A 57,551-nucleotide genomic window follows, 5' to 3' on the forward strand; every position below is an offset into this window, starting at 1 on the left:
CGGCCGGTAGCCGTGCCGCAGCGACCAGCCGTGCCCCCGGGCCAGCATGGCCAGCGCCAGGGCGATCCCGCCGATGCTGAGCACGTGCAGGTGCCCGGCCTGGGCCAGCTTCCACGGCGCGTACGCGAAGGACGCCCCCGCCACCGCCGCGCCCGCCCAGCCCGCCCCGAACTGCCGCGACAGCGCGTACGCGCCGACGAAGGCGAGCGCGTGCACCAGCACGTACAGCAGGTTGTAGCGGACCACGGCGGCGACCGACCCGTCCCCGACGAACCCGAACGGGGCGTAGCCGAGCAGCGTGTCGGAGTACGCGTACGTGTACGGCTCCGGCCAGAACGTGTTCGAGTGCCACAGCTGCGTCGGGTTGGTCAGCAGCGCGTGCCCGCCCCAGGCGACCTGCCACGCCTGCAACGTCGGGTCGCCGGTGTCCTGCGGGATGGCGCCGGTCAGGTCGCGCACCGTGGGCCAGGTCAACGCCACGGCCAGCACCAGCGAGCCGAGCACCGCGAGGGTCCACTCGTGCCGGGCGAACCGGGCGAACCGGTCGGCCGCCGCCCGCCCCCGGCCGGCGGCTGCCGGCGGCCCGGCGACGTCAACCGGTGCCGCCTCGCCAACCTCACCCATCGCCTGCTCCCCGCTCCCGACAGTCACGCCGCCCCAGATCGTGCCGGACCGCGCGCCATCTTGTCGACCGTCATCACTGCAAGGAGGGGCACCCTGTTGACGCTTTCTGTAGAGGAGGGGCCCCTTCCTAACCACCCGGCCCCGGGGCCCGGCACCGTTCGGCCGGGCGACGGAAGTCAGATCAGGTGCAGCTCACGGGCGCGGCGGACGGCCTCCCGGCGGCGGGTGGCGTCGAGCTTGCGGTAGATGTTGCGCACGTGCGTCTTGACGGTGTTCACCGACAGGGACAGCTCGGCGGCGATCTCCACGTTGGACAGGATGCTCTGCAGGTAGCGCAGGATGGTCAGCTCCCGTTCGGTGAGCGGCTCGTCCAGCGCCGGGGCCGGTGCGGGGCCCGGCGGCGCGGGCGGCTCCTGCGCCACCCGGACCAGGTCGCTCACCGTCGGCCAGTGCGCCGTGCCGGAGTCCAGGTGCGCCGCGAGCAGGTCCCGCGCCCCGGGCTCGGCGCGGGTGAACGGGCGGCGGTACCCCTCGGCGGCGGCCAGCTCCAGGACCCGTTCCAGGGTCCGCCCGGCCCGCCGGGCGTCCCCCGCCCGCCCGGCGAGCACCGCGTCCAGCAGGCCGGCGTCGAGGCGTACCGGCAGCGGCCAGGCAGCGGCGTCCGGGCCGTCCCAGGACGGCAGGACGCGGGCGGCGGCGCGCGGGTCGCCGGCGCGCAGCTCGACCCGGGCCAGGGCCACGGCCAGCGCCTCGGTCGGGGCGTCGGGCCGGGCCAGCGCGTCGGTCAGCAGCTCCCGGGCGGCACCGGGGTCGCCGTGGGCGGCCCGCAGGTCCACCTCGGCAGCGAACAGCCAGCCACGAAGCTCCCCCGCGCCGCTGCCGTCCCCGGGGGCCGGCGGCGGCGCGAGCGCGTCCCGGGCGGCCGACAGCAGGCGCAGGCCGGCGGCCGGGTCGCCGCGATCGCGCAGCAGCGTCGCCCGGCACAGCGCGGCGAGCGCCGCCGCCGGTTCGTCGGCGGCCGGGCCGGCCAGCGCCAGGTGCGCCTCCGCGTCGTCGGGCAGGTCCCGGTGCAGCGCGACGACGGCCAGCGCCAGGTGGGCGTAGGCGCAGTCGGTGCGGCAGGACCAGCCCTGGCAGGGCGGCATGGCCAGGGCCTCCCCGGCGGCCCGCTCGGCCGCCCGCAGCTCGCCGAGGGCCGCGTGCAGCAGGGCGGAGCGGCTCGCGCAGAGCAGCTCGGTGCGGGCCCGGCCGCCCGCCCTGGCCGCCGCGAGCGCGGTGGAGAATTCGCCCGCCGCGCCGCGCAGGTCGCCGCTGGCGAGCGCGGCCAGGCCGAGGGCCGCGCCAGCCGTCGCCCCCACGTCGGCGTCGTCGGCGGCACCGGTCCGCGGGTCGTCCGCAGACCCCCCGGGGGTACGCGTGGCGAGCAGGTCCGACGCCGCCCGGCGTACCTCGTCGTGGTCGCCGGCCAACCGGGCGAGGGTGACCTCCAGGGCGACGGCCAGCCGACGGAACCGGTCCCGGCGCGGCACGGGCAGCGACCGGGCGTGCCCGGCGGCCCGGCGCAGCTGCGCGGCGGCGGCGTCCGGGTCGCCCGCGTGGGCCCGCTCGGCGGCGGCGGCCAACGCCAGCTCCGGGTCCCGCCGGACCTCCTCCTCCGGCGGCGCGGCGGGGACGGGCCCGCCCGCGCCCTCCCGGTCGTACGGCACGAGTTCCGGCCAGCGGGTGACCAGCAGCTCGGTGGCCGCGTCCCAGCGCCCGGCGGCGAGGGCGTGCCGCAGCGCCTCGGCGGGGCGGGCGTGCCCGGCGTACCAGCCGGCCGCCCGCCGGTGCAGGTCCCGGCGCTCCTCCTCGGCCAGCTCGCCCAGCTCGGCGCGGAGCAGGTCGGCCAGCAGCGGATGGCAGCGGTACCAGGGCGGCCGGCTGTCGTCGCGGTCCACGAAACCGCCGGCGCAGGCCAGCGCGGTCAGCACCCGCTCGCCGTCGGACCGGCCGGTCAGCGCGTCGACCAGGTCGGCGCTGACGGCGTCGGCCACCGCGCCCCGGCGCAGCGCGTCCCGGGCCGCGTCGTCGAGCGGGGCGAGCACCTCCGAGCGCAGATAGCCGGCCACGTCCGGCTGGTCGCCGCCGAACTGCTCCAGCCAGCGCACCGGGTCCGGCCGGTCCTTGGCGGCCAGCGCGGCCAGCCGCACCCCGGCCGGCCAGCCGCCGGTACGCGCCCGCAGCCGGGGCACCGCCTCGGCCGGCAGGAGCACGCCGTGCGCGACGAGCAGGTCGGCCGCCTCGTCGTCGGTGAAGGCCAGCTCGGCGGGGCCCACGGCGGTCAGCTCACCGGCGAGCCGCAGCCGGTGCAGCCCCGCCGGCAGGCCGGTGCGGGCCGCGGCCACCACCCGCAGCCGCCCCTCGGAGTGGCGGAGCAGGAACTCCAGGCCGGTCAGCATCGCCGGGTCGGCGACCCGGTGCACGTCGTCGAGGACCAGCAGCACCGGGCGCTCCCGGGCGGCGAGCGCGGCGGCCAGCAGCTCCAACTGGTCGGGCCGGGGCGGGTCCGCCGGATGCTCCGGCCCGCCGGAGCCGGGCGCGCGCAGGGCCGCCGGGGCCGCTTGGTGCAGGGCCGCCGTCAGGTACGACCAGAGCCGCGCCCCCGTGTCGCCCGCCTCGACCGACACCCACGCCGGGGCCGGCTCGACGGTCCGGGCCCAGGACCCGAGAAGCGTGGTCTTGCCCCAGCCGGCCGGGGCGGAGACCAGGGTGAGCGCTCCGGCGGTGCCCTCGTCCAGCAGGCGCAGCAGGCGGGGCCGGACCAGCACCGGCTCGGGCAACGGGGCCGGCGCGAGTCGGGACGCCAGCAGCGGTGCCGCGCCACCTGCGGCGGGAGCGGGGTCGCCGCAGGTGGCCGCCACGGTCGTCTCGTCCCCGTCGTGCTGCGTCATGCGGCACCCCCACGCCACGCGTCCCTCCCCCGGCTCGTGCGGCGGGCGGTTACCCGGCCCCGGCCGGTTCACCCCTTCGGGGGGAACCCGGTTCACCCGGCCGCCGCCGACGCTGGGGGAACCGGCCGTCGGCCGGGCGGAAGCCCACGGCGGTCAGTCGACCGGGGGCGGGACCGGTCCCGGCGACGGCTGCACCGGCGACGAGAGGCGGAACGAGAGGCGGGTGGGACGGATGGGACGGGGCAGGCGGGGCGGTCGGGGCGGTCGGGCGCTGGCCCGTACCGCCGGGGTGGTGGCCGGCGCGGTCGCCGGGGCGACGGCGGCGCGGGCGCTGCGCGGACCCCTCGGGGGTGGCCGCCGTCGGGCGGCCGGCCCACGCGACGACTGGCAGGTGGTCACGATCGACCGGCCGCCGGAGCGGGTGCTGCCCGGCGGCCGGTGGCCGGAGCCGCTGCGCCGGTTCGACGGCGCGGTGGAGGTGGCGCAGGGGCCCGCGCCCGGCGGGCGCGGCACGGAGCTGGCGGCCCGGCCGGTGCGCGGCGCGCCGGTGCCCGGGATGGCCGCCCACCTCGTCGGCGACGACCCCGCGCTACTGGTCCGCGAGGCGCTGCGCCAGGCCAAGCAGCTCGCCGAGACCGGTGAGCTGCTGCGCGCGGACCGCTCCCCGCTGGACGGCCCCCGACCGGCGCGGACCGCCACGACGGGCCCCGGGACCGCGGGCCCCGGCGGCGACCCGGCGGGGCCCGGATGAGGGCGCTGTGCTGGCTCGGCGCGGACGGCCTCGCGGTGCGCCAGGTACCCGACCCCGAGCTGCGCAACTCCGCCGACGCGATCGTCCGGGTCCGGCGCAGCGCCACGTGCGGGGCGGACCTGCCGCTGCTCGCCGGCCGGACGCCGGCGCTGTCCGTCGGCGACGTGCTCGGGCACGAGTTCCTCGGCGACGTGGTCGAGGTCGGGCCCCAGGTCCGGCGGCACCACGTCGGCGACCGCGTGGTGGTCTGCGCGACCGTGGCCTGCGGCAACTGCTGGTACTGCCGGCAGGGCCTCTACGCCTGCTGCGACAACGGCAGCACCGGGCCGGCGGCGACCGAGGCGGCGTGGGGGCAGCCCACCGGCGGCTGCTACGGCCATCCCCGGTCGGCCGGGGGCTTCGCCGGCAGCCACGCCGAGTACGTCCGGGTGCCCTACGCCGACGTCGGGGCGTTCGCGGTGCCGGAGCCGGTCGACGACGACCGGGCGGTCTTCGCCTCGGACGCGGTGCCGGCCGGCTGGCTCGCCGCCGAGCTGGGCGAGGTGGCCCCGGGTGACGTGGTGGCGGTCTGGGGCGCGGGCGCGGTGGGCCAAATGGCCGCGCAGGCGGCCCTGCTGCGCGGCGCGGACCGGGTGGTGGTGATCGACCGGTACCCGCAGCGGCTGCGGCTGGTCGAGCGGCACGTCGGCGCGGAAACCCTCGACTACCTGGCCGTCGACGTCCCGGCCGAGCTGCGGGAACGCAGCGGCGGGCGGGGCCCCGACGTGTGCGTGGAGGCCGTCGGCATGGCCTGGGACGGCGCGGAGCCCCGGTCACTGGCCGAGCGGTTCGCCGCCGCCGCGCGGCCCGACGCCGCCCCCGACCGGCCGATCGCGGTACGCGAGGCGGTGCACGCCTGCCGCAAGGGCGGCACGGTCGTGGTGCTCGGCACGTTCACCGGCTTCGTCGACACGTTCCCGCTCGGCGCGGTGATGCAGAAGGGGCTGACCGTGCGCGGCGCCCGGCAGCACGGGCAGCGCTGGATCCCGATGCTGCTGGACCGGATGGCGCGCGGCGAGATCAACACGGCCCACCTGGCCACCCACCACCTGCCTCTGGAACAGGGCGAGCTCGGCTACGACCTGTTCCGCACCCGCGCCGACGGCTGCCTGCGTACGGTCTTCACGCCCTGACCGCCCGCCGTCCTGCCGGGCACTCCTGCTGGTGGCAGACTCGCGGGATGCGTGAGGATCGGGCGTACGACGTGGTGCTGTTCGGGGCGACCGGGTTCACCGGCGGGCTCACCGCCGAGTACCTCGCCCGGCACGCGCCGCCGGGGCTGCGCTGGGCGCTGGCCGGGCGGAACCCGGCCAAGCTGTCGGCCGTACGGGACCGGCTGGCCGGCGTCGACCCGACCCTGGCCGGGCTGCCGCTGCTCACCGCCGACGTCACCGACCCGGAGTCGCTGCGTCGGATCGCCGCGAGCGCCAGGGTGGTGGCCAGCACCGTCGGGCCGTACATGCACCACGGGGAGCCGCTGGTCGCCGCGTGCGCCCGCGCCGGCACCGACTACGTCGACATCACCGGCGAACCGGAGTTCGTCGACACCATGTACGTGCGGCACCATGCCGAGGCGGTACGCACCGGTGCCCGCCTCGTGCACGCCTGCGGCTTCGACTCGATCCCGCACGACCTGGGCGTCTGGTACACGGTCCGGCAACTGCCGGCCGACGGGCCGATCACCGTCGACGGGTTCGTCCGGGCGGGCGGCAGGTTCTCCGCCGGCACGTACCATTCGGCGCTCACCGCGTTCTCCCGGGTCGCCGAGGCGGGCCGGGCGGCGAAGGCGCGGCGGGCCGTCGAGCCGCACCCGCCGGGGCGCCGGGCCCGGGCGGTGCCCGGCAAGGTCGGCCGGTCGGCGGAGCTGGGCATGTGGGCGGTGCCGCTGCCGACCATCGACCCGCAGGTGGTCCGCCGGTCGGCCGCGGCCCGGCCGGAGTACGGGCCGGACTTCCGCTACCGGCACTTCGCCGCCGTGCGGCGGCTGCCCACGGTCGTGCTCGGCGCGGTCGGGCTCGCCGGCCTGGCCGGGCTGGTGCGGGTGCCGCCGGCCCGGCGCTGGCTGCTCGGCCGGCTCGCCTCCGGCCAGGGGCCGAACGCCGAACAGCGGGCGGCGTCGTGGTTCCGGGTGCGCTTCCTCGGCTCCGGCGGCGGCCGGCGGGTGGTGACCGAGGTGGCCGGCGGCGACCCCGGATACGACGAGACGGCGAAGATGCTCGCCGAGTCCGCCCTCTGCCTGGCCCTCGACGACGACCTGCCGCCGACGTCCGGTCAGGTGACGCCGGTGACCGCGATGGGCGACGCGCTGCTGCGCCGCCTCACCGCCGCCGGCCTCACCTTCCGCACGCTGGCGGAGGCGGCGGCTTGACCCTCGACCTGGTGGAGGGCACAGGATCCTCGGCGTGGAGAGCGAACTGCGCAGCATCGGCGAGCTGGCCCGGGCCAGCGGCCTGACGGTCAGCGCCCTGCGGTTCTACGACCGCTCCGGGGTGCTGGTGCCCGCGCTGGTCGACCCGTTGACCGGCTACCGCTGGTACGCCGACGACCAGGTCCTGCCGGCCCGCCTGGTGGCCGGACTGCGCCGGGTCGGGATGCCGCTGGCGGAGATCGCCGCCGCCGTACGGCACCGGGCCGAGCCGGCCGTGGTGGGCCGGCTGCTCGACGGGCACCTGCGCCGGTTGGAGGACGGCCTCGCCGACGCCCGCCGTGAGCTCTCCCGGGTCCGTGCCCTGATCGACCCCGAGGAGAACCCGATGGCCACCTGTCTCGTCCTGTCCCGCGCCGACCTCGCCGCCGCGATCGACGCGGTCCGCTTCGCGGTCGGCACCGACCCCGACCTGCCGGTGCTCTCCGGCGTCCTGTTCGACGTGGCCGCCGACGGCGTACGCCTCGTCGCCACCGACCGGCACCGGATGGCGGTGGCCCGGGTCCCCGGCCGGGTCGACGGCCCAGCCCGGCGGGCGCTCGTCCCGGTGGACCTCGTCGACCGGGCCCGCGCGCTGCTGGACGCCGACGGCGGGGCGGAGGCACGGCTGCGGCTGGACGGGGACAGCGTCACCGTGTCCGCCGCTGGCCGGGAGGCCAGTGGGACCACCCTGCCCGACGAGTTCCCGGACTACCAGCGGCTGCTGGGCGGGCCCGGCGACGGCGGGCCGGCGTACCGGATCCCGGTGGACGTGCCGGCGCTGCGCGCGGAGGTCGCCGGCCGGCCGCCCGCGCGGGTCCTGCGGCACGAGGGCGTCGACGTGCCGGTGACCGTGCTGGGCCTGGACGACGCGGGCGGGCTGCGGGTCCTCGACGGCGCCGCGCTGGCCGACGCCGCGCCGGGCGCGGTGCGGTTCGGCGTCAACGGGCGGTACCTGCTCGACGCCCTCGACGCCGGCGACCGGGGCCAGCTCCTGCTGGAGCTGGACGGGCCGATCGCCCCGCTGGCGGTGCGCCGGCCGGACGACGCGGACGCGTACTCGATCCTGATGCCCATCCGGCTCTGACCCCACGCACGCCGCCGGACGCGCGCCGCCGCCCCGGGACGCCGCCCCGGGGCACGATGTCGGCGACATGGCGGCTTCCCGCCTCAGGGACACCGCCATGTCGCCGACATCGCGGCGACGGCCGCCCCGCTGCCCGGCCGGGACCAGTCACGGGAGGCCGCGACGGTAGCATCGGTGGGTTCCCACCTGACTTCCCGGACGGAGGCGTACGGAGCGCATGCTCGACATGGAGTTGATCCGGAAGGATCGCGAGGCGGTGGCGACCGCGTTGGCGAAGCGACTGGATCCCGCCGAGGTCAACCGGGCGCTGGACGAGATCCAGCGGCTCGACCAGGAGCGCCGCGCCCTCATCACGGAGATCGACGCCGAGCGGCAGCGCCGCAAGGCGGAGGCGCGGGCGTACGCGGCGGCGAAGCGGGCCGGCAGCGCGCCGGAGAGCGTCGCCCCGGAGGCCGGGCGCAAGCAACTCGTCGAGTTGGAGTCCCAGCTCGACGAGGTGCAGTCCCGGCTGCGTGAGCGGATGAGCGAGCTGCCCAACCTGCCCGCCGACGACGTCGTCCCCGGCGGCAAGGAGGCCAACCGGGTCGTCCGGGCCTTCGGTGAGCGGCCGGCGATCGAGAAGGTCCGGGATCACGTGGAGCTGAGCCGCCTGCTGGGCCTGGTCGACCACGAGCGGGGCGTCAAGCTCGGCGGCTCCGGCTTCTGGATGTACACGGGCCTGGGCGCCCGGCTGGAGTGGGCGCTGCTCAACTGGTTGATCGACCAGAACATCGCGGCGGGCTACGACTTCCTCCTCCCGCCGCACCTGCTGCTGGACACCGCCGGCTTCGCCGCCGGCCAGTTCCCCAAGTTCTACGACGACGTCTACCACCTCGACCGGGAGTCCGCCCCGCGCGGGCAGTTCCTGCTGCCCACGGCGGAGACGGCGATCCTGGGTGCCTACCAGGACGAGATCCTGGACACCGCGACCCTGCCGCTGAAGCGGTTCGCGTACACCCCGTGCTACCGGCGGGAGGCGGCCGGTTCGCACTCCGACGAGCGGGGCACCGTGCGGGGTCACCAGTTCAACAAGGTGGAAATCTTCCAGTTCACCCTGCCCGAGCAGGCCGACGCCGCGCTGGAGCAGATGGTCGCCCACGTGGAGGGCCTGGTCGCGCGGCTGGGCCTGCACCACCAGACCAGCCTGCTGTCGGCCGGCGACGCCAGCGCCTCGATGAAGAAGACCCTCGACATCGAGGTGTGGATGCCGAGCACCGGCAAGTACAAGGAGGTGTCGTCGGTGTCCTGGGCCGGCGACTACCAGGCGCGCCGCGCGGCGATCCGGTACCGGGAGGCGGGCGGCAAGCAGACCCGCTTCGTGCACACCCTGAACGGCTCGGCGCTGGCCACCAGCCGGCTCTTCCCGGCGATCCTGGAGCAGTTCCAGCAGCCCGACGGCTCGGTGCTGGTGCCGGAGGTGCTCCGCGACCGGGTCGGCACGGACCACCTCACGCCGGGTCGCTGACCGTCGTACCGCCGGCGGGGGTCGGGTCACCCGGCCCTCGCCGATTCGGGTACGCCCCTGCGGCCTCCTCGCTACCGCCGCTACCGCCTGCCGCCTTCGCATCCGCGCGCGCCCTGCGGGGAGTGCCAAGAAGGGGCCCCTGCTCTACCGAATGCGTTGACAGGGGACCCTTCCTTACCCCGAGCGCAGCGAGGGCAAGGAGGGCGGCGGCCAGCAGGGCGGGGCCGGCCGTGTCCAGGGCGCCGACGAGGGTCTGCTGGATCCGGGCCGCGGCGACCACCACCGGGTCGCCGAACGCGTCGTGCCGGCCTTCGGCGAGCCGCACCTCGTACCAGCCGTACCAGGCGACGTAGCCGCCGGCGACCAGCAGCACCAGGCCGCTGAGCCGGGGCACCCACCGGCCGGCCCCGCGCAGCCGGGCCACCACCCGGTCGCGCAGCAGCGCCACGCCGAGGGCGGCGACCGCGACCACGAGGCCCATCCCGAGCGCGTACGCCACGAACAGCGCCAGCCCGCGCGACGTCGAGCCGGCCTGGAGGCTGGTCGCCACGATCGCCAGGAACGGGGCGATGGAGCAGGTCAGCGACGCCAGCGCGTACGCCGCGCCGAACAGCACCATCGACGGCAGGGTGCGGGCGAGCCGGGGCGCGCGGGTCAGCGGGCGCGGGGTGGGCAGCCGCCGGCCGGCGAGCAGCCAGCAGCCGAGCAGGACCAGGCCCACCCCGAGGGTGACGGTGAGCCAGGGCAGCCGGGGCCGCAGCCAGCCGGCCAGCGGCGCGAATGCCAGCCCGAACGCGCCGAAGACCAGCACGTACCCGCAGGTGAGGCCGGCGGCGGCGGTGAGCGCCCGGCCGAGGGCGCGGCGTCCGTCGCCCGGCCCCGCCACCAGGATCGACAGGTACGCGGGCAGCATCGCGAACCCGCACGGGTTGACCGCTCCGATCATGCCTGCGGTCAGCGCGAGCAGCAGCGGGGCGTCCATCAGCGGGCCGGTAGCAGCGGTGCGGCCATCAGCCGGCGAGGGCGGCGAGCGCGGCGACCCGGCGGGTGAGGTCCTCCCCGTCGAGGAAGCCCTGGTGGATCACCTTCCCCTCCCGGTCGATGATCAGGAAGGTGCTCTGCTCGACGATCTCGAAGCGACGCCACAGCGTGCCGGCCCGGTCGTCGAGCTGGAGGGTGCCGCCCAGCTCGAACTCGGTGACGAAGTCCTTCATCGCCTTCTGCTGGCCGAGGCCGGCGACGCCGACGATCGGCACCCGGTCGCGGTACTGCGGGGCGATCTCGGCGACGGTCCACGCCTGGCTGGCGCAGGTGGCGCACCAGGGGGCCCAGAACCAGAGCACCACCGGCCGGCCGGCCAGGTCGGCGGCGGCGAACGGCTTGCCGTCGAGGGTGGTGCCGGTGAAGCGGAGGCTCTCCGGCACCCGGGCCGGGGCGGCCGGCGGCGGGGACGGCGCGCCGGTGGGCGTACCGGTCGGGGTCGCCGTGGGGTCGTCGGCGCCGGCGGGCGCGGCGGCGGCCGCGTCGACCGGCGGTCCCGGGGTGCCCACGGCGCAGGACGCCGCGCCCAGCAGGGCGGCGGCCAGGGCGGCGACCAGCACGGCGGCTGTGCCGGCACGCCGTCGGCGGGGCGACCGTCCACCCGGCCCGGTCCGGCGGCGCGACGGCCGGCGGAACAATCGCATCCGCGTCTCCCTTCGGTAGCGGGCCGCGCGGGGCGGGGCGCCATGGCGACGCTCCGGTGTCCGACGGTCCCGGCGGGTGCGCTACTCGGCCTTGACCAGCCGCAGCGCGAGCTCAGGGCACACCTTGACGGCCTTCATGGCGCCCTCCCGCAGCCAGGTCGGCACGGGGGTGGTGGGGAAGGCGGGGTAGCCGTTGCCGTCCAGCCGGATGAAGTCGGGCACGACGTGGGCGCAGAGCCCGTGGCCGTCGCAGCGGGACCAGTCCAGGGTCAGCTTTCTCGGGTCGGCGTCGGGGGCGCCGGGCAGGCCCATGACCCCCTTGGTCCGTTTGCCGCACCCCTCGCCCGTGGTGTGCAGCTTGAGGTCGTCGGCGAAGACCTCCATGGCGGAGAGGGCGAACCGGGCGGTGCCGTCGGGGTGGCTGCACGCGCCGCGCCCCTTCACGTCCCCGGCGGCGGCGCGGACGATCTCGATCGGGGCGCTGCCGGAGACCGCCAGGTCGACGGCGCGGGCCAGGTCGGGCAGGCCCATCTTGCAGGGGCCGCACTGCCCGGCGGACTCGCCGGCCAGGTAGCGGACCACCTGGGCGGCCTCGCCGAGGGGGCAGGTGTCGCGGGCCAGCGGCACGATGATGCCCGCGCCGAGGGTGCCGCCGACGGCGGTGAGGCCCTTGCGGGACACCTCGGCCCGCTGCGCGGCCTCGGCGGTGATCCACTTGCCGTGGTAGCCGCCCATCAGGATGCCCGGCCCGTCGGGCACCTCGCAGAGTTCGAGGATGTCGCGCAGCGGGGTGCCGGCGGCGCACTCCACGACGGCCGGCCGCTTGGCCGCGCCGGTCACCGTGAGCAGCACGGTGCCGGGCTCGTCGTCGGTGCCGAGCGCCGCGTACTCGTACGGGCCGAGCCGGGCGGCGATGGCGAGCTGCGAGTACGTCTCGGCGTTGGAGAGCAGGGTGGGCAGGCCGCCGACGCCGGATTCGCTGGAACGCTTCTTGGTGCCGGGCGGGATGTGGGGAAGCCCGTTGATGCCGTTGACGAGCGCGCCGCCCTCGCCGGAGATGAACCGGTGCGGGACGGTGACGATGCTGGTGGGCACCGGCATCCGGCGTTCCTGGAGCGCCTCGGTCAGCGACGGCCGGCCCACGTCGTCGTCGGCGACGCCGATGACGATCTCGTCGGCGTCCAGCGCGTACGCGACCAGGGCCGCGCCGTCGAGGATCAGGTGCGGGGCCCGGGTGAGCAGCACCTTGTCCTTCCAGCTCGCCGGCTCGCCCTCGGTGGCGTTGACCACGACGATGGCGGAGGCGTCCTGCCGCTCGCAGGACTCCAGCACGGCGCGCAGCTTGCGGGCGAACGGGAAGCCCGCCCCGCCCTTGCCCTTGAGCTGGATGGCCTCGGCGAGCCGGAGCAGGTTGGCCGGTTCCATCGGCCCGATCGGGCCGTGCACCTCCTCGTGGGCCATCAGGTCGAGGCGGCCGAACTCGGCGAAGCCGGCGGTGAGCCGGGGCTCGCCGACGCACGCCACGGGGGGCACCGTCGTGCGCATCACTTCGCCTCACCCCGCAGCCCGGCCCAGTACGCGCCGTCGACCGCGTCGGCGTTGGCCCGGTCCCGATCGCGGTCCCGGTCCTTCTTGCGCCGGCCGGGTCGGCCGTCCCCGGCGGCCCGTAGCGCCCGCCGGGAGGCCAGGTCGACCAGGGTCGGGGTGTCGTCCATGGGTGGCAGGTCCTCGGCGACGAACCGGGCCGGGGGCCGCCAGTAGTCGGGCTCCTCCGGGACCTCGTCGTCGACGCTGTGCCGCCCGGACCCGCTGCGCGGGGTCGCGGAGATCGGTTCGGCGGAGATCGGTTCCGCGGAGACGGGCGTCGAGGACTCCCAGCGGCGCGGGCTGTCCCACGGCTCCTCGGGCTCCTCGACGCGGCGGGGCGGCGAGGAGTAGCGGGCGGCGAGATCGTCGTCGCGCCGGGAGCGGCGGCCCGGGGACACGGGGGCCACGTCCTCGTCGCGCCGGGAGCGCCGGGGGCTGGAGACCGGGGCGACGTCCTCGTCGTAGCGGGAGCGACGGCTGCCCGACACGGGGGCCACGTCCTCGTCGTAGCGGGAGCGACGACCGCCCGACACGGGCGCGACGTCCTCGTCGCGGCGGGACCGGCGCGGGCTGGAGACGGGGGCGACGTCCTCCTCGGAGCGCGAGCGGCGGGGGGCGGAGACCGGGGCGTCCGCGTCGCGCCGCCGCCGGCTCGACCGGTCGGACTCGGCAGCACGCCGGGCGGCGGGCTCGACGGTGCGTCGGGGCGCGGGGTCCAGCTCGCGTTCGCGCCGCCGCGGGGCGTCCAGTTCCTCGTCGCCGCGCCGGCGGGTGGCCCGTACCGGCTCACGCAGCGTGCCCGGCTCGGGCACCACCGGCACGGTGAACCGCTCGGGGTCGCGTCGCCCGCGGGCGGTGCCGGTCGGCATCGCCCAGGAGCCGGTGGTGGCGGTGGTCTCCGCCCAGCCGCCGGTGCCACGGGCCCGCCCGGACCGGCCGTCCCGCTTCTCCTCGGCGGCGTCGTCGCGCTTGCGGCCGATCTTGCTGAGCAGCATCGTGGTCGTCTTGCCGTCCTCGGCGGGCTTGCCGGCCATCGCCTTGTTCAGGGCGGCGGCCTGGTGCTGCTCGCGGCTGCGCTTGCCGAGGTGCACGGAGAGCCGGACCATCAGCGCCACGACCACCAGCAGCACGCAGGCGAGGTAGCTCAGGGTCACCCAGGACTTCGCCGGCCGGCCCGCGTTCAGGCCGTGGACCAGGGCGAACGGCCAGGACAGGTACGCCATCGAGTGCAGCGCCCGCCAGAACCACTTGGGACCGACGCCGACGAACCGGGCCCGGATGATGCCGGTCCACAGCACGCTGACCATGAGGAACGACGCCACCGTGCCGAGCCCGACGTAGAGCCCTCGTCCCCCGATGAACGGCACGAGGGCGTCGGTCGGCCCGGCCCGGCCGATGGCGATCTTGGTGATGATGTGGAACACCAGGCCGGCGACGCCGAGGATGCCGGTGGCCCGGTGCGCCGACTGGAGCAGCACCCGGTGCCGGATCAGCAGCACGAGCCGGTCGGTGGCGAGTAGGCCCATCATCACGGTGAGGCTGAGCGACACCAGGGCGATCACCCCGGCGAAGAACTCGGTGAAGAAGAAGCCGTACGCGTACATCATCGTGCCGGCGCCGGCCAACTCGACGCCGGCCCAGACGACCGCCAGCGCCGACCCGGCCATCAGCGCGACGGACGCCTTGGACCTGGTCCGCACCCCGCGGCTGCTGCTCGTGGTACGGACGGTCGCGGACTTCTGGTTCTGCTGTGCCCGAGCCATCTGCTCCTCGATCGTGTAGCGGCGGCGCCCCCACCGGCCGACCCTGCTCCCCCATCGAGTACGGAGCACCGGGTTCAACGGATCAGCCCGGGTCGCAGAATTCCTCGGTTTTTTTGCCGACACTGTCGAACCGTCCCGCCGTGGGCTGCGTGTAGGCGCCCCGCGCAACGACACCCGTCCATCCGTTGACACCCACTGCAACACGCTTGTAATCTTTCCGAAAATTTCAACTCGGGCTGCAAGATGACGGCAAGCCGCAGCTCACCCGCCGCACCTCCGCCCCCTCCCCCGACCCCCGTCAGGAGTCCCGATGCATCGACGCCGATGCCGCTCGGCGATCCTCGCCCTGGGCGTGATCGCCGGCCTGCTCGCACCGACCGCCGTGGCGGCACCCCCGGCCGCCGCAGCCCCGTCCGGCACGAAGAAGGTCATCGCCAACCTGTTCGAGTGGAACTGGCCCTCGGTGGCCAGCGAGTGCACCACCACGCTCGGCCCGAAGGGCTACGGCTACGTGCAGGTCTCCCCGCCCCAGGAGCACGTCCGGGGCAACCAGTGGTGGCTGGCCTACCAGCCGGTCAGCTACCGCATCGAGTCCCGCAAGGGCACCCGGGCGCAGTTCCAGTCCATGGTGAACACCTGCCACGCCGCCGGCGTGAAGGTGATCGTCGACGCCGTCATCAACCACATGTCCGGCCAGGACAACGGCGGCACCGGCTGGGCCGGCTCCTCCTACGGCCACTACGACTACCCGGGGATCTACCAGACGCAGGACTTCCACCACTGCGGTCGCAACGGCGGCGACGACATCGCCAACTACAACGACCGGTACGAGGTGCAGAACTGCGAGCTGGTCAACCTGTCGGACCTCGCCACCGGGTCCGACTACGTCCGGTCGAAGATCGCCGGATACCTCAACGACCTGCTCTCCCTCGGCGTCGACGGGTTCCGGCTCGACGCCAGCAAGCACATGCCGGCCGCCGACATCGCCGCCATCAAGGGCAGGCTGTCCCGCTCGGCGTACGTCGTGCAGGAGGTCATCTACGGCGCGGGCGAGCCGATCCAGCCGACCGAGTACACCGGCAACGGCGACGTGCACGAGTTCCGCTACGGCAAGGACCTGGCCCGGGTGTTCCGCAGCGAGAAGCTCGCGTACCTGAAGAACTTCGGCGAGGGCTGGGGCCACCTGCCCGGCGGCTCGGCGGCGGTCTTCGTGGACAACCACGACACCCAGCGCGACGTCGGCGGGGTCCTGACCTACCGCGACCGGGGCATCTACGCGCTGGCCAACGCCTTCATGCTGGCCTGGCCGTACGGCTCGGCCACGGTCATGTCCAGCTACACCTTCAGCGACCGGGACGCCGGCCCGCCCTCCGACGCCAACAACAAGACCCTGAACACCACCTGCTACTCCGGCTGGGAGTGCGAGCACCGCTGGCGGGTCATCGCCAACATGGTCGCGTTCAACAACGCCACCCAGGGCGCGGGCGTCGCCAACTGGTACGACAACGGCAACAACCACATCGCGTTCAGCCGCGCCGGCAAGGGCTACCTCACGATGAACGACGAGGACGGGGCGATCACCGGCCGCTCGTACTACACGGGGCTCCCCGCCGGCCGATACTGCGACGTGATCCACGGCGACTTCACCGGCGGCACGTGCAGCGGCCCGGTGATCACGGTGGACGCGAACGGCTGGTTCGCCGCGAACGTGCCGGCGCACGACGCGATCGCCATCCACACCGCCGCCAAGCTGAGCTGAGCTGAGCTGAGGTACGCGCGCCGCGCGCGGCGCGCCGAGGTGCAAGGAGGGGCCCCTTCTTAACGCATTCTGTATAGGAGGGGCCCCCTGCAATCACCCCCACCGCAGGCCACCCACCACCTACAGTGCATTTGTGCTGTTTGACCGAATTGTGTCGCGGTGGGGGCTCGGCTGGCTGGTCGCCGCGGTCGGCGTACCCCTGCTGTTGGCGACCGGGCTGGTCACGGCCCGGGCGCTCACCCCGGCGCCGGCCCGGGTGGCCCCGCCGCCCGCCGCCGCCCCCACCGCGCCCGCCACGGAGGCCGCACCCACCGGCGGCCCGGTGCCCGCCGCCGCGCCCGCGCCGGCCACCCTGCCGGTCGTCACCTACGATCCGGTGCCCGCCGGTTTCCCCGCCGACCCGCGCCCGCTGGACGCGACCCCGCTCACCGAGGGGCTGACGCCGACCCGCAACGTCGCCGCCTACGACGCGCCCGGCGGCCGGCCGCTGGCCTTCCTCGCCCCCACCATCAACGGCGTCGAGCTGACCGTGCCGATCGTCGAGCGCCGCACCGGCTGGACGGCGGTGCTGCTGCCCTCGGCCACCCGGCGGATCGCCTGGCTGCCGCCCGACGGCGGCTGGGCCACCGTGCCGCTGCGGGACCAGATCGTGGTGGAGCGCCGGCCGCACCGCCTCACCTGGTACCGCGACGGGCACGCCAGGCAATCGTGGCCGGTCAGCCTCGGCATGCGCGGCCAGGAGACCCCGCTGGGCCGCACCTTCGTGCTCGGCCGCACGCCCCCGCCCGAGCCCGTGTACGGCGGCGTCGACGTCTTCGCCCTCGGCGCGATCCCCGACGACCCGGACGCCGTGCCCGCGAGCCTCGCCGGCGCGCACATCGGCCTGCACACCTGGCAGGACGACGACACCCTGGGCGAGGATGTCACCAACGGCTGCATCCGGCTGACCCGCAGCGGCCAGCGCCAACTGCTCGCCGAGGTCCGGCCGGGCAGCGGCGTGCTGATCGTGGACGCCCTGCCCACCCCGCCCGCCTGACCCGACGCGCAGCTTCAAGGGGTACGACGACCAGCGGCCACTGTGCCCGGTACGGTGTTCGTCCAACGACGGGACGGGTCCGAGGGGCAGCACGGCGGGTGAGCGAATACCAGTACTACGAGTTCCTGGCGGTCGACCGACCGCTGACCGCCCGTCAGCTCGACGACGTGCGGCGGCTGTCGACGCGGGCCCGGATCACCTCGACGAGTTTCGTCAACACCTACCACTGGGGCAACTTCCGGGGCGACCCGCGCCAGATGGTGGCGACGTGCTACGACGCCTTCCTCTACCTGGCCAACTGGGGCACCCGCCAGCTCATGATCCGGCTCCCCCGCACATCGCTGGACCTGCCCACCGCGCGGCGGTACTGCGACTCCGAGGCGGCGTCCGCGTGGGCGGCCGGCGACCGGGTCGTCATCGACCTCACCGACGACGACGAGGACGGGGACGAGTGGATCGGAGACGAGGTCGGGGAGGGGCGGCTCGCCTCGATCGTCCCGGCCCGCGCCGACCTGGCCGCCGGTGACCTGCGGCTGCTCTACCTGGCCTGGCTGCTCGCGGTGGGGCGCCACGAGGTCGACGACGACGAGCCGGAGCCGCCGGTGCCGCCGGGCCTGGGCACGCTGTCCGCGTCGCTGGCGAGCCTGGTGGAGTTCCTGCGCATCGACACCGACCTGATCGCCGCCGCCGCCGAGGCGAGCGCGCCGCTGGCCCGTGCGGAGCCGGCCACGGCCGAGCTGCGCCGCTGGTTGCGGGGCCTACCGACAGACGAGAAGGACGAGCTGCTGCTGCGCGTCGCACGGGACGGGGACGTACCCGTGCGGGCGGAGTTACGGCGACGGTTCCGGGCCGCGAAGTCCGACGGCGACCCGGCGGACGCGGCGACCGGTGCCCGGACGGCCGGGCAGCTCCGCAAGGCCGCCGGGGCGCGGTGGACGGAGCGCCAGCGGGCGGATCAGCGGCGGCGCGCCGCGGAACTCGCCCGCCAGGAACGCGCGGCACAGGCCGCCCGCGAGCGGCGGCTGGTCGAGCTGGCCGCCCGACCGGAGCAGGCGAGGCAACGGGTGGACGCGCTGATCGAGACGAAGAAACCCCGCGAGTACGACGCGGCGGTCACGCTGCTGACCGAGCTGGCCGCCCTCGGCCAGCGGGACGGCCACCAGGCGGCGTTCGCGGAGCGGGTCCGGCTGCTGCGCGTGGCGCACCAGCGCAAGCCCAGCCTGATGGACCGCTTCGACCGGGCCGGCCTGCCCGGCGAGTAGGCATACATACGTGCCGTCGACCGTCACCGTGTACGTCTCGGTGGCGTAATGGTACTCGCCGCGTTCACCCTGGTAGTCCGGCGTGCAGGAAGTCAGGTGTTCACGAATCGTGTCGGTTCGGCGAGCACCGCCGCTGCTCCGCCGGAATCGGCAAGGCGAGCGGCAAGCGTTGCCACCGCAAGCCGCTCCGGCAGTGCGGCGGCGAACTTCAGGCCGGCGAGTGCCTTCTCGTCGACATCCGGCAGGCAGAGCCGATCTGCGGCATCAGCCGTGAGCATCCGCCAGGCAGCCGGGGTCAGGTCGTCGCGGAGCCGGATGCTGCGGTCGTCGAATCGTCCGACCGGATCGACGATCTCGCTGAGGGTGGCGGTCAGGGTGGCGTTCACCCGGAAGCCGGCCCAGGTCCACCAACGCAGGTCGCCCTCCCTTTCCCGCACGACCAGGGTGCCGCCCGGGTGTACGAGGTGCGTCATCTCGGACCGTTCCCGCGCGAGCCGATCGACCGCGCGGCGGGTCAGCCTCACCGGTGGGTCCGCCCCGAGCAGCACCTCCCGCACCGCCCGGACCATCTCGAATCCGAGGTACGCCCAGCCGCTGCCCGACCACCGTGCCCGCCCACCGCCGTCGGCGGGCTCGACGAAACACCGCCGCCGACGCCAGTCGATGTACGTCACCCGCCAACTGCGACCGGCCAGCAGGAGTCGGCGTTCGCCAAGGACCTTCTCGGTGAGGAGACTCGGGTCGATCCGGCCCAGTTCGTCACGGCCGAGCAGGACGACGAACTCCGGTGGCCCGGTGAACACCGCCGTCATCTCCATGAAGTGGCGATGCCCGAAGCGCTGCTCCGCCGCCGGCCCGATGAACAGCATTCCCGCGTCCTGGTCGAGGTAGCCGTGCTCGACCAGGTGGCGGACGATCGGCCGAGCGCTCTCGTCGAGCGGCGCCAGTCCGTTCCATGCGCGGACCCACTCGTGGCCGCCGACGCGGTGTTCCTGGAGGCAGAGCGCGAGCATCTGCTGGGCGACGATGTGCCGGGGCTCGGGCGGTGGGGTGACCCGCTCGACCCAGCCGCGTGACCAGAGCAGGAGCAGTGCCGCCGCGCCGGCGAGCGCCTCCCCGTCGAGGGTCAGGAAGAGGCAGTTCCGGATGCCTCCCGGGCGCCGGCCGGTCCGGCCGAGTCGTTGCAGGAACGAGGCCACCGTGGCCGGGGCGTCGATCTGGATCACCCGGTCCAGGTCGCCGACGTCGATGCCCAGTTCCAGGGTGCTGGTCGACACGATCACGCAGTCCCGGGCCTCGCTGAACGCCTGCTCCGCGCGCCGTCGTTCGTCGGTGGAGAGCGACGCGTGGGAGAGGAAGGTCTGCACCCCCTTCGCCCGCAGCAGTTGCCCGAGTTCCTCGACCGTCTGCCGGGACTCGCAGAAGACCAGCCGCTTCTCCCCGGCGTGCAGGCCGGCGATCACCGTCGCCGCGTTGGTCAGCGAACCGACGTAGTCCAACTCGATGTCCCCAGGCGGGGGGAGATCGGCCACGGCGGTCGTCTCGGGAGCCACCACCCGGGCCGGCCGGTCGCCCGCGCCCGCCCCCTGCAGCCAGGTGAGCAGTTCGTCGGGGTTGCCGACGGTGGCGGAGAGCCCGATCCGTTGCAGGGGCCGGCCCGCAACCCGGGTCAGCCTTTCCAACACGGCCAGCAGATGCCAGCCCCGGTCGTCGCCGGCGAAGGCGTGCACCTCGTCGACGACGACGGCGTGCAGCCCCGCGAGGAAGAGGCGATGGTCGACCTTCGTGCTGACCAGCATGGATTCCAACGACTCGGGGGTGGTGAGCAGGATGTCGGGCCGCTCGTGGAGCACGGCCCGCCGCCGGGAGGCGTTGACGTCGCCGTGCCACACCGCCGCTCGGCGGCCGAGCCAACCGGCGTACTGCTCGATCCGGGGTTGGAGGTTGTTGAGCAGCGCCTTGAGCGGGGCGAGGTACAGCACGGACGTGCCGGTCCACCGCTGGTGCGCCATCCGGGTCAGCAGCGGAAAGAGCGCCGCCTCCGTCTTGCCGCCGGCGGTGGGCGCGAGGAGCAGGGCGTCCTCGCCGGCGCGTACCGGTGCGATCGCGGCCCGCTGCATCGGTCGCAGGTCCCGCCAGCCCAACGTGTTGACGAGGTGGTGCACCACGACGGGGTCGAGGTCCGCCGGCATGTTAGATCGGCAGTTCGACGTCGTCCGCCGAGGCAGCGGCGTTGCGTTCGACCTCGGTCAGCTCGTCGGCCCGCAGGGTCATCTCGTAGTGGCGTCGCGGGTCCCAGTCGGCGAACTGGTCGACCCGGTCGAAGATGTCCGCCACGAGTTTCTTCAGGTAGACGCGGGGCGCCACCCCGACCTTGCCGCCGAGTGCCCCGGTCACGACCCGGGCCAACGCGGCGAGGTATTCGTCGTCGACCCGGGAGTCCACCGCCGGGCTCGCGTAGATGGCGCGCACCCGCTGGCCGAGTTCCACCAGGGCATCCACGGTGAAGCCGGGCAGTCGCAGTTGAGCGGCGCGCGGATTGTCCCAGCGCGGTTCGGGGCCGAAGTCGGTGGCGAGGCGCTGGGCGAGCGGCGCGAGCCGTTGGACGCCCTGCGGGCCGTCGAAGAAGGCCGGCGTGCCGGTGATCACCAGCAGAAGGCCGGGGAAGCGGTCGGCGTGCACCTCGTCGATGAGCTGCCGCAGGGCGTTGAGCGCCTTGTCCCGCGCGTCGGAGCGTACCCGTTGCAGGGTCTCGACCTCGTCGAGCACCAGCAGCAGCCCTCGGTGGCCGCTGTCCCGCAGGACGGTGAGCAGCCCGCGCAGGAAGCTCAGGGCGCCGAAGTGGTCGAGGTCGCCCTTGACCCCGGCCACCCGCCGCGCCGAGGCCGCGACGTGCGGCTGGCCGCCCAGCCAGGCGGCGAGCCCGTCGGCGGTGAGATGGTCGCCGGTGGCATTGGCGGCCCGGTAGCCGCGCAGTGCCGCAGCGAAGCCGGGCGTGCTGCGGGAGATGTCGCCCAGCCGGCGTTCGAGCAGGTCGGCCACCGCCCGGTCGAGCGCCTCGGCGTCGTCCTCGCTGATCGTCCCCCGCGCGAGGACGTCCTCCTCGAGCGCGAAGATCCAGCCGTCGAGCACGGGCCGGAACGCGCACGGCGCGAACTGTTCGGTGCTGAGGTGTTCGACCAGCCGGCGGTAGACCGTCTCCATCCGGTGCAGGGGCGTCTCCAACTCGGACACCTGCACCTCGGCGGCGGCGAACCCCCGCCGCTTGGCGCGCTCGGCCAGCCACCGGGTGAAGAACGTCTTGCCGGCGCCGTACTCGCCCCGGACCGCCTTGAAGACACTGCCACCGCTGCCGACCCGGTCGAGGTCGTCGTCGAGGGCCGTGGTGAACCGGTCCAGCCCGACCGCGAGCGCGTCGAGTCCGTTGCTCGGCACCACACCGCGACGCAGGGCGTCGATGACGTCCCGACGACGCCGGGCGGAGATCTCCGGCGTCATTGGGGCTCCAGCCCGAACTGTTCGACGAGCAACGCCCGGTTGAGGTGGACGGTGCGGCCGTCCGGGTCGAGGGTGATCACGGGATAGCCCTCGACCTGGAGCAGCCGGCGCAGTGCGGTGACGGTGCCGCTGATCCGGTGCGCCGGCACGTTGGCTCGGGCGGCGAGCGTGTCGAGGGTCGCCCGGTCGCCGCCGGCCACCAACGTGTTCAGCAGCGCCGCGACCCGCTCGTCGGCCAGCGGCACCCGGGGGTCCCGGCGCTGGGCGTAACGTTCGCTGGCGAGCAGGGCCGCCACCAGGCCGGGCGTGGTCGCGGCGGGTCCCGACGCCGCCGCCGGCCGGGCCGTGCCGGGCGCGGCGATGGCGGTGATGTCGAACAGGCTGTCCGCCTGCTCCACCGCTCGACGGGGTTGCCGCCGCCCGGAAACGCCCGAGCGGGGGGGTGGCGCGGCGTTCTCCGTCAGCGGCTCCCGCCACCAGTCCGGGCTGGCCACCGGGGCACCCGTCCACCCGGGCACGGCGTGCTCGTCGCCGGCCGTCAACACGAGCAGCGGGATCACGGCCTCCGCCGGGGCCGCCCCGCCGTGGTAGCCGGCCTTGCGGGGCCCGTACCGGACCTCCTCCCGCCAGGGCAGCACGGCCGAACCGCCGCCGAGCAGGACCCGGCTGCCCGTGACGGTGACCTCGGCCTCGTCGGCGGGGCCGGTCGCCGGGCGCCACCGGTTCTCGCTGCTGGTGCTGGGCAGGGTGACCGACTCGGGCCCCCGGTCGACGACGTGACCATGGTCGGAGACGAGCACGACCACCCGGCCGGCGGCCGAGGCGAGCAGGTCGCCGACGACGGTGACGGTGGTGTCCTTGCCCCAGACGGTGGTGCCCGGGTCGCTGCGGTCGAGGGCGTCGTCGATCGTGTTGACGACGGCGGCGACCAGCGGGACGGCGGGGTCCTCGAGCGCGGCCAGCACGGTCGGTTCGAGGGCCGCACCGGCTCCGGCCCGCAGGGCGGCCTTGTGCAGCAACCGTCCCGCCGGGAACCGGGCGTCGAAGGCCTTCCGCTCGGCCTGCTGGCCGCCGGCGGCCAGCCGCCCGCTCAGCAGGGCGCACCGGCTCGCCTCGGTCACGGTCGGCAGGGCGGCGAGCACCCCGGTCCGTGGCCCGCCCTCGGGGGTGAGTTCCACCCAGGCGCCGCTGCCGGTGACCGACTCGGCCACCTCGGTGGCGGCGGCGACGCTCATGCCGTCGAGGACGAGCAGCAGCACCCGGTGACCGTGGTCGAGGATCGGTTGGATCACGCGGTCGAGCACGTCCTCCACGCGCAGCAGCGCCCCCGGCTCGGCCTCGGCGGCGGTCGCCTCGGCGAGCAGCGTGGCGAACTGCCGGTCGTGCCGGGAACGCCGGGCGTCGACCGCGCGGTGCAGCAGCCGGTACGCCTCGGCGACCTGCGGATCGGGGTCGCCCGCGAAGAGGTCGAGGCGGGCCCGGTCGACCCAGCCGTCCTGCCGCACCTGTCGGTGCAGCGCGTCGAGCAGCGTGGCCGGCGGTGGGCCGTCGGTGGTGGTGAGCCAGCGCAGCAGGCGTACCGCCATCCGGGCGGCTTCCACTCGGCGGGGCTCCGCCGCCCGGTGCGCCTCCACGGTGGCGAGCGCGGACTGCGCCCGGGTCACTGCCGCCGGGAGCGCCGATCCGCCGGCCGGCACGGCGAGCCGGACGGCGTCGGCGAAGGCCCGCAGCCGCTGGACGAACCCGCTGGGCAGGATCGCCGACGCGCCGAGCAACTCGGTGACGCCGATCTCGGCGGCGATGGCCTCCGCGCGCCGGAGCATCCGCACTGCCTCGTCCCGGGCGTCCCCGCCCGAGTCGAACGTCCGATAGGCCCACGCCTCGGCTGCCTGGTGCAGCGCCCCGGCCTGCTGGACGGTCAGCCGGAGCCCGCCGAACCTGGGTTCCAGCCGGGTCCGGCCGACGGCGGCCTCCATCTGCGCGGCCGGCCCGCCGCCTTCGGCCCAGAGCAGGCCGGCCAGCAGCCCGAGTGGGATCACGTCCACCCCGTGACCGGCGCGAACGGCCGCCATGACCGGGACCGCGACGTGGCCGGCGACGGCCGAGAGGTATGCCGTGACGCCGTCGGCGACGTTCTTCGGGAGGAGGGCGAAGCGCCGTTGCCGGCGGGCGTCGGTGCTCCACTGCACCAGCCCGCTGTCGTCGAGTTCACCCGGCGGCAGGTCGAGCAGTTCGGCGCTGAGGCTGCGCAGGGCGTGGTCGCGGGTGAGGATCGCGCCCGGCGGGGCGGGCCAGCCGCCCGGCGGGAAGTGGTCGCTGAGCGCGTCGGCGACCCAGCCCCCCACCCGCACGAGGGTGGGGTCGAGGTCGGCCACCCCGCCGAACATCTGCCGGACCAGGTCCCACGGGTCGATCTTGCGGACCCGCTGCCCGCTCAGGTGGGCGAGGAGCCCGTCGCCCAGCTCGGCGTCCGTCAGCTCGGTCAGCAGCACCAGCCGTTCCCCGTCGGCCCGGTCGTGCAGGGCGGCGCGGGCCGCCAGCGGGGTGGGGCACGGGACCACCCGGACGGACCTGCCGTCGATCTTGAGTAGAGGCTCGACCGGCCACTCGGGTCGGGCGGCGAGCGCGATGGCCTCCGCCTGGTCGTCCTTGGCGAGCCAGGCCTCGACCTTGCGCCGGACCGCATCCGGCTGTGCCACGCCGATCGGCGCGCTCACCTGCCCGCCCCCTCGATCCCGTCGTGGCCTGGGACGTCGGCGCGGGTCACCACGCCTCCCAGGTGACCGTGACCCGCCGCCCGGCGGCGATCTCGGCCGCGATCTCGGCCGCGACCGTGCTCCAGGTCGCCGCGTCGGCGACCTCACGGCGCTGCGGGGCGACCGGCGGCTTCCCCGCCCCGGCCGTGCCGCCCTCGCCCGGCACCGCAGCCGCGCCGCCTTCGACCGACCCGGCAGGCCGACCGTCGCCGGCCGGCACCCGGGGCGGGTCGGGGTCGACGGGCTGGCGGGCCGGCGGCACCCCGGTGGGACCGGTCCCGGGCGTCCCGGAGGGTCCACCCCCGGGCGGCGGGCCGGCCGGCCAAGGCGTCGGTGGGTCGGCGGCGAGCAGCGCCGTCGCCGCCCCGGCGGCCTCCTGGAGGGCGTCGACCAGGTCCTGCCCGTGCTGTTCGTGGCGGGCCACGGCCCGGAGCCGGTCGAGGATCGTCCGGGCCCGCTCGTCCTGGCCGGCGCGGGCCTCGATCGCCTGCAGCAGGGGCCACTGGTGGGTCTGGGCCAGCGCCGCGCCGATGTCGCCGGCCTGGGCGAGCACCTCGCCGACGGCCTTGTCGTCGATGTCGCCGAGGTCGGCGCGGGCGGCCATCTGGACCAGCACCACGTCGTCGCGTTCGCCGGCCAGCTCTGCCACGAGACGGGCCGCCCGGCGGGCGGTGGCGAGCCGGCCGGTGCTGGCCGACGGGTCCAGGCCCAGCGCCCCGGCGTGCGCCTCCAACGCCTGGACGAGGTTGCCGGCCGCCTTCCTGCGCGCGTTCGCCGCCGTGCGCAGGGTGCCGGCGAGTTCGCCGAGGTTGGCCGGGGTGCGCCAGGCGGGCAGCACCACGCCGAAGAGTTCCGCGCCACGTCGCACCGCGTCGGCCCAGGCCTGTTCGTCGGGCATCGGCGGGTGCCGCAGCTCCATGCCCTCGTCCCGGATGGCAGCCAGGTTGGTCACGTCGACCTTCACCTCGTGCTGGTACCAGGCGAGCTGCTGCTCCAGCCCGAAGACCGCGATGATCAGGTTTTCCAGCTCCCGGTCGAACCCGAACGCGGCGGGCTCGTCGATGAGCTCCCGCAGCGCGCCCACCGGAAAGCGGTCGGTGTAGCCCTTGTTCGCGGCGGCCTGGAGCAGGTGTTGGCTCCACCGACAGGTGGTGGTGTTCAGCACGTACCGGCCGTCGCTGTACTCGCCGAGGCGCAGGTTGTTGCAGACCCGGCGCAGGATGCGCTGGTCGACGGGGTTGGGCACGCTGACCCCCCGGGCCGGGTCGGCGGCGGCGTTGCGGGCGTACTCCAGGATCTTGGTCAGCTCGCCGCGGGTGACCGGCCTCTCGTCGTCCGGCATCGCCGGGCGGCCGGGGTAGGACCAGGCGAGGAGTTCCCCGGTGAGGTTCCGGAACGCCTCGGCCAGGGTGCCGCCGCGCGGGTCTCCCACGTGCAGCCCGTTGGCGAGGGTGTGGAAGATGCCGACGCTGTCGTCCTGCACGTCGGCGCCGCGCGAGGTGGCGGTCCCGTACGCCTGCATGAGCGCCCCGAGCAGCGTGGAGCGGAGCTGGCTCTGGCGCTGCTGGAGATAGACCCGGCCCTGCTGGCGGTCGGCCAGCGGCCAGTCCGCGGCCAGCGAGTTGAGCCGGTCGCCGCTGCCGTTGCCGAGCAGATAATTGATCTTGGCGAGCTGGGCGACCTTGCCCATCATCTCGTCGGTGAGATAGAAGGGCAGCCAGAAGACGGTCCGCGAGCCGCGCTCCAGCCGTTCGATGCGGGAGCGGTCGGCGCTGCGCTCGTAGCCCAGCGGGTCGAACGGGTAGTCGATGACGATCCGCCACGCCTCGCCGGTGGCGATCAGCGCCGCGACGGGCATCGTGTCCTGGTCGCGGACGTTGCCGAACTTCACCTGGACGGTGTGCCGCCGGCCCCGCCAGTCCCGGGTGTGCAGCAGTTCGCCGAGCTGCCCCTCCGCTCCGACGATCCCCATCTCGGCGGTGACCAGGTCCCGGATGAGCTGCTGCCGCACCCCCGTGGTGTTGGCCTCCTCGTCGGGGACCAGGTCGAGCAGCTTGTCGTAGTCGACGGTGTGCAGCGTGAGCGTGACGACCGGATCGAGGGTCTTGGTCAGGTGCAGCTCACCGGCGCTGTCGGCGACCCGGTTGAGCCGGTTGAGCACGATCTGCCGCTCGTAGCCGGGGATCGGTGAGGTGATCGAGCCGAAGTTCAGCGCGTGCAGCTTGGCGGCGGTGAGGTTGTGCAGCGCCGGCACCTCCGGCACCAACGCGCCGAGCAGCACCGTCTTGATCAGCTTGTCGTCGAGCTGGAACTGCTGGTGCCCGGCCGCCTGCTCCTCGCCGATGCCGTTGAGGTTGAGCAGGATCGGCCGCAGCTTCTGGGTGTAGAGGGTGCGGGCGGACTGGAAGAGCTGCTTGAGCTTCGGCCGGTCGGGCAGCTCGCCGTGCAGCACCAGCGGGTCGAAGAGCGCGGCCACCCCGATCAGGTCGTTGACCTGGAGGGTGTCCCGGCGGGCGACCAGCAGCTCGGTCATCACCTTCAGGGCGGTGCGTTCGCGCTGCAACGCCTGGGAGAGCGCGACGAGGGTCGCCACCAGCGCCGGCGAGAAGGGGTAGAGCTTGCGGAAGGCGGCGGCGTCCGAGCCGATTCCGGCGTCGCCGTACTGCGCGCCGAGCAGCAGGGCGTCCCACACCTCCCGGTTGCCGCGCACGGCGGCGAACGCGTTGTCGATGACCGCCCGGCCCCCGTCGGTGAGCGGCTTGAGCAGCCGCCTCTCGGTGATCTCGGGCAGGTTGGTGTCGGCGAGGGCGATCTCGCCGAACCGGCCCTGGACGCTGCGCATGACGTGCGCCAGGGCCTCCCGTTCGGTGCCGCCGACCTGCGGGCCGAGGAAGTCCTCCAGGTTGCGCTGCCGGGCGACGAACGAGATCAGCGGCAGGGGCCGGGCGGCGTCGGCCGACTCGATCAGCTTGTTGAGCTTCGCACCCTCGGTGTTGACGAAGGTGTGGTCGCTGATCTTCGTGGAGAGCCAGAGGATCAGCTCGTCGAGGAAGAGCACCAACGCGTCGTACCCGAGGGCCTTGGCGTGCCGGGTGATCACCGCGAGGCCGGTGTCCAGGTCGAGGTATTCCCCGCTGCGGACCGCGCCGGTGAAGAACGTGCTGGTCAAGGCGCTGACCAGCTCGTCGCGCCGTTCGGTGCCCGGGGGCTCCGACGCGGCGGCGGCGTAGGTCTCCGGCGTCCAGCCGGCGGCCCGCGCCAGGTGGGCGGCGAGCCCGCCGCCGCCGGCCGCCGGGCCGCCGCCGTCGCGCAGCTCGGCGAAGAACGCCTCGTCGCCCATCCGGTCGCGGATCCGCGCGGCGTCGTCGAGCAGCGCGTCCGACCGGTGTACGGCGGGAACGGGCGCCTCCGGGTGCAGCGCGGTGATCTGGTTGAGGTAGCCCTCCAGGATCGCCTGCTCGACCGAGCGCGCGTCGAGCATGTGGAAGGTGAGGGTGAGCAGCTTCCGGTCGCGCAGCCAGGAGTCGGCGGCGAGGACCGGCTCGGCCAGGCCGCGCACCTCGCGGGCCGCCGGGTTGTGCTGGAGGATCTCCCGCAGCACCGCCATGAAGTGCGACTTGCCGGAGCCGAACGAGCCGTGCAGGAAGACCGCCTGGGAGCGGCCGGTGGTGACGGCGTGACCGATCCGGCGCAGCGCCTCGGCGAAGTTCTCCCGAAGCTGGTCGGTGACGACGTACCGGCGCAGGTCCGCGCCCTCGGCGGCGCGGACGACGAAGTCACCGTCGCCGACCGAGGCCGGAATGTCGATCACGTCCCGTAGCAGGGTCATCACCGCTCCTCGCACCGCCGTTCCCCCGTGCCGCCGGCGTCACCGACGACCCGACGATCCTATGTCCGGACGGTCCGGACAACCTCGGCCGGCACCCGGCGGGCACCATCCCGCCGGGGCCGCGCTCACCGCCACGGCCGCCGCCGGGAACACTCGCCGTCGTGGTCGGGCCGGAGCAGGCACCGCCGGCCGCCGTCCATGATCCGGTCGCAGAAGACCCAGTGGCGTACGTTCTGGTCGTCCTCGACCGAGACGGTGGTGCCGCCGGGGTCGGTCTGCGGCAGCACGTGCGTCCAATGCGCCACCACCCGGGCCAGCCGCTGCGCGGAGAGCAGGTCGTTGGCGACCACCGGCAGGTGGATGACGAAGCGCTCGCTCACCTGCCCCACTCCCGCTCGTTGCGGGCGTGGCTCCGCTCGGACTGCAACCGGCAGAGCGCGAGCTTGACCCGGCCGACCTCCCGGCGGCTCCGGTCGAGCGCCTCGTAGGCGGCGGCCAGCTCACCGGCGACCCGGTCGAGGAACTCCTGCACCTCCCGAGGGTCGAGCCCGCGCCGACCGAGCGGGGTGGAGCGGAACCGCTGCTCGCGCACCTGCCAGGGCAGCAGCCGGCGGTGGGCCGACGGCCGGTGACCGGCCGGCCCATGGGCCGTTCGGCCACGCCGGACCCGGCGGAGAAAGACGCGCATGACAGGACCTGCCTCTCGTCGAGATTGACCTGTGGAAGGAGCGGGCCCACCGGCCCGCCGCGCACCGGCGGACCCACCCCGGCACCTGCCAACGCAGCCTTCAACCAGCGGTACGACGGCAGGGCACACCCATGGCCGCTGAGCAGCTAAAACTCCACAGTGGCCGCAGAGGAAGTGAAGCACCGAGTCCAGCCAAAATGCAACGTCTAACAGAGATCACATTAGAGAGATCGAACAAAGATCCCTTAACACAGGGTTACGTGTCTATTGTTTCTGATACACAAGCGGTGTTTAATTGGGCGGTCGCACGTCAACCATCGCCAGCGCAGCGGAGGCAGGAGTGTCACAGACAGCAACGGGCTCGACCATGCTCCGACGGCAACTCGGCAGGAAGCTCGAAGGGCTTCGCAAGGCGGCCGGCTTGACGATGGAGCAGGCGGCCGAGCAACTGGACCGGGCACGGGCGACCCTCTACCGCATCGAGAACGGTGCTGAGAACGTCCGCTTCCGCGCTGCGGACGTCAAGGAGATGCTCGCTCTCTACGGGGCCAGCCATGACGACACCGAGTTGGTACTGGCGATGGCAGCAGCCACTCGCGAGAACAAGAACTGGTGGCACGACTACATCGGCTCGGGCCTGCCACGCTGGTTCCAGCTCTACATCGGACTCGAAGCTGCCGCATCCATGATTCGGAAGTATCAACCCGAGTTGGTCCCCGGCCTGTTCCAGACTCGCGCCTACGCGCAACAGGTCTTCCAGATGCCCGGAGGCTCGATCGACACCAACGATCACGACGAACAGGCTCGCGCCATCCAGCTCAGAATCGAACGCCAAGGGCTACTCACCCGATTCGCCGCCCCGCAACTCAGGGTAATAATGAACGAAGCAGTGTTGCGTCGGCCGGTGGGCGGCCCCACGATCATGGCCGAACAACTCCACCAGATCTTGAAGGCTGCGGAGCTACCGAACGTGACCGTGCGGGTGCTGGAATTTTCTGCGGGGTTGCATGCGGGCGCGATGGCCGGAGCGTTCTCGATCATGGACTTCCCTAAGGACAGCGGCGGCAAGGAGGTCGAGCCACCGGTGACCTACCTCGAAGCCGCCACCGGCGCGATCTACCTCGACAAGCCGCACGAGATCACCGCCTACAACAGCATCTGGGCCGACATGACGGGCCGAGCGTTGGACGAAGCCCAGTCCAAGAGCCTGATTCAGCAGATCGCAGAGGAGTACTCCCGTGCCTGACCTGACCGGTGCCACCTGGCGCAAGTCCACCCGCAGCAACAACGGCGGCGACTGCGTTGAGGTTGCCGACAATCTCTCGGGCATGGTCGGGCTACGCGACAGCAAAGACCCGTCCGGTCCTGTGCTGACCTTCACCCCGAGGGCCTGGGCAGCCTTTGTCCAGGGCACCAAGGCACAGACGCCGAGCCGCTGACCAACGGTCGAGCCGCCTTCGGTGAAGTCTCGGAGGCAGCTCGACCGATTTCACACCAGTCGTATCTCTTCTTCGACCCCTCCTACTGGTGATGCGGGTCGATCGGCCGATGCGCGACCTTTCGCTCATCCATGATGATCACATCATGAAGCAACACCTGACTGCTTCGGCGATTGCACTGATGATGCTGACTGGCTGCAGCGCGATGGAGGACACCCAAGCATCCGGGAGCCCGACACCGTCCATCATTAGCACGTCAGCTAGCCCTTCGCTCACGCCCTCCCCCTCGCCGGCATCAAGCACAAGCCCACCGGCGCCACCGAGCCCCACACCAGCATGGACTCCCTGTGACCTCTCCCTGAACTACTGGGAAGGCGGGTGCGACGACGACTTCATCTCCGGCGACGCCTGCGATGCCTCGTACGCCTCCGATGCCCTACTCGATGTGTATATCGAGAACAAAGACTACGTCGACGCGAATCGCCTCAAGGACTGCCCACAGTTTCTGCCGACCTGGAAAAAGGCACAGCACAGCATGGACGAGGGCAGCTTCGAGGTGGGAGCGGAGGTAAAGCCGGGCACATACGAGACCACCACACACCTGACGAAAGGCAAGGTAACAGATTGCTACTGGGAGCGGGCTGGCTCCAACGGACGGATCATCGCCAACAACTTTATCACCGCGGCTAAGAAGGTCCGAGTGACTATCCGGCCGTCAGACGAGATGTTCACCAGCCGCGGCTGCGGCAACTGGGTAAAGGTCTGAAGCCCTGTCCCTCGTAGATATTAGCCCTCTTCAGAAATGCTGGTAGCTACAGGTCCCGTCCCGGTCCTCCGCAGCACGGGACATGCGCGACCCAGGTAATACCAACACCTGACCTTCGCAGTGGATCGTATTCTAGCGATGCGCACCTTCGATCAATTGGTATGGGTTCCCATTTTCGACGGACTGGTGGATCAGGATAACTGCTGGTAGCAGCTCCCCCGCCCGCAGAGCCTGCCGGATTCCCTCCACCTTTGCATGCCCATCGACATCACCTGGTTCATTAATAAGCTGATTAGGATGCACTAGATCGGCCTGAACGTGCTCCTCGCGCCAACACTTCAGGTACTCGCTTACCTGGAAGCCGTGCTCAAGGTTGTTCACAGTAGAACTGCCGAACTGAGCCGGGCAATACGCCCCTCACGCCCGTGACGCACAGCCGCGCCGCCTCCGAGGCTACTCCTCCGAGGCGGCGTTGTTGTCCTGCGCCTAGTCCAACACAAGGATCAGGTCCAGTCCTTGATCCGGGTGGTAGGTCCAAGATGCTCGAATCTTGCCCCATTGAGCCGTCTGCTTGCCATCAAGGGCACGAGTGGACGACATCTCAGAGATGACATAGTCGGGTGTACCCAACTCTTTCAGCGCACATTGGATGTCGGTGTAAGTAAGGCCGGTGTCTTCTTTTCCTCCACCATCGAGGGTAAGGGAACTTCCCCCGTCCCCCACACTCGCGTTGCCCGAGCTCAGGGAACACTTCTCCTTGGCAAGCGCCAGGACGGAGTCACCCTTCTCTCCGTCCGAGCTCTCATCGGAGGGGCGAAAGATCAGAGCACCCACGCCGATGCCAGCGCCGAACAGGAGGACACCTGCAACGGCCGCAAGGCCGAGATTCCACTTCCAAGCAGGCCGGGTGGCAGGCGCCGGAACTGACGGCCCGTCGAGCGATTCGGCAAGCGCACCCAATTCTTCGGAACTCATCGACTTAATTTCAGCATCGCTTGGGTACGGCTCACTTGCAGGCTCAGGGGTTGAGAGGCCCGAATTCACTTGTCTTCCTCGCATGAGAACAGCTGAAACCGGCTTCACCGGCAGGGACTGCGATGCCGACCGACATCTAACTAGCGACGCCGACATCCAAGCATCGCCAACACTGGCCACTGCAATACCGGCCGCCGCGAAGCGAATGTAGTTGCTTTCGCACCTCGCCACCAATCACTGTCGGGACCCCGACAGTGACGATCCTTCTACGGCGATCCTTGTCTCAATCGACGACCGCTTCCGAGTTGCCCTGCCGCGCCCTGACTCGGCTCAACAACCAGGTCACGAAAGTTCAGGCACGCCGCGCAGCAGGGTCAGCGCCGACCGATCCGAGCTGAGTTGTGACAGTTCGGCGTCGATGAAGGTCGTGAAGAAGTCGGCCGGCGACCCAAAGAAGCCGGGCTTTTCGGCCGTGTGCCACTGATGCAGCCACGGCTCGATCTCCGCCAGACCGGCGAGCAGCGGCAGCAGGCGGTGCGCCTGCCATGCCTCCTGCGTCTTCCGGTCCAGATAGACGGTGGCGAGCGCCTGCGCCTGCGCCAGGTGGTCCCAGCCGGCCCAGCCGAGCAGTTCGCTGCCGTCGCTGTCCCGGCCTGCCTCCGGGTAGGAGATGAAGCGTTCCTTCGGCACGTCGAGCTTCCCGCGCGCCCTCCAGTACGACGGCCGGACGAAGTCCGCCGAGGCGTACTTCGGCGGCACCTCGATCTCGACCTTCTCCCCCGCGTCCTCCCGGCGCTGCAATGCCCAGGTCCGCTCCCACTGCGCCCGCTTGCGCAGCCCGGCCGGCTTGTACCGCTGCCCCGGCAGGTACGGCACGTGCTCGTCGGCAACGAGCTGGCCCAGCGTCCGGGTCAGGTCGTAGGTGTCGTGCCCGACCCACAGGTCCAGCACCGCCCGAAAGTCCTGGTCAGAGCCGACCCGGTCGGCGAGCTGCGCCACCGACAACGGCGTGGGCGTCCCGCCCCACAACTCGGCGGCCTCCAACCGGTCGAGCAGCCAGTCCCGCAGGGCGGCCGACTGCATCTTCTCCCATCCGTCGGTGGACCAGCGCCGCTTGCACTCCGGCCGCTCGATCAGGCCGATGTGCCGATTGGATCCGATGGCGTCGATCCGCCGCTCCACCAGCGCCCGGTACTCCGCCGGCCAGTGCGGCTGCGGCCGGTCGATCGGCTTGGACCCGTGCCGGTTGAACCACTCGGTTTGGGCACCGCTAGTGTGCAGCACGATCTCGAAGGCCCGCTCCCCCAACGCCAACTCCGGCGGATCGGCGCACGTCAGGTCCTCATCAATCAGCCCGTAGAGCCGGTAGACCTCCCAGTCCAACTCCTCCTGGAGCGCGATCATCCGCGCCCGCACGGAGTGGTACTCCGCCTCGGCCTCCGCGAGCCGCTGCCGGGTAGGCACCCCCGAGGCGGCAACCGCCGCCGGGGTCAAGCTGGCCAACCGCTGCGCCAGCCCATCTAACTCCTGAGCCCTCCCCAACGGGTACGCCCCCGGCAGCGGAAACCGCTGCACGTTGGTAGCGTTAAATTGATAGAACCTTTCCCATTCTTGACTTTTGAATCCCTCACTAACCCCCTGTCCACCCTTATTGTGACTTACCTGCTTAAGCCAGAATCCGCCCGTCGAACTATTCAGCAGCCCAAGCAACTGCAAATGATCACCCTCCGTAGCCCCCTCCGGAAGCTTTACTAGAGGCGCGGTCTGCTTAAACACCCTCCCACCTCGATCCAGAACAAAGTGGTTATGCGTTGCCACCTCCGCAAAAGCAATAGACAATGAGATTTGGTACCGCTTAACAAAGAACATCGAATATTCGTACCATTTTAAACCGCGCTCGATCTGCGTTTCGCCATACGCAACTCGCCCCGCAAGAACGCATTTCATCGGCCATAAGAACTTGAGTACCGCCGGCGTACCAGCCGGCTCCAATGTCTGCTCACGATAGGGCCATAGAGACATCAACGGAGCATTGATCGCCCAGTCTCGGCTCGCTTCACCTTCAACCATAGCTCGCGTCTGATCAGCCGGAATACCTGCTCGCCGCAGCGTTCCTGCCCCCACCACGTAGGCACTATCCTCGCGGGTTACCGCACCGAAACCGACCTCTGCAACAACGTGGGCGAGAGCGCCGGACAAATTGGTCAACTGACGCATGAGACCCACCGCGCCACCACCTGCAAGACTCCAGGGATGGCCGCCGAACTGACTGCGTTCTAGGTCGCTTGTCGTCACCCACTCCGACTCCGATCCGGGAAGATCGATCTGTCGGACAATCGACTGCCACACATTGCCGCTCTCGGCCGGAATCGGCTTGGCCGACTCTCCCCGAATCCCAAGAACCGCCCGCACGACCAGAGCCCTACGGCGCTTGTTCGAGCGGCCAACAAGGATCACGGTCGGCGTGCCATGGCCAGGAATATACACGCCCGAAGTATCGATGACCTCCGTCAACTCAACCTCGTGCCCGAAATACCTTTCGATGAGTTTCTTGCCGAACTCGCGCTTCATGAAAGCGTTGCCAGTGATCTGGCCGACATAGCCAGCGCCTTCGCCATCCTGGTCAGACCACTTCGCCAGGTCGAAGAAGCGCTTCGCAAACGGCACCGTCAAGGCGTATTGCCGGTGGCAGACGGTCGGGTAGATGCTGCGGTAGAGCTGGTTGCGGGCACTGTCGGCGACGGTGATGTAGGGCGGGTTGCCGACCACCACCGTGTACTGGTTCTCGGCCAGGTAGTCCTTGAGCAGGTCCTCGTCTTCGCTCTCGTACGCGAAGATTTTCTTCTGCTCCTCCGCCCCCGCCTTGTCGCTCTGCGCGCCCTGGCTTTCCAGCATCTTGAGCAGGTCGCCTTGGGCGCGGGAGCCGAACGCCCCCCATGGCAGCAACGAGTCGCCGGTTGCCACCCGGATGGGCCAGGCCGGGGTGCGTTCCAGCCTGGTCAGCCCGCACACCTTCATGGCGGCGATCAGCAGCCGGAACCGGGCGATCGCGACTGCGAACGGGTTGATGTCGACGCCGGTCACCTGGCCGAGCGCCCGCTCGGCGAGGATCTTGACATCCGTGGCCGGCTCCCGGTCCTGCCACTTGCGGAACAGCCTGTGGAACGCGCCGAGCAGGAAGTGGCCGGAGCCGCAGGTCGGGTCGATGACGCTGGTCGGGGCGAGGCCGAACTCCCTGACCGCCGGCTCGAACGTCCGGTCGAGGATGAACTCCTCCACGAACTCCGGCGTCTGCAACAGCGCGTACGTCTTCTTGGCGTGCGTCGACAGGTCCTGGTAGAGGTCGCCGAGGAAGCGGGTGTTCAGGTCGTCGCGGCGAAGCGACTCCTGACCGGCCCCCCGGCGGAAGAAGTCGCTCAGGTTCTCGGCCGCCGGGCCGGAGATGTCGAACCGCCACACCGGGTTGTGCTGGTCGAAGATCTTGCCGGTGGCCTTCAACTCGGCCAGGTAGCGGAACGCCTGCCGCAGCCAGTCGCGGTCGTTGTCCCGAAAATTCTTGATCAGGTACGCCTGCCGGTGCTGCACTGCCCGGTCTGCCGGCGCGGCCGGGTCGGCACCGCCGATCCAGAGCCCGTCGACCAGTTCGTTGTCCTCGCAGAACCGGACGAATACGCAGCCCAGCACCCAGGCCACCGCCGCCTGGTCGAGCAGGTCGTCGAGCCACGTCTCGAAGCTCGCCGCGACCCGCTCGGCGGCCTTGGCCCGGTCGTGCTCCTGGCGCAGCTCGGCTCGCAGGCCCGGCGCCTCCGCGACCTGCCCGCGCAGGTCATCCACCAGCGTCTTGACCTGTGCCTGCAACGCCTTCAGCTCGATCACCGCCAGATTGTAAGGTTTGGCGTCCTCCAAACCGCTACTCCGAGTCGTCGTCGGCCACGCCTTCCGTCCTTCCACCGACCCGCACGTCGAGGCGGGCGGCGAAGGACCGGAGCCGCTGCTCCAGGAACTCGGTGCGGTCGTCGACGAAGATCTGGCTCCCGCCCTCGCACAACCGCCGCCACGCCTTGACCGGGATGCCGTGGCTGTCGAGGATCTGCTCGGCGGTCGAGCGGCCGACAAATCCGTTCAGCGGGCCCAGCCCCTTGAGGGCGGCGAGCACCCCGATGTTCGGCGTGGTGGGGAAGATCAGCCGGTTGGCGGGGCGGCTGTCCCTCGGCACGACGTGCCGGAAGATCTGCGGGTCGGCGGTGGCGAGCAGCTTCGCCACGTCGAACGGCTGACCCAGCATGTCGAGCCGCCGGGGAAACTCCAGCCCCTCCCAGACCACGTACGCCTTCGTCCGGGCGCTGTTGAGGTTGAACGCCCCGGGCATCGGCTGCACGTCGGTCTCGTCCGGCTTCAGGTCCCCCGCACCGGCGGCGAACGCCCGCATCTCGTCCAGCCCCCGGCGCAGGATCGTCGAGGTCGCCCCGGCGAACGCGCTGGACCAGGAGGTGACCCAGAACCAGCGGCGCAGCCGGTCGTACTGCCAGCCGCTCGGCTCGGGCCGGACGTGGAAGAACATGGCCAGCAGCACGAGCTGGTGCGAGTACGGCAGGAACTTCGCCTGCGGCAGGCTCACGCCGTGCTGGAGGAACCGCGCGGCGAGGCGCACCGCCCGGTCGGTCTGCGGCAGGGCGTCGTGCAGGCGGTTCTGCACGTAGTTGGCCACGAGGCTCCACCGGGGCGACATGATGTCGGTCTCCCCGGCGATGGCCAGCAACGACCGGAACACCGCGAGCCGGGGCAGCTCACCGAAGCCGGTGTCGGCGATGGCGGTGACGATGTCGTCGATCCGGCTCGCCAGGGAAGGCTGCTCCTTACGGTAGGTCAGGGCGGAGACCATCTGGTCCGGGTCCATCCGGGTGCCCGTGCGGTTGAGCCGGGCGTAGACGTTGACCGCCTGGTCGATGCTGGCCCCCTGGAGCCGGACCAGCGTCAGCTTGTATCCCTTGATCCGCTGGGTGACCGCCTCGGCCTCCCGGATCAGTTCGTCGACCTGACGGCTGTCCTTGGCTTCCAACTCCACCCGGTGGAAATGCCGGAGGAAGTCCCGCGTCCGCATCACCGCGGCCAGCGGCAGCAGGTGCGGTGAGAACCTGCCGGAACGGTGGTGGCGGTACCGGTCGGAGCCGAGCGGATCGGGTCGCAGGTCCCGGTAGATCTGCCAGATCCAGTCCCCCTCCTCCTCGGCCGGGCCGTCACGCAATGGCCGGTTGAGCACGCCGAAGAGAGTGGACACCCGCTGGTGACCGTCCAGGAGGTAGGAGACCTGCCGGCCGTCGCGTGGCGGCGGCACCTTGAGGCCGCCAATCTGCTCCAGTGACGGCACGCGCTCGTCGGTCTGCCAGAGCAGCAGGCTGCCGATCGGGTAGCCGCGCTCGATGCTGTCGAACAGCTCCAGCATCTGATTTGGCCGCCAGACGAAGGGCCGTTGGAAGGCGGGCACCCGGATCTCGCCCCGACCGATCCCGCCCAGCAGGTCATCGATGAGCGCGATGGTCGGGTCCGGCCGGATCTCGGCCTCGTGGCTGCGCATGGGGCCCAGTGTCCTACAGGATCCGGTTGATCATTGCGAGCAACTCCCGCAGCTCCGCCACGACGCCCGGCCCCAGCTCGGCGAAGTCGTCCTCGGTGAGCGCCAGCTCGACGGGAAACACCCGCTTGGGCACGTGGCACCGCCGGCCCTTGAACCAAGTCTTGAGGTGCAGGTAGCCCCGCTGCTCCGCCTCGACGCCCCGCAGCTCGTCGACAGGGTCCGGCCGATATGCGAAGTGGTGTTCCCAGATGCGGAACGGCGCGTAGTTCTCCATCATTCTCCAGGCCAGCAGGTGCACCTCCGCGACACCGTGCTGCCGGCACTTTTCGACCTTGTCCTCGTTGCGCCCCGGGTGGCCGGCGTGCTCGCGGTCGCTGTCGAACAGCACCGCCACCCGCACCAGCACGGTGAAGCCAGCCCGTTCCTCGGCGGCCAGCTCGGGGATGTCCCCGCTCCCGCCGCCGTGACCGAACACCAGCCACTGCCGGCTCGGAGCCAACGCCTCCACCACCCGGTGATCGCCGAGGGCCGCCGCGACCGCGCGCACGAAACCGCCGTCGGCGATCCGGTTCTCCACGACCAGGGTGGCGGGGCGGCGCAGGTCCGCCACGAACTCCTTGAGCTTCGCGGCGGTGACCCGGGCGACCGCCGGTGCGGCGGGGGCCGGGTTCGCCGCCTCCACCAGCGCCTTCTGCACGAACTCGGACAACACGGGGGCCGCTTCGTCGGCGAACCGCTCGGCGCTGAGCGCGACCGGAAGGCTCGGCCGCCACTCGTGCCGCCCCTCCACGGCCATCGCCAACAGGTGGATCACCGACAACCGGTCGCCGGAGGTGAAGACCTCGGGCTCGATGTCAAGACGCATAGCCACCCTGCCTGAGCTGGGCCGCCGCGAGCGCCCGCACCTCGTGGTAGTCCTGAGAGAAGTAGCCCTCCGGCCAGTCGTCGTCGAGGTTGCCCAGCCGGTCGATGCCGACCTGCCGCACGTCGGAGACGCCGTCGCGCTGCTCGACGACATACACCGCCACCATCTCGGGTGGACACCCCTCGGCGATCTTCCGCCGCAGTCGCAACAGCAGGGTCTCGCTGTGGGTCTCGATGAGAAAGCGGGTGCCGGTGGCCTGCGCGGTGCGCACATAGAGTTCGGCCAGCGCCGCGTGGGCACCGGGATGCAGGTGCATCTCCGGCTCCTCGATGATCTGGAGGGCCGGCTGCCCCTTCAGGCCACGCATCTCGTCGATCGCGCACTGCACCAGGATCGGCAGCACCTGGGACAGGCCGGTGCCCGCGTCCGCCAGGTTGACCCGCACCCGGCTGCCGCGCCGGGTCAGCACCGTCGACCACAGCGGCCCGGCCTCGATCTCCTCGATCTGCCAGCCCGGGACGATCACGGCCAGTTGCTCGTTGACCCGGGCGAGCAGCTCGCCACCGTTGCGGGCCTGGTCGTGCGCGAGGATGCCGAGGGTGCCCTGCCCCTGCTCACCGATGCCGCGCGGCACGCCGAGCGGTAGCCGGTGCTGCCGCTCAGGCCGGTCCCGGTAGGCGCTGAGGAAACGAATCGGCCCGAGACTCAGCGGGATCTGCTTGAGCAGGCGCAGCTCCGGGATCCCGCTCGTTCTGGGCCGCAGCCCGGCGAACGGAACGGCCCGTACCACCGGTGCCCGCCCCGGCGTGTGGATCTGATAGGAGAAACCCTCGTAGCCGTCGGTCATCGTCGGCTGCCAGGAGAGCACCATCTCCTGGTCCGCCAGCCCGACGCGCAGGTCTGAGACGAAGGCGGTCCGTTCCTCGTCGACCAGTTGGACCGTGGCGTCCATCGCGAAGGGAGCCGGCCCGTCCACCTCGAAGCCGAGGAAGAACTTGCCGTGCGGGCTCTGCTCGAAAACCAGGTCGGCGAAGCCGTCCACGGGCTGCGGTTCGAGCCGGTCCAGGTCGAGGGGTGCGGTGCTGGTGGTGTTGAATCCCGTGCCGATGACCAGCGGGGCCCGGGTCAGCACGCTCTTGCCGGAGTTGTTCTTGCCGAGCACCACCGTCACCGGGGCCAGCTCGATCTCCTGCCGGTCCCGGAAGCAGCGATAGTTCTCCAGCACGATCTTGCTGAGGGGCATTCACATGTTCTAGCAGGACACCGGGACAGCAACCGCCCCCGCAGTTGTCGGCAACGCGACAGGTCGCACTTGGTCCTAGGTCTCGCTGATGTCGAGGACCATGTCGTTCATGCGATAGCAGCCCCGTCCTCGTCGAGCCGGCGGAGCCACTCGAGATTCTGGGCATGCTGTTCGTCGCTGATCGGCGGGAGAGCCGCCAGCCGAGCCCTCGTCGCTTCCACGTCCTCGTCGGTCACGACGTAGCCGAGCTGCGCCCACCGGGTGCGGAGGCCGTCGGCGCGCATCTTCCGGCGGAGGATCCCGGCAATGAAACCGGACATGTTGCCCTGCGTGTGCTCGACGTAGGCGGCCACGTCGTCGGGCAGGCTGATCGTGATGCGACGAGTCATGCCCTCAGGATGCCTTCCGCCCACTCGCGGCTCCCCCATGCCGGTCACGCCACGCGGTCGGCTGCTGCGCCGGTCGCCTCGATCCACTCTTCGGCGAGCCAGAGCGACTGACCGGCCGGGGAGGTCAGCGGCAGCTGCACCCCGTCCAGCACCGCCGGCTCCGGCCGCCGCGCCGGGACCAGCAGCAGCCGGGCCGCCGGCCGGGGCCGGGTCGGGTCGGCCAACTCCTGGAGCAGCCCGAGCTGCCCGTACCGGGCCAGCGGCGCGGCCTCCGTGAGCAGCACCGGCCCGTCGGCGGCGGCGATGGCCGCGCCGACCGCCGGGACCACCTGGTGCCGGACCAGATCCACCAGGCTGCGGAAGTCCGCGTCCAGCGGCTTCCCGTTGTCGGCCGCCACGATCGCCTCCCACGGGAAGCCCAGCGCGCGCAGCCGCTCCAGCAGGATCGCCGTGACGTCCACCTCGGTCAGCGGCAGCCGGGCCAGCAGCGCCCGCCGGGCCGGGCCGAGCCGGCGCAGCGGCGCCAACACCGCGAGGAACGCCCGCCGGTCCACGGCCGAGGCGAGCCGGTCGCCCACCTCGTCGGCGGCGCTGAGCCCGAGCAGCGGCGCGTGGGTGGTCTCCATCCGGGTGCCGGTCGCCGACGCCGGGAAGACCGGCGGCCCGTACGCCCGGTCGGTCGGGTGCCAGGTCAGCGGGACCTCGGCCGCCGCGAGCAGATCGTTCAGGGCGGGCCGGTCGGGCACCCGCTCGGCCCGGGGGAAGCGGCTGTGCACCCGCTCGCGGATCTGCTGGGCGCTGAGCCGCTGGCCGATCAGGCTGCCCGCCGACAGCCGCAGCGCCCGTTGCGCCGGCATGTCCACCGGATAGAGCTGACCCTGCGCGTTGACGTCGACCCGGTCGTTGCTCCCGACCGCCGCGAGCTGCAACAGCCGCAGGTCGGCCACCGCCGGCATCCCGGCCGGTGCCGGCAGCCGGCGCAACTCCTCCACGGCGCGTTGCCGGGTCGGCAGCGGGTCGGCGGCGGCCAGCTCGGCGGCACGGCCGCCCAGCTCCACCACGTACCCGAGAAAGTCGGCGGCGGTGACGTCGGACGCCGGGTCCTCCGGCTCCCGGCCGACCAGGACGGTGTCCGAGCCGCGGAAGCGGCGGACGTCCACCCGGGCGTCGCCGCCGGTGCTCAGCTCGGCCTCGACGGCGGCGCGCACCAGCCCGATCGCCTGCGGCAACCGCTTCGGCCCGGACGTGTAGGAGCCGCGCGCCGCGATCAACGCCTGCGCCAGCTCCTCGGCCGACATCACCGCGCCCCGGGTCCCGAGCAGCGCCACGATCTCGTTGCGCACCGCCGCCAGCGCCGGCAGGCCCAGCCAGACCCGGGCCTGCGCGCTGAGCAGCTTGGAGATCTGCGGCTGGGTCCGGCCGGTGGCCCGGGCCGCCTCGGCCTGCGCCGGCCAGCGCAGGAACGCGCCGTCGCCGGTCGGCGCCTGCCCGAGCAGCACGGCCAACGCCCGATGGTTGCGGGACGCCGGGGCGGGCAGCAGCGCCTCGCAGAGCGCCTCGACGCCCTGGGCCACCGGCTGGTCGTCGGTGGCCGCCGGCTCGCTGTCGCCCGGCAGCACCGCGCGCAGCGCCCGCGCCTGGGCGAGGATCTCCTTGCGGGTGGCGTCCGGCACCCCCTTCGCCCGGGTCAGCGCCGACGGCTCCGCGTCGAGCAGCTCGCCGACGGTGTGCAGACCGAGCCGTTCCAGCGCCGAGCGGGCCCGGGCGGTCAGGTCGGTGACCTCCAGCAGCGACTCGCGGGTCAACCCCACCGGTGCCGGCACCGGACCGACCGGCGGCACGGCCTGCTGCGGAATCTGCTGGAAGATGGCCCGCCAAACGTCGGTCATCTCGTCGACGGTGTCGAACCGGGCCGCCGCGTCCCGGGCCAGCGCCCGGCGGAAGAACTCCACCAGCCGGTCGGCCACCGCCGGATCGAACGCCGCCGGATCGAGGGTCACCTCGTCGCTGACCGCCGCAGGGTTCGCGTTGTCCCCCCAGCGGGGCAGGGTGCCCGTCGCCATCTCGTAGAGCACCACGGCCGCGGCGAACCGCTCGGCCGCCGCGTCGTAGCGCAGCCGCCGCGCGGAGCCGAGGAACGGGTCGAGGTAACCGACCGTGCCCGCGCCGAGCTGGTCGGCCGGCGTGGCGGACAGCGAGAAGTCGAAGACGCACAGGTGCGGCTGCTTGTCCTTGGGGCGGGGGCGGGCCGCCAGGTTGGCCGGCTTCAGGTCCCGGTGCCAGACGCCCTGGCCGTCCAGATAGTTGACGATGTCGAGCAGGTCCCGCCCGTACCGCCCCAGGAACTCCAGCGCGAGCCGGCCCCCGCGCAGCTCCTCGGCGAGGGTCCGCGCCCCGGCGCTCTCCAACAGCAGGGCGGTCCGGCCGCCGACCCGCACCGGGCCGTCCACCAGCGCGGCCACCTGCGGATGCTTCAACCCCGCGAGGGTACGCGCCTCCGCCGTCAGCCGCTCCTCGTGCTGCTCGTCGCGGGCCACCTTCAGCACCAGCTCACGGGAGGAGTCCGCGCCGACCCGGGACACCAGCAGGGCGACCGCCGTGGCACCCGAGCCGAGCCGGTCCTTCACCTCCAGGCCACCGTCGAGCAGGTCACCCCGGTGCGCGGAGAGCGGATCGACCACCGGCTCCGGCTCCGGCGCGGTCAACTCCTCCCACACCTTCTCCAGGTCCTTACGGAACGCCGAGACGCTGGGCAGCCGGTGCGCCGGGTCGCCCCGGGTCGCGTCGTAGACCAGCTTGACCAGCTCAAGCGGCATACCGTCGACGGCCGCCGCCAACTGCAGGCCGCTGTCGCGGACCGCGTTGACCAACTCCTCCGGCGTGGCGGCCGGCGCCGCACCGGCGAAGATCCGGTACGCCAGCGCGCCGAGGGAGAAGACGTCGAGCTGGTGCCCCGGCAGCCGGGTGGCACCGTCGGCCTCCGGCGCCTGATAACGGCGCACCTCGTCGTCGAAGAACAGCTCCAGGCTCGCCTGATCGCTCGACGAGCCGAGCCGGGTCAGGTGGGTCGTGCCGGCCAACCGCCCGCCGGTCTGCCAGTCGGTCACCACCAGCGTCCAGCGCGGCCCGTCCGGGTCCCGCACGTAGACGGCCCGGGGCGAAAGCGCCCGGTGGGCCAGCCGGCGCGAGTGCGCGTAGTCGATGATCTCCGCGAGATCCTGTACCAGTTGCAGCCGCTGGGCCAGGGTCAACCCGTCGCCGCGCCGCAGCAGCCACTGGTCGAGGCGTACCCACTCGGGCTCGTGGTCGAAGACGACCGCCGGGCCCCACGGGTGCTCGACCAGGTCGTGCACCTGGGCCACCCCGGGGTGGTGGATGCCCTGCAACAGGCGGAACTCCCGCTCCGCCGCCCTGCGGATCGCCGGCACCTCGTGCTCGGCGGCCCGGCTGGACAGATAGAAGCGCACCCGGCGCACCAGCGAGGTGTGCAGCGTGTGGCCGGCGAGGAAGTCCTGCCAGCCGAGCCCCTCGGCGAACGGCTTCGGATGCAGCAGCAGTTGGCCGACCTTGCGGTCCGCCACCGACGGCCGGATCTTCGCCCCGCGCACCAGCTCGACGATCTGCCGGGCCCGCGCCGCGTCCACCAGGTGATCGGGGTTACGCGGCGGCGCGAGCAGGAATTTCTTCAGGCTGGGCAGCCCGGACTCCGCCTCGTGCCCGTCCAGCCCGTGGACGTGCTGGCCGCCGATCGCGTCCAGCTCCGCCCGCATCCCCCTGGCGTGCAGGAAGACCGCCGCACCGACGTAGGGTGCCTCGCCCTGCCGCCCCTGCTGCCTGGCGTAGTAGCGGATCAGGCTGGCCAGCCGCTTCGCCTTCCGGTTAGCCAGGATGTAAGGGTTGTCCTCCGGGATGAGCCGGGAGTTCCGTTCCCGGCGCACCCACTGGGTGCCGTCCCCACGGATCTCGCCCTGCCAGTGCTTCAGCTCCAGCACGTGCAGCCCGCTGGGCGTCAGCACCAACGCGTCGACCTCGTTGATCGAGCCGTCGGTGGCCACGAACTCGACGTTGGCCCAGACGTGGTACGGGTCGGCGTCCGGCAGGTAACCGGCCAGCTCGCGCAGCCCGTCCTGCTCCCAGGTGTAGGAGCTGGCGTTGATCTGCTCCCAGCGCGGCGAGTCCTCACGCATCAGCCGATCCCTCCACCCCGGCCGTCGGTGCCCCGGCTCAGCCTCCGCACCTTACCCGCCCGACGGCTCGGCCCCCTCGACGCCCGGCCGCTGGCGCGGTCGGGTCGGTTACGCCTGCCCGCCCAGGTTTCGCCAGAGGAACTCCAGGGTCAGGGCCCACAGGAACGCCCGCTGCGCGTTGTTCGCCGCCGCGCCGTGCCCGCCCTCGACGTTCTCGTAGTACGCCACCTCGTGCCCGCGCTCGCGCAGCCGGGCGGCCATCTTGCGGGCGTGCCCCGGGTGCACCCGGTCGTCGCGGGTGGAGGTGACGAGCAGGGTCGACGGGTACGGCCGGCCGCCGTCGACGTTGTGGTACGGCGAGTATTCGCGCAGGTAGGCCCAGTCGGCGGCGTCGTCCGGGTCGCCGTACTCGGCCATCCAGGACGCCCCCGCGAGCAGCTTGTGGTAGCGGCGCATGTCCAGCAGCGGCACGTGCGCGACGATCGCGCCGAACAGCTCGGGATAGCGGGTCAGCATCACGCCCGCCAGCAGGCCGCCGTTGCTGCCGCCCTCCATGCCGAGGCGCTCCGGTGTGGTGATGCCCCGGGTCACCAGGTCGGCGGCGACGGCGGCGAAGTCCTCGTACGCCCTCGGTCGGTTCTCCCGCAGCGCGGCCCGGTGCCAGGCTGGGCCGTACTCGCCGCCGCCCCGGATGTTCGCCACCACGTAGCTGCCGCCCCGGGCCAGCCAGCCCCGGCCGACGATGCCGCTGTAGTGCGGCAGCTCGGGGACCTCGAAGCCGCCGTACCCGGTGAGCAGGGTCGGCCCGCCGGCCGCGTCGGGGTCGCCCACCAGGAAGTACGGCACCCGGGTCCCGTCGGCGGAGGTGGCGAAGTGCTGGCGCTCGGCCAGGCCGGAGGCGTCGAAGAAGGCCGGCGCCCGCTTGAGCGGCTCGACCGGGCCGCCGACCTGCCCGAGCCGCAGCGTCGCCGGCTGCCGGAACCCCTCGGAGACCAGCAGGTACGCGTCGCCGACGTCCGGGTCGGTGTCCACCAGCCGGCTGTGCTCGGACTCCGGCGCACCGGCCAGCGGCTCCCGCCGCCACGCCCCCGCCGAGCCGGGAACGCCGGGAACGCCGGGAGCGCCAGGGACGGCGGGGGTGAGCACCTCCAGTCTGCTGCGCACGTCGGCGAGGGTGGCCAGAATCAGATGATTGCGGGTCCACGCGTGGTAGCTCAGCGCGGTGCGCTCGTCGGGCGTGAACAGCGTCGTCAGCTCCCGCTCACCGGCGAGGAACGCCTCGAACGGGGCCGCCAGCAGCGCGCCCGCCGGGTGGGTCACCCCGTCGACCGTCCACGCCGAGCGCAGGCCGATCACCAGCCACTCCCGGTGCGCGTCCCAGTGGGCGTCCTCCGGCACGTCGATCCGCAGCCGCTCCCCCGCCGCCGTCAGCACGTACGCCTCGGAGCGGAAGAAGTCGAGGCGGCGGCCCACGAAGGTGCGCGCGAACCCGGGCGTGGGGTCGTGCGAGGCGTACGCGGAGACGTCATCGGCCTGGCCGGCGAAGACGACCTCGGCGGACGGCAGCGGCGTGCCCCGCCGCCACCGGCGGACCGTGCGGGGGTAGCCGGAGGTGGTCAGCGAGCCGGGCCCGAGGTCGGTGGCGACCAGGATGTGCTCGGCGTCGATCCAGCAGACGTCGCTCTTGGCCTCGGCGAGCGTGAAGCCGTCGGCGGCGAAGGCCCGGCGGACCAGGTCGAACTCGCGCACCACGGTCGCGTCGGAGCCGCCCCGGGAGAGGCTGACCAGGCACCGGCCGTGCCCGGGGCGCAGCACCGTCGCCCCCTGCCAGACCCAGTTCTCGCCCTCCTGCTCGGCCAGCGCGTCGACGTCGAGCAGGATGTCCCACTGCGGCTCGGGCCGGCGGAATTCGTCGAGGGTGGTGCGCCGCCAGATGCCCCGGGGGTGGGCGGCGTCGGTCCAATAGTTGTAGTAGAGGTGGTCGCCGCGCCAGCCGGGGTAGGGGATGCGGTCGTCCGCGTCGAGCACCTCGCGGATCTCGGCCCGCAGCGCGGCGAACCGGTCACCGCCGGTCAGCGCGGCCATGGTCTCGGCGTTGCGGTCGCGCACCCAGCCGGCGGCGTCCGGGCCGTCCAGGTCCTCCAGCCAGCGGTACGGGTCGTCGTCGGTGTCGATCAGCCTCGTCACCTTTGCCACTATTCCCGGCCGGGTCAACCCCGCCGATGCCCCGCCGAGGCCCCGGCAATGCCCCGCCGGTACCCAGGCGATGCCCCGCCGATGCCCTCGCGGCATCCGGGCGAGGGGGACCACCGGCCCTGGCATGGCGCAGGTTTCGCGGGGTATGACGGGTACATGAGGGCGAGTTTCCGAATCGGCCGGATCGCGGGCGTTCCCGTCGGGGTCAACTGGAGCGTCCTGGTCATCTTCGGGCTGATCGCCTGGGGGCTGGCGGGCAGCCAGTTCCCCCGGTCGTACCCGGACCGGCCGACCTGGGCGTACGTGCTCGCGGGCCTGAGCGCGGCGGTGGTCTTCTTCCTCGGGCTGCTCGCCCACGAGGTGTCGCACGCCGTGGTCGCCAAGCGCAACGGGCTGGAGGTCTCCGGGATCACCCTGTGGCTCTTCGGCGGGGTGGCCGAGCTGCGCGGGGAGGCCCGCGACCCGGGGGCGGAGCTGCGCATCGCCGGCGTGGGGCCGCTGGTCAGCCTGATCATCGGCGTCTTCTTCGGCGGCGTCGCCGCGCTGCTCGCCCTCGCCGGGGTGGGCGGCCTGCTGCTCGGCGCACTGGCGTGGCTGGCCGGCATCAACATCCTGCTGGCGATCTTCAACGTGCTGCCGGCCGCCCCGCTGGACGGGGGCCGGCTGCTGCGGGCCGCCGTGTGGAAGGCCACCGGCGACCGGACGCGGGCGTCGGTGGTGGCGGCCCGCGCGGGCTGGGTCCTCGGCGCGCTGCTGATCGGGCTGGGCCTGTGGCAGTTCCTGCGCGGGGCGGGGGTCGGCGGGCTGTGGCTGGCGCTGATCGGCTGGTTCCTGATCGGCGCGGCCGGGATGGAGGAGCGGCAGGCCCGGATGGGCAGCGCGCTGCGCGGGGTGCGGGTCGCCGACGTGATGACCCCACAGCCGCAGACCGCGTCGGGCGACATGACCGTGGCCGACTTCGTCGACCACTATCTTTTCGCGTACCGGCACTCGGCGTTGCCGCTGGTCGACGAGGGCCGGCCGGTCGGCCTGGTCACCCTCGACCGGGTACGCGGCATTCCGGCGGACCGCCGGTCGGCGACCACGCTGGCCGAGGTGGCGTGCCGGGCCGACCAGCTCGTGCTGTCCGACCCGGACGAGGAGCTCACCGACCTGCTGCCCCGGCTCAGCGAGTGCGCCGACGGCCGGGCGCTGGTGGTGACCGACGGGCGGCTGGTCGGGATCGTCTCGCCCAGCGACATCAGCCGGGCGGTGCAGCGCGGCAGCCTCCGCGACCAGCTGACGCCCACGCCCCGCTGAGCGGCCGGCTCGGGAGTGCGGGCGGCCCGTCAGCGGGGGAGGTAGCGGTCCAGCAGGTCGGTGCGGAACTTCCCCGCCGGGTCCAGTTCGCGCGCCAGCGCCGCGAAGTCGGCGAACCGGGGGTACGCGGCGGCGACCGCCGCCGGGTCGGCGGTGAACACCTTGCCCCAGTGCGGCCGGGGCGTGAACGGGGCGAGCGCCCGTTCCACCTCGGCGAGCACGGGGGCCACCGCGTCGCCGTCTCCGATCCAGGTGAAGTGCACGGCGAGGCTGTCGCGCCCGTACTGCGGGCTCAGCCACAGCTCGTCGGCGGCGACCGTACGCAGCTCGCAGACCTGGAGCACGGCGGCGATCCGGTCCGCCAGCGGGTCCAGCGCGGCCAGCGCCCCGGCCGCCGCCGCCCGGGGCAGGTGGTATTCCGACTGAAGCTCGTCGCCGCTGCTCGGGGTGAAGCCGAGCCGGAAGTGCGGCAGCCGCTCGTGCCACGGCCCCGGCTCGCCGAGCTGGCCGGTGCAGTTCTCCGCCGGCATGCCGGGCACCGGATGCACGGGCCCGGCCGCCGCCGTGGTGCCGAGCCAGTCGGCCGGCGGCGGCGGAGCGGCGGCGAGCTGCTTGCGCCACACCTGGCCGATCCGGCCGGGCCCGCCGCGCCGGTCGGCCCCGCCGCCCGAGTCGGGCCCGCCGCGCCAGTCGGTGAAGAGACTGACGCTGTACGCCGACGCGAACGCCTCGTCGAGCGCCGCGCGCGGCAGGCCGAGCCGGACGTACTGCCGCACCTCGAAGGCGGGCAGCACGTCCAGGGTGAGCCGGGTGACCACGCCCAGCGCGCCGAGCGCCACCACCATCCCGGCGAACCGGTCGCCGTCGGCGTCCCGGCGTACGGTCAGCAGGTCCCCGTCGGCCGTGACCAGCTCCAGCGCCGAGACGGCGGTGGCCAGGTTGCCGATCCCGTCGCCCGAGCCGTGGGTGGCGGTGGCCACCGCGCCGGCCACCGAGATGTGCGGCAGCGACGCCATCGTCGGCAGGGCGTACCCGGCGGCGTGCAGCCGGGTGGCCAGGTCGCCGTAGCGCATGGCGGCGGCGACGGTGACCGTCGCCCGTTCCCGGTCGACGTCGGCCGTCTGCGGCAGACCGGCCAGCGAGACCAGGTCACCGGCGGTGTCGCCGAGCCGGTTGAACGAGTGGCCGGTGCCGACCGCCCGGACCCGGTCGCTGCCGGCGACCAGCCGGCGCAGCTCGTCCAACCCGGCCGGGCGGTGCCGCCGCGCCGCCGCGTACCGGACGTTGCCGGCCCAGTTGCGCTCCGGCACGCCCGCGTCCGGCTTCCCGTCGCTCGCGTCCACGTGCCTCTCCCGTCACTCGACGTCGTCGGGTCGACACCCGGACGGCACCGGGGCCGGGCACTGGTTGCCCGGGGTGTCGTCGGGGAACCATACGCCCATGAGCAGCTACCCGGATCCCGCCCTGCGCGGCGACGGGTACCCGTCCGAGGAGGAGATCGACCCGACCGGCCTCGGTCCGCGCCCGCCGGTCACCGGCCGGGCAGGCAGACCCGGCCGGTGAACGCCGGGTCCGGCTCCCGGACGCCCGCCCACGCCGGGTTGGCCGAGATGTCCAGCGGCGGCGCCTGCCAGGCGGCGGTGAGCCGCTGGATCAGCGTGTACTCGGGCCGGGTCCGCTGCACCGGCGCGCCGGCGAGGAAGGCGACCAGGTTGTCCCGGACCTGCGTCCGGTCGAGCAGGCCGCCGTGCACGCCCGGGGTCTGGAAGACCGGGATGCCGGTGTAGTCGCCGGGCGGCGCCTCGGCGGCCGTCGTGTACGGCAGGAAGGCGACCATCCGCACGCCCGGCACCGGGCACATCAACCGGTTGCGGTAGAACGGCGCGTCGTCGAGCAGCGACCGGATGAACGGCTCGTCCGGCCCGCTGCCGGGCCCACCGGCGAGGCGGACGGGTTCGAAGAGCCCGCGCAGGTACCAGCCGGTGACGATGCCCCACCCCCGGCGCGCGCCCGGCGGCGGGTAGTAGGCCCGGCCGGCCCCGATCAGCGGGCTGAACATGACCAGCGCGTCGACGGCCGGGTGGGGCCGCTGGGCGAGGTAGGTGCGGGCCACGAGCGCACCCTCGCTCTCCCCGATCAGGGCGACCTTCCGGCCGGTACGGCGGTGCAGCCGGTCCACCTGGTCGGCGAGCCGCGCGACGCTGTCCGCCATCGAGATCATGGTGTCCCGGGGGTCGTAGGGCAGGGGCCTTCCGTCGGGGCCCAGCCCCCGGTAGGAGAACCACTCCACCCTCGGGTCGCTCGGCTGCCCGCCCCCGTACGCGGAGCCGTAGCCGGCCAGCACCACCACCGCCTGGGTGACCTCCGGCGGCAGGGGCCGGTCGAGCAGCACCCGCTCGGCCCGCAGGCTCGCCGGCACCGCGTCCACCAGCAGCGGGATCAGCACCGGCACGGCGAACGCGATCAGCACCACGATCGGCGTCACGGGCACCCGGGCCCATCTCGGCGGCGGCGCGAGCAGGGCCACCCGGAGGATCCGGATCCACAGCAGCCCGTTCACCACGCCCGCCACGGTCGCCACCGGCACCGTCCACCAGCTCGGCATGCTCCACGCGATCGCGCCGGCCACCGTGAGCGCCACGAGGTTCAGCAGCGACCAGCCGACCAGCCTGATCGACGGCAGGCCGCCCCACCACACCTGGACCATGGCGGCCCGCTGCATGAACGGGGCGATCAGGAACATCGGCAGCAGGGACCCGAGCAGCACCCAGGACAGCGCCACCACCGACGCGGCCACCGAGATCACCGCCCACGGCGAGACGACGACCGTGACCACCACGGCGAGGACGAAGCCCCGCCGCAGCATCCACGGCACCGACGGCATCGGTATCGTGTCCGGCCAGGCCAGCCGCACCATGAGGGTGTGGTAGCCGGTGCGGGCCAGCACCACCAGGCAGAACGTCGTCAGGAACTCGGGCCACGACTGGTGGTATACGAACATCCACCGCAGGTCGTGGTAGGTGTCATACGGCCAGACGGCGCCCGTCTGCGGCGCGAGCCCCTCGGCGGCCACGAATCCCATGGCCACCAGCACGATGGCCTCGACGGTGGGGAACAGGCCGGTGAGGACGAGCAGCCCGACCTGTCTGCGGCCCACGCCCCACCTCCGCCCGAAGCTCCTCTCGCAGGTTCCACCAACGGGACCCCGGGTGTCAGCGGATCCGGCGAACTGGCTCCGGTGGCCGCTAGAGCTGGGGCATCACCTCGGCGGCGACCAGCTCGACGTGGTCCAGGTCGGCCAGGTCGAGGACCTGGAGGTAGAACCGGCCGCTGCCGGCCTCGGCGTACCGGCCGATCTTGTCGACGACCTCGGCGGGGGTGCCGGCGAGGCCGTTCTCGCGCAGCTCGGCCGGCTCCCGACCGATCGCCCCGGCCCGCCGCCGCACCTCGGCCTCGTCCCGCCCGCAGCACAGCACCAGGGCGTTGGACCAGTTCATCCCGGCCGGGTCCCGGCCGATCTCCGCGCACGCGGCCCGGACCCGGCCGAACTGCGCGGCCGTCTCCTCGATCGAGACGAACGGCAGGTTGAACTCGTCGGCATAGCGGGCCGCGAGGCGCGGCGTGCGCTTCGGTCCCTTCCCGCCGAGCAGGATCGGCGGGCGCGGCTGCTGCACCGGCTTGGGCAGGGCCGGCGAGCCGTCCACCGGGTAGTAGCGCCCGGCGAAGTCGAACGTCTCGCCCGCCGGGGTCTCCCAGAGCCCGGTGATGACGGCGAGCTGCTCCTCCAGCCGGTCGAACCGCTCCCCCAGCGGCGGGAACGGGATGCCGTACGCGCTGTGCTCCTCGGCGAACCAGCCGGCGCCGATGCCCAGCTCCACCCGTCCGCCGCTCATCTGGTCGACCTGCGCGACGGTGATGGCGAGTGGGCCGGGGAACCGGAAGGTGGCGGCCGTCATCAGCGTGCCGAGCCGGATCCGGGAGGTGTCCCGGGCCAGGCCGGCCAGGGTGGTCCAGGCGTCGGTCGGGCCGGGGTCGCCGCTCACCGAGCCCATCTTGAGGTAGTGGTCGGAACGGAAGAACGCGCCGTAGCCGGCGTCCTCGGCGCAGCGGGCCACGGCGAGCAGCTGGTCGTAGCTGGCACCCTGCTGGGGTTCGGTGAAGATCCGCAGTTCCATCCCCCGAGCATAGGGAGTGCAGACGGGGGCGGGTCAGGGCTGGCCGAGGCCGGCCTCGCGGGCCCGCTGGATGGCCTGGCTGCGGTCGGCGACCTGGAGCTTGCCGAGCACGTTGGACAGGTGGTTGCGGACGGTCTTCGGGCTGAGCGTCAGCCGGCGGGCGATGATGAGGTTGCTCAACCCCTGGGCGACCAGGTCCAGCACCTCGCGCTCCCGGTCGGTCAGCTCGGGGAAGGGTGCCGGGCCCCTCGCCCGGCCGCCGGCCAGGAAGCCGATCGCCCGGCTCGCCACCACCGGCCCGAGCAGCACCTCCCCGTTGGCCACCGCCCGGACGGCCCGGTCCACCTCGCCCGGCGCAGCGCCCTTGAGCAGGTAGCCCCGCGCGCCGGCACGCAGCGCGGCGAAGACGGAGTCGTCGTCGTCCAGCATCGTCACCACCAGCACCCCGATCCCCGGGTGCCGGCCGACGATCTCGCGGGTGGCCTCCACGCCCGACCGCCCGCCGCCGAGGTGCAGGTCCATGATGATCACCTCCGGCCGGGTGCGGTCGGCGACCCGGGCGGCCTCGTCGGCGTCCGCGGCCTCGCCGACGACCTCCAACCCCGGCGTGGACGCCAGCAGAGCCGTCATGCCGAGCCGGAACACGGGATGGTCGTCGACCACCGCCACCCGGATCACCGCCCGTTCATCGCCCACGAACCGTCACCTCCGACCCGCCCGACGCGCCCCCCACCGGCCGCGCACCGCCCGACGACACCTCCACTGGCCGCGCACCGCCCGGCGCGACCCCCACCGGAGGCGCACCGCCCACCGAACCCGCTTGGCCCGCCGGCCCCGCTGCCCCCACCGCGTGGCCCAGCGGGGGCGACGGGAGCAACGCAGGCGACGGGAACGACGGGTACGACTGCTGCGAGTGGAACGGGCCGAGCCGGTCGGCGGGCACGCGCACGCTGACGGTGGTCCCGCCGTCCGGCCCCGGCCCGACCGCGCACGCGCCGCCGATACCCTCGGCCCGTTCCCGCATCGAGAGCATGCCGACCCCGGCCGGAACGCCCGCCCCGACGCCCCGCCCGGGGTCGGCCACCCGCACGGTGAGCCCGTCGGCGTCGCGCTCCACCAGGACGGTGCAGACCGACGCGCCCGAGTGCCGCTGGGCGTTGCGGACGGCCTCGGAGACGATGCCGTACACGGCGGTGGCCACCGGCTCGGGCAGTGGCATGGGCGGGGCGTCCACCTGCACGGCCAGCCCCGAGCCGTCGTACCGTCGGGCCAGCTCGTGCAGGGCGGGGGCCAGCCCGCGCTCGCCGAGGACCGGCGGCAGCAGGCCGCGGGCCAGGTCGCGGACCTGCTCGACGCCCTGGTCCGTCTCGTCACGCAGCCGGTCCAGCAGCCGGCCGGCGGCGGCCGGGTCCACGCCGAGGAGGTTGCGGGCCGCCTGGAGGCCGAGCGCGACCCCGGCCAGGGTGGGGCCGAGCCCGTCGTGCAGGTCCCGGCGCAGCTTGCGGCGTTCCGAGTCGCGGGCCTCGGCCAGCCGGGACCGCGAGGCCACCAGCGCCCGGCTGGTGGCCGCGAGGCTGGCCGCCGAGGCGACCACGGGCACCAGGTCGACCAGCGCCGATCGGGTACGCCCGTCCAGCCGCTCGCCGGCCCGCGCCCACGCGGTGAGCCGGCCGACCTCCCGTTCGCCCCGGCGCAGCGGCAGCACCAGCGGCTCGCCCACCGGCCCGGTCGAGGCGCAGTGGGCGGTGCAGAGCTCCGGGCCGTCCACCTCGATGCCGCACGCGGCCAACCGCAGCGAGTCGGTGAGGCTCCGCGCCACCCCGGTCAGCACGTCGGCCGGGTCCTCGCTGGCACTGATCCGGTCCCCCACGCCCCGGACCACCCCGAGCGGCTCGGCGGCGGCGCCGTGGATCAGCCGGTCCACCCGCCGCTGCACCCACCACCGGACGGGCTGCACGGCGGCGGCGACGAGGGCGGTGACCAGCACCCCGGGCACCGCCCGGCTGGCGGGGAGCAGGGCGTCCAGGGTGGTCACCCCGACGACGTACGCGGCGATCAGCAGGAACGTCAGCAGGAACCAGACCAGCGTACGGCGGACGGCGATCTCGATCCCCCACAGCCGCTGCCGCAGCACGACGGCCAGCACGGCGGCCGGGAAGAACGCCTGGGCGGCCAGCATGCCCGTCGGGGGCAGCCAGGACGGCACCAGGTGCGCCCGGTCGGGGGGCAGCGCCACCGGGGCGAAGCTGACCGCGAGCAGCGCGGTGCCCACGGCGAGCCAGCCCAGCCCGACCCGTTCGGTGGTCGACGCGACCCAGCGCCGCCACAGCAGCCCACCGGCGGCGACCAGCCCGAGCACCGGCACCAGGGCCGCGAGCGCCGGCTGGACCAGCTCGATCAGCGTCGCCCAGCCGGCGCTGGGAATCGGCAGCGGCGCCCCCGATCCGGTGGCCCCCGGGCCGGGCCAGGTGAGCTGGCACAGCTCGAAGGCGGCCACGACCGCCGCGCCCGCCGTCACCGCCGCCCGCGCCGGCACCGGCAGTCGCCCCTCCCGCACCAGCCACGGCAGCACCACGATCAGCGACAGCATGCCCGGCGCCCAGCCCCAGTGCCGGGCCGAGGTGAGCCAGGTGACCTCGGGCAGCTCCGGGTGCACCCGGAGCAGTTCGGCGTACTGGGCGCCCAGGGCGGAGACCCCGCCGCCGATCCCGGTCACGGCCAGCAGCCAGGCGACCGGGTGCCCCCGGCGCAGCAGGATCAGCCAGGCCACCGCCCCGTAGACGGCGCAGTCGCTGAAGTCGACGAGGAAGTAGAGCTGCGCCAGCCCCCAGGGGCGGTGGGCCAGCGCCCAGCACAGCGCCGTGCCGGTGAACAGCAGCGCGCAGGCGACGGCGACGGCCCGGGCGGCGACCGGGCGGCGGTGGTCGTCGCCGGTGCTCGGGACGGCGCGGGCAGGCGGCGCCGGGTCGGCCAGCATGAGGTGATCCTGTCAGGCGGGCCGCCGGTTGCCGATGGCCCGCTGCTCCACGGCGAATGTCAGGCCCGCGACAGTCGTCCACAGCCCGGCGGGGACGAGGGCGAGGTACTGCAGGGGCACCGCCTGGGTGGCGGCGATCGCCAGCGCCATCAGCAGGCTGAACGCCCCGAACCAGCGGCCCGCCGCGCGCCGGGCCAGGCCGGTCACGGCCAGCGCGCCCGCGCTCAGCCCGATGCCCGCCCAGACCCAGGGCAGCGTGCCGTAGAGGCTCAGCAGCGCGGCGACCAGGTCGGCGTCGGTCTCGTGGGCGTGCAGCAGGTTGAAGTACAGCTCGGTGGAGACGCCGCCGCCGACCAGCAGCAGGGCCGCGGTCAGCAGCGGGCCGGCGGCGGCGATCTCCGGCAGCAGGCTGCCGGAGATCTCCCGGGCGGCGAGCCGGCGACGCAGTCCGACGGCGAACACCGCGAGGCAGGCAGCGGACACGGTGGTGAGGATCTGGAACGCCCAGACGTACGCCTCACGGCCGGCCACCGCCGCGACGTAGCGGGCGTTGTCGGCGAAGACGGAGGTGTCGACGTCGGTGAGGCCGGCGGTGACGAAGAGGCCGACCAGGCCGGTGAGGCCGCCGACCGCGCCCGCCAGCGCCCAGGCGCGGCCAGGTGGCGCGGCCGGCTCGGGTGTGGCGACGGCGGTGTCGACGAGGTGGGTGCTGACGGACACGGGGGCCTCCCGGTTGACGACTGGTGGGTGGGGCCGGCGGGTCGCGGTACGGGCGACGGCCGCCGGCCCCGCCGAGCGTGCCGGTCCCGATGTCCCGGCCGCCTGGTGCGTGCCGTCCCGGTCGGCCGGGAACTTCCGCCGCGCGCCGGGGGCCCGGCGCGCCGGTACCGCTGTCCCTTCCCGCCGGGACGCCGGGCGACGGACCGTCTGAGCCGTGGCGTCGGCGTGGGCGCCGCGATCCCGTGGCGCCGCAGGGGCGTCGCGGGCCAGGTGTGAGCAGGAGGCGGCAGTGGACGACCAGGACCGGACCCGACTGACCGGTGCCGTTCGGGAGCTGACCCCGGAGCTGACCCGACGGGCGGAGGAGATCGAGGCGGCCCGGGAACTGCCCGCCGACCTGCTCGACCGCCTGCGGGCCGCCGGCTGCTTCCGGATGTTCGTGCCGCGCAGCCACGGCGGGTACGACGCCGACCCACACACCGGCCTGGCGGTGCTGGAGGCGCTGGCCCGCGCGGACGGGTCCACCGGCTGGGCGGTGATGATCGGTGCGGAGACACCGCACCTGCTGGCGATGCTGCCCCGGGACCAGTTCGACAAGCTGTACGCCCACGGCCCCGACGTCGTGGTGGCCGGCGGTTTCGCCCCGCAGGGGCGGGCCGAGCTGGCCGACGGCGGGTTCCAGGTGACCGGGCGGTGGGCGTTCGCCAGCGGGTCCCGGCACGCCGACTGGATCTTCGGCAACTGCGTGCTCACCGGCGACGGTCAGCCGCTGCCCGGCCCGGCCGGCCAGCCGGTGGAGGTCCGCTCGATGCTGTTCCCGGCCGGGCAGGTGACGGTGGAGGACACCTGGCACGCCCTCGGGCTGCGGGGCACCGGCAGCCACGACGTACACGTCGACTCGGTCTACTGCCCGGTCGAGCGCAGCTTCGACCTGTTCACCGGCGTGCCGTGCGTGCCGGGGCCCGGCTTCGTCGCGCCGCTGGCCCAGTTCGTCCTGCATTTGGGCGCGGTGGCCGTCGGGATCGCCCAGGGCGCCCTGGACGACATGGTGGCTCTGCTCGACGGCGGCCGGCAGCGGCTCTACGCCCGGCAGTCGCTGGCCGACTCGCCGGCCTTCCGGGAGCGGCTCGGCCGGGCCGACCTGCACGTGCGGGCGGCCCGGGCGCTGCTGCGGTCGCTGGCCGACGACCTGTTCCGGGCCGCCCTCTCCGGCGACCCGGCCGCGCTCGGCGAGCTGCACCCGCGCATCTCGGCCAGCCTGCCCTGGGTCACCGAGGTGACCACGGCCGCCGTGGACGCCTGCTACCGGGCCGCCGGGGGCGGCGCGGCGCGGGACTCCTCGCCCGTGCAGCGCCGCTTCCGGGACATCCACACGTTCTCGCAGCACGCGGCGGCGGCCGAGGGCTGGCTGGGCAACAACGGCAGCCGGCTGCTCGGCCGGCCGGTCGAGCTGGCCTACTGACGCCGGGGTGCGCGGCGGCGACGGCCCGGCACGGTCGGACCGGACCCCGGCACGGCCCCGGTGCGCCGGGGACGAGCCCGG

At 73.4% G+C, this 57,551-nt stretch carries 40 protein-coding genes (1 of these 40 only partly in view); 14 read left to right on the top strand and 26 right to left on the bottom strand.

Annotation, left to right across the window (positions count from 1 at the left end):
- Both ACFT41_RS10330 and ACFT41_RS10335 read right to left on the bottom strand, forming a co-directional pair.
- Positions 1–624: the start of a hypothetical protein gene (locus ACFT41_RS10330; protein WP_377588823.1), read on the bottom strand. The gene continues 1,218 nt to the left of window position 1, outside the view; the window shows 624 of its 1,842 coding nt (coding positions 1–624); the start codon lies at positions 622–624; the stop codon falls past the left edge of the window.
- 176 nt (positions 625–800) lie between these two features.
- Positions 801–3,554 carry a LuxR C-terminal-related transcriptional regulator gene (locus tag ACFT41_RS10335; protein ID WP_377588824.1) on the bottom strand — a complete coding sequence of 918 codons (2,754 nt, stop codon included), beginning with the start codon at positions 3,552–3,554 and terminating at the stop codon, positions 801–803.
- A gap of 232 nt (positions 3,555–3,786) precedes the next feature.
- On the opposite strand from ACFT41_RS10335, the gene ACFT41_RS10340 reads away from it, so the two are divergent.
- The 5 genes from ACFT41_RS10340 to serS all read left to right on the top strand — a co-directional run bounded on the left by ACFT41_RS10340 (position 3,787) and on the right by serS (position 9,339).
- On the top strand, positions 3,787–4,305 hold the full coding sequence (locus tag ACFT41_RS10340) for a hypothetical protein (protein WP_377588825.1): 519 nt from the start codon (positions 3,787–3,789) through the stop codon (positions 4,303–4,305).
- Positions 4,302–5,477: an alcohol dehydrogenase catalytic domain-containing protein gene (locus ACFT41_RS10345; protein ID WP_377588826.1), complete on the top strand. Its 1,176-nt coding sequence runs from the start codon at positions 4,302–4,304 to the stop codon at positions 5,475–5,477. The genes ACFT41_RS10340 and ACFT41_RS10345 overlap by 4 nt, the downstream gene beginning before the upstream one ends.
- Positions 5,478–5,524: 47 nt before the next feature.
- Positions 5,525–6,712 (top strand): saccharopine dehydrogenase family protein, encoded by a 1,188-nt coding sequence (locus ACFT41_RS10350; RefSeq protein ID WP_377588827.1) that lies wholly within the window; start codon positions 5,525–5,527, stop codon positions 6,710–6,712.
- Between the two features lie 46 nt (positions 6,713–6,758).
- Complete coding sequence (locus ACFT41_RS10355) at positions 6,759–7,835, top strand: MerR family transcriptional regulator (protein WP_377588834.1); 1,077 nt, start codon at positions 6,759–6,761, stop codon at positions 7,833–7,835.
- Positions 7,836–8,052: 217 nt separating this feature from the next.
- The gene (gene serS, locus ACFT41_RS10360) at positions 8,053–9,339 is read left to right on the top strand and encodes a serine--tRNA ligase (RefSeq protein ID WP_377588828.1); all 1,287 of its coding nucleotides are present in this window, start codon (positions 8,053–8,055) and stop codon (positions 9,337–9,339) included.
- On the opposite strand, the gene ACFT41_RS10365 is transcribed toward serS, so the two are convergent.
- From ACFT41_RS10365 to ACFT41_RS10380, 4 genes are all read right to left on the bottom strand, one after another.
- Entirely contained in the window at positions 9,323–10,321 is a 999-nt protein-coding gene (locus tag ACFT41_RS10365; RefSeq protein WP_377588829.1) for a cytochrome c biogenesis CcdA family protein, read from the bottom strand. The two genes, serS and ACFT41_RS10365, sit on opposite strands and share 17 nt — an antisense overlap.
- A 28-nt stretch (positions 10,322–10,349) precedes the next feature.
- Complete coding sequence (locus ACFT41_RS10370; RefSeq protein WP_377588830.1) at positions 10,350–11,024, bottom strand: TlpA family protein disulfide reductase; 675 nt, start codon at positions 11,022–11,024, stop codon at positions 10,350–10,352.
- 81 nt (positions 11,025–11,105) lie between these two features.
- Positions 11,106–12,572: an NADH-ubiquinone oxidoreductase-F iron-sulfur binding region domain-containing protein gene (locus ACFT41_RS10375; protein ID WP_377588831.1), complete on the bottom strand. Its 1,467-nt coding sequence runs from the start codon at positions 12,570–12,572 to the stop codon at positions 11,106–11,108.
- Complete coding sequence (locus tag ACFT41_RS10380) at positions 12,569–14,374, bottom strand: hypothetical protein (protein WP_377588832.1); 1,806 nt, start codon at positions 14,372–14,374, stop codon at positions 12,569–12,571. Before ACFT41_RS10380 ends, ACFT41_RS10375 begins: the two co-directional genes overlap by 4 nt.
- A gap of 310 nt (positions 14,375–14,684) precedes the next feature.
- Here ACFT41_RS10380 and ACFT41_RS10385 point away from each other — a divergent pair, with 310 nt between their 5' ends.
- From ACFT41_RS10385 to ACFT41_RS10395, 3 genes are all read left to right on the top strand, one after another.
- Positions 14,685–16,133: an alpha-amylase family glycosyl hydrolase gene (locus ACFT41_RS10385; RefSeq protein WP_377588833.1), complete on the top strand. Its 1,449-nt coding sequence runs from the start codon at positions 14,685–14,687 to the stop codon at positions 16,131–16,133.
- Positions 16,134–16,266: 133 nt separating this feature from the next.
- Positions 16,267–17,169: a L,D-transpeptidase gene (locus ACFT41_RS10390; RefSeq protein WP_377613794.1), complete on the top strand. Its 903-nt coding sequence runs from the start codon at positions 16,267–16,269 to the stop codon at positions 17,167–17,169.
- Between the two features lie 98 nt (positions 17,170–17,267).
- A complete protein-coding gene (locus ACFT41_RS10395; protein ID WP_377587464.1) occupies positions 17,268–18,431 on the top strand; it encodes a hypothetical protein in 1,164 nt (387 codons plus the stop codon).
- 92 nt (positions 18,432–18,523) lie between these two features.
- On the opposite strand, the gene ACFT41_RS10400 is transcribed toward ACFT41_RS10395, so the two are convergent.
- The 6 genes from ACFT41_RS10400 to ACFT41_RS10425 form a co-directional block, all read right to left on the bottom strand.
- Positions 18,524–20,623, bottom strand: a complete 2,100-nt coding sequence (locus tag ACFT41_RS10400) for a DEAD/DEAH box helicase (protein ID WP_377587465.1) — start codon at positions 20,621–20,623, stop codon at positions 18,524–18,526.
- Between the two features lies 1 nt (position 20,624).
- Positions 20,625–21,929 (bottom strand): BREX system ATP-binding protein BrxD, encoded by a 1,305-nt coding sequence (gene brxD, locus ACFT41_RS10405; protein WP_377587466.1) that lies wholly within the window; start codon positions 21,927–21,929, stop codon positions 20,625–20,627.
- A complete protein-coding gene (gene pglZ, locus ACFT41_RS10410; RefSeq protein WP_377587467.1) occupies positions 21,926–24,646 on the bottom strand; it encodes a BREX-2 system phosphatase PglZ in 2,721 nt (906 codons plus the stop codon). The genes brxD and pglZ overlap by 4 nt, the downstream gene beginning before the upstream one ends.
- A 46-nt stretch (positions 24,647–24,692) precedes the next feature.
- On the bottom strand, positions 24,693–28,514 hold the full coding sequence (locus ACFT41_RS10415; protein WP_377587468.1) for a phage resistance protein: 3,822 nt from the start codon (positions 28,512–28,514) through the stop codon (positions 24,693–24,695).
- A 125-nt stretch (positions 28,515–28,639) separates the two neighbouring features.
- Positions 28,640–28,894 carry a hypothetical protein gene (locus ACFT41_RS10420; protein WP_363631691.1) on the bottom strand — a complete coding sequence of 85 codons (255 nt, stop codon included), beginning with the start codon at positions 28,892–28,894 and terminating at the stop codon, positions 28,640–28,642.
- A complete protein-coding gene (locus ACFT41_RS10425; RefSeq protein ID WP_377587469.1) occupies positions 28,891–29,202 on the bottom strand; it encodes a DivIVA domain-containing protein in 312 nt (103 codons plus the stop codon). Before ACFT41_RS10425 ends, ACFT41_RS10420 begins: the two co-directional genes overlap by 4 nt.
- A gap of 367 nt (positions 29,203–29,569) precedes the next feature.
- On the opposite strand from ACFT41_RS10425, the gene ACFT41_RS10430 reads away from it, so the two are divergent.
- The 3 genes from ACFT41_RS10430 to ACFT41_RS10440 all read left to right on the top strand — a co-directional run bounded on the left by ACFT41_RS10430 (position 29,570) and on the right by ACFT41_RS10440 (position 31,407).
- Positions 29,570–30,448: a helix-turn-helix domain-containing protein gene (locus ACFT41_RS10430; protein WP_377587489.1), complete on the top strand. Its 879-nt coding sequence runs from the start codon at positions 29,570–29,572 to the stop codon at positions 30,446–30,448.
- On the top strand, positions 30,441–30,641 hold the full coding sequence (locus tag ACFT41_RS10435; protein ID WP_377587470.1) for a DUF397 domain-containing protein: 201 nt from the start codon (positions 30,441–30,443) through the stop codon (positions 30,639–30,641). Before ACFT41_RS10430 ends, ACFT41_RS10435 begins: the two co-directional genes overlap by 8 nt.
- Before the next feature lie 91 nt (positions 30,642–30,732).
- Entirely contained in the window at positions 30,733–31,407 is a 675-nt protein-coding gene (locus ACFT41_RS10440; RefSeq protein ID WP_377587471.1) for a hypothetical protein, read from the top strand.
- 486 nt (positions 31,408–31,893) lie between these two features.
- Here ACFT41_RS10440 and ACFT41_RS10445 read toward each other — a convergent pair whose 3' ends face one another.
- The 8 genes from ACFT41_RS10445 to ACFT41_RS10480 form a co-directional block, all read right to left on the bottom strand.
- Complete coding sequence (locus ACFT41_RS10445) at positions 31,894–32,382, bottom strand: hypothetical protein (RefSeq protein ID WP_377587472.1); 489 nt, start codon at positions 32,380–32,382, stop codon at positions 31,894–31,896.
- Positions 32,383–32,724: 342 nt separating this feature from the next.
- Positions 32,725–36,258 carry a BREX-2 system adenine-specific DNA-methyltransferase PglX gene (gene pglX / locus ACFT41_RS10450; protein ID WP_377587473.1) on the bottom strand — a complete coding sequence of 1,178 codons (3,534 nt, stop codon included), beginning with the start codon at positions 36,256–36,258 and terminating at the stop codon, positions 32,725–32,727.
- A gap of 34 nt (positions 36,259–36,292) precedes the next feature.
- Complete coding sequence (locus tag ACFT41_RS10455; protein ID WP_377587474.1) at positions 36,293–37,957, bottom strand: DUF262 domain-containing protein; 1,665 nt, start codon at positions 37,955–37,957, stop codon at positions 36,293–36,295.
- A 13-nt stretch (positions 37,958–37,970) separates the two neighbouring features.
- Positions 37,971–38,822: a hypothetical protein gene (locus tag ACFT41_RS10460; protein WP_377587475.1), complete on the bottom strand. Its 852-nt coding sequence runs from the start codon at positions 38,820–38,822 to the stop codon at positions 37,971–37,973.
- Positions 38,812–40,065, bottom strand: coding sequence for a DUF3696 domain-containing protein (locus ACFT41_RS10465; RefSeq protein WP_377587476.1), 1,254 nt, complete (start codon positions 40,063–40,065; stop codon positions 38,812–38,814). The genes ACFT41_RS10460 and ACFT41_RS10465 overlap by 11 nt, the downstream gene beginning before the upstream one ends.
- A 107-nt stretch (positions 40,066–40,172) precedes the next feature.
- On the bottom strand, positions 40,173–40,454 hold the full coding sequence (locus ACFT41_RS10470; protein WP_377587477.1) for a hypothetical protein: 282 nt from the start codon (positions 40,452–40,454) through the stop codon (positions 40,173–40,175).
- A gap of 44 nt (positions 40,455–40,498) precedes the next feature.
- Positions 40,499–44,641 carry a BREX system serine/threonine kinase PglW gene (gene pglW / locus ACFT41_RS10475; protein ID WP_377587478.1) on the bottom strand — a complete coding sequence of 1,381 codons (4,143 nt, stop codon included), beginning with the start codon at positions 44,639–44,641 and terminating at the stop codon, positions 40,499–40,501.
- A 108-nt stretch (positions 44,642–44,749) separates the two neighbouring features.
- Complete coding sequence (locus ACFT41_RS10480) at positions 44,750–46,828, bottom strand: prolyl oligopeptidase family protein (RefSeq protein ID WP_377587479.1); 2,079 nt, start codon at positions 46,826–46,828, stop codon at positions 44,750–44,752.
- Positions 46,829–46,993: 165 nt separating this feature from the next.
- Here ACFT41_RS10480 and ACFT41_RS10485 point away from each other — a divergent pair, with 165 nt between their 5' ends.
- Positions 46,994–48,136, top strand: coding sequence for a site-2 protease family protein (locus ACFT41_RS10485; RefSeq protein ID WP_377587480.1), 1,143 nt, complete (start codon positions 46,994–46,996; stop codon positions 48,134–48,136).
- A gap of 29 nt (positions 48,137–48,165) precedes the next feature.
- On the opposite strand, the gene ACFT41_RS10490 is transcribed toward ACFT41_RS10485, so the two are convergent.
- On the bottom strand, positions 48,166–49,479 hold the full coding sequence (locus ACFT41_RS10490) for a D-arabinono-1,4-lactone oxidase (RefSeq protein WP_377587481.1): 1,314 nt from the start codon (positions 49,477–49,479) through the stop codon (positions 48,166–48,168).
- A 97-nt stretch (positions 49,480–49,576) separates the two neighbouring features.
- Between ACFT41_RS10490 and ACFT41_RS10495 the strand changes: the two genes are divergently transcribed.
- Positions 49,577–49,699, top strand: coding sequence for a hypothetical protein (locus ACFT41_RS10495; RefSeq protein ID WP_377587482.1), 123 nt, complete (start codon positions 49,577–49,579; stop codon positions 49,697–49,699).
- Here the strand turns inward: ACFT41_RS10495 and ACFT41_RS10500 are convergent.
- The 5 genes from ACFT41_RS10500 to ACFT41_RS10520 all read right to left on the bottom strand — a co-directional run bounded on the left by ACFT41_RS10500 (position 49,668) and on the right by ACFT41_RS10520 (position 56,008).
- On the bottom strand, positions 49,668–51,293 hold the full coding sequence (locus ACFT41_RS10500) for a hypothetical protein (protein WP_377587483.1): 1,626 nt from the start codon (positions 51,291–51,293) through the stop codon (positions 49,668–49,670). The two genes, ACFT41_RS10495 and ACFT41_RS10500, sit on opposite strands and share 32 nt — an antisense overlap.
- Positions 51,294–51,381: 88 nt before the next feature.
- On the bottom strand, positions 51,382–52,311 hold the full coding sequence (locus ACFT41_RS10505) for an LLM class F420-dependent oxidoreductase (protein ID WP_377587484.1): 930 nt from the start codon (positions 52,309–52,311) through the stop codon (positions 51,382–51,384).
- Positions 52,312–52,344: 33 nt separating this feature from the next.
- Positions 52,345–53,007: a response regulator gene (locus tag ACFT41_RS10510; protein ID WP_377587485.1), complete on the bottom strand. Its 663-nt coding sequence runs from the start codon at positions 53,005–53,007 to the stop codon at positions 52,345–52,347.
- A complete protein-coding gene (locus tag ACFT41_RS10515) occupies positions 52,997–55,288 on the bottom strand; it encodes a sensor histidine kinase (protein ID WP_377587486.1) in 2,292 nt (763 codons plus the stop codon). The genes ACFT41_RS10510 and ACFT41_RS10515 overlap by 11 nt, the downstream gene beginning before the upstream one ends.
- Positions 55,289–55,300: 12 nt before the next feature.
- Positions 55,301–56,008 (bottom strand): hypothetical protein, encoded by a 708-nt coding sequence (locus ACFT41_RS10520; RefSeq protein ID WP_377587487.1) that lies wholly within the window; start codon positions 56,006–56,008, stop codon positions 55,301–55,303.
- Between the two features lie 289 nt (positions 56,009–56,297).
- On the opposite strand from ACFT41_RS10520, the gene ACFT41_RS10525 reads away from it, so the two are divergent.
- Positions 56,298–57,470 carry an acyl-CoA dehydrogenase family protein gene (locus tag ACFT41_RS10525; protein WP_377587488.1) on the top strand — a complete coding sequence of 391 codons (1,173 nt, stop codon included), beginning with the start codon at positions 56,298–56,300 and terminating at the stop codon, positions 57,468–57,470.
- Positions 57,471–57,551: the final 81 nt, after the last annotated feature.

Origin of the sequence: Micromonospora sp. NPDC057141 (genome assembly GCF_042670805.1) — a bacterium.
Taxonomy (GTDB): Bacteria; Actinomycetota; Actinomycetes; order Mycobacteriales; family Micromonosporaceae; genus Micromonospora.

What these genes read in the sequence shown, in the direction of transcription:
- pglW (WP_377587478.1), bottom strand. Translation starts at nt 44,641, where the DNA reads ATGCGTGAGGACTCGCCGCGCTGGGAGCAGATCAACGCCAGCTCCTAC.
- ACFT41_RS10385 (WP_377588833.1), top strand. Translation starts at nt 14,685, where the DNA reads ATGCATCGACGCCGATGCCGCTCGGCGATCCTCGCCCTGGGCGTGATC.
- ACFT41_RS10505 (WP_377587484.1), bottom strand. Translation starts at nt 52,311, where the DNA reads ATGGAACTGCGGATCTTCACCGAACCCCAGCAGGGTGCCAGCTACGAC.
- brxD (WP_377587466.1), bottom strand. Translation starts at nt 21,929, where the DNA reads ATGACGCCGGAGATCTCCGCCCGGCGTCGTCGGGACGTCATCGACGCC.
- ACFT41_RS10460 (WP_377587475.1), bottom strand. Translation starts at nt 38,822, where the DNA reads ATGCGTCTTGACATCGAGCCCGAGGTCTTCACCTCCGGCGACCGGTTG.
- ACFT41_RS10430 (WP_377587489.1), top strand. Translation starts at nt 29,570, where the DNA reads ATGCTCCGACGGCAACTCGGCAGGAAGCTCGAAGGGCTTCGCAAGGCG.
- ACFT41_RS10465 (WP_377587476.1), bottom strand. Translation starts at nt 40,065, where the DNA reads ATGCCCCTCAGCAAGATCGTGCTGGAGAACTATCGCTGCTTCCGGGAC.
- ACFT41_RS10485 (WP_377587480.1), top strand. Translation starts at nt 46,994, where the DNA reads ATGAGGGCGAGTTTCCGAATCGGCCGGATCGCGGGCGTTCCCGTCGGG.
- ACFT41_RS10455 (WP_377587474.1), bottom strand. Translation starts at nt 37,957, where the DNA reads ATGCGCAGCCACGAGGCCGAGATCCGGCCGGACCCGACCATCGCGCTC.
- ACFT41_RS10445 (WP_377587472.1), bottom strand. Translation starts at nt 32,382, where the DNA reads ATGAGTTCCGAAGAATTGGGTGCGCTTGCCGAATCGCTCGACGGGCCG.
- ACFT41_RS10400 (WP_377587465.1), bottom strand. Translation starts at nt 20,623, where the DNA reads ATGCCGGCGGACCTCGACCCCGTCGTGGTGCACCACCTCGTCAACACG.
- ACFT41_RS10365 (WP_377588829.1), bottom strand. Translation starts at nt 10,321, where the DNA reads ATGGACGCCCCGCTGCTGCTCGCGCTGACCGCAGGCATGATCGGAGCG.
- ACFT41_RS10515 (WP_377587486.1), bottom strand. Translation starts at nt 55,288, where the DNA reads ATGCTGGCCGACCCGGCGCCGCCTGCCCGCGCCGTCCCGAGCACCGGC.
- ACFT41_RS10495 (WP_377587482.1), top strand. Translation starts at nt 49,577, where the DNA reads ATGAGCAGCTACCCGGATCCCGCCCTGCGCGGCGACGGGTACCCGTCC.
- ACFT41_RS10440 (WP_377587471.1), top strand. Translation starts at nt 30,733, where the DNA reads ATGCGGGTCGATCGGCCGATGCGCGACCTTTCGCTCATCCATGATGAT.
- ACFT41_RS10350 (WP_377588827.1), top strand. Translation starts at nt 5,525, where the DNA reads ATGCGTGAGGATCGGGCGTACGACGTGGTGCTGTTCGGGGCGACCGGG.
- ACFT41_RS10415 (WP_377587468.1), bottom strand. Translation starts at nt 28,514, where the DNA reads ATGACCCTGCTACGGGACGTGATCGACATTCCGGCCTCGGTCGGCGAC.
- ACFT41_RS10345 (WP_377588826.1), top strand. Translation starts at nt 4,302, where the DNA reads ATGAGGGCGCTGTGCTGGCTCGGCGCGGACGGCCTCGCGGTGCGCCAG.
- ACFT41_RS10380 (WP_377588832.1), bottom strand. Translation starts at nt 14,374, where the DNA reads ATGGCTCGGGCACAGCAGAACCAGAAGTCCGCGACCGTCCGTACCACG.
- ACFT41_RS10425 (WP_377587469.1), bottom strand. Translation starts at nt 29,202, where the DNA reads ATGCGCGTCTTTCTCCGCCGGGTCCGGCGTGGCCGAACGGCCCATGGG.
- ACFT41_RS10470 (WP_377587477.1), bottom strand. Translation starts at nt 40,454, where the DNA reads ATGACTCGTCGCATCACGATCAGCCTGCCCGACGACGTGGCCGCCTAC.
- ACFT41_RS10335 (WP_377588824.1), bottom strand. Translation starts at nt 3,554, where the DNA reads ATGACGCAGCACGACGGGGACGAGACGACCGTGGCGGCCACCTGCGGC.
- serS (WP_377588828.1), top strand. Translation starts at nt 8,053, where the DNA reads ATGCTCGACATGGAGTTGATCCGGAAGGATCGCGAGGCGGTGGCGACC.
- ACFT41_RS10370 (WP_377588830.1), bottom strand. Translation starts at nt 11,024, where the DNA reads ATGCGATTGTTCCGCCGGCCGTCGCGCCGCCGGACCGGGCCGGGTGGA.
- ACFT41_RS10340 (WP_377588825.1), top strand. Translation starts at nt 3,787, where the DNA reads ATGGGACGGGGCAGGCGGGGCGGTCGGGGCGGTCGGGCGCTGGCCCGT.